Origin of the sequence: [Clostridium] citroniae WAL-17108 (assembly GCF_000233455.1) — a bacterium.
Taxonomy (GTDB): domain Bacteria; phylum Bacillota; class Clostridia; order Lachnospirales; family Lachnospiraceae; genus Enterocloster; species Enterocloster citroniae.
The window spans coordinates 230,687-276,505 of the sequence record NZ_JH376425.1; the positions used below are offsets into that span (position 1 = coordinate 230,687).

Genomic DNA, 45,819 nt, shown 5'->3' on the forward strand with positions numbered 1-45,819 from the left:
TACAGCAGAAAAATTTCGACAATAGAATGAATGGAAAAGGCTGAAAACACGGGGCGTGAGGAGTGGTGGAAGAAAAAATCAAACGCGCGTTGATGTTTTCAGCTTTTTAAATGAAAATTTGCCTGAAATCCATGGGCAAGAACGTTAAGGCAGGAGATGTATAATGGAAAAGAACCAGGAATTTACGGTTGTGATAGAGGACATGAGTGAGGATGGCGCAGGGGTGGGAAAGCTGGATGGCTACATCTGGTTTATCAAGGACACGGTAATAGGGGATGTGGTCCGTGCAAAAGCCATGAAGATGAAAAAATCATATGGTTTTGCACGCCTGATGGAGGTGCTGGAACCGTCCGGCAGCCGGGTGGAGGCGGCCTGCCCCGTGGCACGCCGGTGCGGCGGGTGCCAGCTTCAGTCCATGAGCTATGAAGAGCAGCTTCAGTTTAAGGAGCGGAAGGTGCTTAACAATCTGATGCGGATCGGAAGGTTTGGCCGGGAGGAAATTAACATGCTGCCCATCATGGGTATGGAACATCCATGGCGATACCGCAACAAGGCACAGTTCCCCTTTGGCAGGGACAAGAATGGGAAGATCATAGCGGGATTTTATGCCGGCCGTACCCACGACATCATAGAAAATGATGACTGTCTCTTGGGGGTGGAGGAGAATCAGGAGATATTAGGGATCATCAAACGGTTCATGGAAGAACAGGGGGTGGAGCCCTATGACGAGACCGGTCATAAAGGTCTTGTGAGACATGCGCTGATCCGAAAGGGATTTAAGACCGGGGAGATCATGGTCTGCCTGGTGATCAACGGGAGAAAGCTGTCAGGGAAGAACGCGGGGACAGGAGAGGAGCGCCTGGTGGAAATGCTGCGCCAGGTAAAAGGGATGACCAGTATTTCCTACAGCATCAATACGGAACAGACAAATGTGATCATGGGAAAGGAGATCGTAAACCTATATGGGCCTGGGTATATAAGGGATTATATCGGGGATGTGCAGTACCAGATCTCCCCGCTTTCATTTTACCAGGTAAATCCCGTGCAGACGGAGAAGCTGTACAAAACCGCCCTGGAGTATGCAAATCTTAGCGGAAATGAGACGGTGTGGGATCTGTACTGCGGCATCGGGACCATTTCCCTGTTCCTGGCCCAAAAAGCAAAGCAGGTCTATGGGGTGGAGATCGTGCCCCAGGCCATTGAGGATGCCCGGAGGAATGCGGCTGTCAATGGGATGGATCATGTGGAATTCTTTGTGGGAAAGGCGGAGGAGGTACTTCTCCAACAGTATGAGAAAAACCAGATCCACGCGGACGTGATCGTGGTGGACCCACCCAGAAAAGGGTGTGATACGGTCTGCCTGGATACGATACTTAAAATGCAGCCGGAGAGGGTGGTCTATGTGAGCTGTGATTCGGCTACGCTGGCCAGGGATCTGAGGTATCTGGCTGATGGGGGGTATGAGGTGGAGAAGGTGAGATGTTGTGATATGTTTCCTGGGACGGTGCATTGCGAGGTCGTGGTAAACATGACGTATTGTGGTGATAAGAAGAAATAGCGGGGTTGAACCACAAGATGTTGTTATTATAAGCAGAGATAGAAGCTAAAAAAGTGAAAAGACAGAATGGTCAGTACGGTTATTCTGCTTTTCTACTTTTTAGGGTTCTCTTGCAGAGATATCTTTGCGGAGTCGCTTTTGGGAGTGAGCCGGTCATACTGGATGACTTTCTCTCCAGTACTGACAGTAATCTTTTCTTTAAAGAGTAACGTGTATTGTGGTTGCCCAATCGTATAATCTTTCTTTTCTTTAGGAAAAAAGGAACGACAGAAAAATCGTCCTACAGTTTCTTTTTCCTTGATAAAAATATAAATATCATTCCCAGAAAAAGCGGTGGACAAAAGGTAGTCTGTTTCAATTAGGGAAAATTGATTCTGTTTTTCATTATAGCGGAAGATCAGTTTATTGCTGTCAAAAATCTGCTCGATATAGGAAAGGGGAGTGAAGCGGTTTTCAATCTGTCCTATGTAACGACTCTTACAGATGGAAGGATACGTGATTGTTCCGTTCAGGATTCCGAAATAAACGGATTCCCGGTTCTGCGTTGCAATACGCAGGTCTTTTAATTTCCCAAGCCCCATGAGATGATGAAAGTCGATAGGTTTAAATTCAATGGTGATATCTACAGATTTTCCTTTGCGCCCGATAATCAGATGGTACTGTGCATCGGAATAGTTAATACTTAGAAGGTATGGTATGTGTTTTGGGTTATTGTTAAATGTATTTGAACACATGTCGAGACTGTTGTAAAATTAGAACGGAGAGAAAAATAGAAGGGGATAATTTTATGGAACCATCGAAACGTGATTGGAAACTTTATAGAGAAAAAGTATCTGGTTGGCAGGAACATTATATGGAGCGGCTCATTGAGGATTATGTTGCTTATTTAAACAGTAATGAACCTGCTTCAACAAAGTTTTGGACAATGGAGAAGCGTATGAAACGGGATAAGAAAACACCTGGGGTCTGTATAGAACTTAGTAAAAGAAATATGATATTTGATCTAGTCCGTTTTTTGCAGGATGAAGTAATTGTATTTGATGATTTGGATGAATTTTCAGAGGAACTAAGGGAAAGCGTAAAGCTTTTGAAGGAAAGATTCGGCTGATTAAAATGTAAAAGGACGGACTACTACGAATGGAGGTGTGAGTACAGATATGTATATATGGAAAAATGTAACTGAAAGAAACAGTCATTCCCGTTCAATTGATGGAAACGGAAGACAACCATCATTAAAGAAAGGCCCAAAATAGCATGAATGAATTGGAACAATACAAAGAAAGACTGCGTATCGCTTTGAGTGCTGCAAGGATCTGTATTTTTGAAGTTGACATTTTGCGGCAGCAATACACCTTTTTTGAAAACGCGGAGACCATATTCGGCGTTTCAGGGGATGATATTCTAAAAGACGTGCAGCCCTACAGCGTGTTGGAGCCGGAAGCATACCGACTGGCTGTTAGCGAATATTTTTCACATCCGGATGATTGGGAAGTGATCGAGGATGCTTTTGCACAAATTCTGAACGGCAAACCGGCGATCTATGATGCCCGCATGAAAGCCGGAGGGTCTGGGTTTATATGGTGCAGGATCCATGTGACTCCTATCATAGAAGATAATAAGCCCGTAAGAATGATCGGCGTAATCATGGATATAACTGATACAAAGAAAAAGACCGAAAGCTTGGAACAAGCTGTCAACCGGGATGCTTTTACAGGCTTTTACAATAAAGAATATTCCATCACATTGATTCGTGATATCCTGGAGGAACGTAAAAATTTACAGCATGCTCTTGTAATATTGGATATTGACAATTTTAAGCATTTTAATGATACTTATGGACATGATCAGGGTGATAGGATTATCAAATCGCTGTCCCGGACAATTAAAATGTCATTCCGTAAAACAGACATACTGGGCCGCTTTGGCGGTGACGAATTTATTATATTTATTCCGGATATCGAAGATGAGAAATGGCTGTACCGTAAGCTTCAGAATCTGAGCCGTTTGGAGATTGATGATTTTGTCTGCACGAACAGTATGGGAGTTGCTGTTTTTCCCAGGGAGGCGGCAAATTTTAACCTTCTATTTAAAAAGGCGGATATAGCGCTTTACCATGCCAAGATCTCAAAGGAAAAGCCTGTATTCTTTTCAGAACTTGACAGAAGCGAACAAGAGATCCCCTTGCGCTAAGGCGGACTCCGTTTCTTCAGACATCATTATTAACCGGATTTCCTATTGACGCGAACACTGTGCCGCGCTGTATTCTTGGGCTTAAATGGTCTAAAATGTCTTCTCGCCTTCCAAGAATAAACGTATACATACCCGCAGATAATATTACCCCTCATCCCGATACTATACTGGGAAATTTGCAGAAATGGAAACAGAGAATAGCATGATTGATTTCAAACAATTGATGAACACAAGTGAATATGATTTCCTCCGGACAGAGAAAAGGCTGGGAAACAGGATCATCCTTCTGGGCCTGGGGGGAAGCTATGCATACGGAACGTGTAATGAGAACAGTGACATTGATTTTCGCGGGATTACCTTGAATATGCCTTCTGACCTGATCGGGCTTACGGAATTTGAACAGTATGAGGATGCCAATACGGACACGGTGATCTATTCATTTAACAAGATCGTGAGACTGCTGCTGGACTGCAATCCCAACACCTGTGAGATCCTTGGCCTGGATGAGGACCAGTACCTGATCAAATCAAAACTGGGCCAGGAACTGCTGGATCACAAGGGGATCTTTTTATCCAAACGGGCGGCCAAGTCCTTTGGGGGATATGCGGGAGCGCAGCTGAGACGGCTTCAGAACGCCATTGCCAGGGACTCCATGCCCCAGACCGAAAAGGAGCAGCACATCCTTCGGTCGGTGAGAAATGCCCTGGAGGATTTTGAAAGGCGGTATTCCAGCTTTGACAGGGGAAGTATCCGCCTGTACATTGACCGGTCTGAGAATCCGGAATTGGAGACTGAAATCTATATGGATGCGGACTACCGGCATATGCCTCTTCGGGATTATGAAAGTATGTGGGCGGCCATGCACAGCGTTGTGAAGGATTATGATAAGATCGGTAAACGCAACAGGAAAAAGGATGATAATCATCTGAATAAACATGCAATGCATTTGATCCGGTTATTTATGATGGCCGTAGATATATTGGAAAAAGGGGAGATTAATACCAACCGGAGGCATGATCTGGATCTGCTGATGAAGATACGCAGCGGAGGGTTCCGGAAAGAGGACGGGACATTTGACAGTGAATTTTACGATATCCTTGCCGATTTTGAGGAACGGCTTCAAACCGCCACCAGGGAAAGCGTGCTTCCGGATAATCCGGACATGGAAAAGGTGGGGGCATTTGTGGAATATGTAAACCGAAGATCCATAGAGGGGGATTATTGATGATGGATGATATTTTTAATACGATCCAGCAAAAGCTTGGGGAAATTGAGAAAAAGGAAAAAGTCAGGATTCTTCACGCAGTGGAGTCGGGAAGCCGCGCTTGGGGCTTTGCTTCCCCGGACAGTGATTATGATGTAAGGTTTATCTATGTGAGAAGCGGAGAAGATTACCTGAGACTGGATGAACCAAGGGATGTGATCGAATGGCAGTTGGACGAGGTGCTGGATATCAATGGATGGGATCTGAAAAAGGCTCTGAGACAATTCCATAGAGGGAATGCGACTTTGTTTGAGTGGAGCAATTCTCCTATCGTATACAGGACCACAAAAGAGTGGGGGCGGATCTATGAGGCGGCAGCCGGCTTCTTTTCCTCAAAGGCGGCCTCCCATCACTATTATGGGACGGCCAACAGTACATATGCCCAGTATCTGCAGGAGGAGAGGGTGAGTTATAAAAAGTATTTTTATGCCCTGAGGCCTCTTCTTGCAGGAAAATATATTGAGGAAACCCACTGTCCGCCGCCGGTGCTTTTTTCTGATCTGATGAAAATGGACATACCCCAGGAACTGAGGGAGGGTATAGAGGAACTTCTGGAGCTCAAGGGACGCATGGGAGAGGGCGAGAAGGGGACGCAAATGCCGGCCATTCAATGTTTTATTGAGGAGGAGCTGGCAAGGCAGAAATCCTATACGGATCATTTGCCTGAAGACAGGAAAAACGGATGGGATGAATTAAACCATGTTTTCATGGAAATTCTGGATTCAGGTTCCCGCTGTCCTGAACTGTTACTATAAAATAAAAATCAGAAAGTGCCTGCAACTTTAATCCTCATTTCTCCGTCTAAGATATGTAACCAATAGGAAGCTATCACAAAAAAGAAGGGATAAAGAAATGAGATTAAATATGACAAGAAGACACACGGTAATTATGCTATGCGCATTGGCAATGGCCACCACCGTGCCGGCCATACCGGCATTTGCGAATGGAAACATCCCTGTCAAAGGGCAGGCTATTGCAAAAGGCACAGCCTATGGGGCCAGATCCCAATCTTCTGATGAGAGTAAAATGAGGGACGCGGCAGCACATGTGCAGGAGGCATTTGATAAACAGGATCTGAATAAGCTGGCCGGGCTGTGTACGTATCCTTTGACGGTTTCCTATAAGAACGGAGATTTGGTGGAGATAAAAAATAAGCAGGGATTTCTGGCATTGGGCAGTGAGATAATATTTTCCAGGGCAATGAGAAATGCCGTTGCTTCCACCAATGTGGCGAAATTAGTCAGCGTAGGCAAGGCGGGGGCCCAGATGGGGGATGATTGCGGGCTGTCTTTGTATAAAGTGGGAGGAAAATGGAAGGCAGGCTACTTCTATCTGGATGCGGCAGGCAGTTCAGACCAGCAGGCTGTGGATATCAGCAGCCTTTCTGAGATGGCTGAGCAGATTCAGAAGACATTTTCTTATAAAAGCCTTGACACTCTTGCCATGATGTGTAATTATCCAATGGTAATGACCTATGCAAACGGTACCAGCCAGGAGATCCAGACACCGGACCAGTTAAAGGCCCTTGGGGAAGATAAAGTGTTTACGGATAAGTTGTCCAAAGCCATCGACAGGGTGGAGGTGTCTAAATTAAAAGAGGTAGGAAATGCCGGCGTGCAGATGGGCGGTGACAGCGGCCTGAATATGTATCGGTTTAATGGATATTGGAAGATCAACCAGATTTACCAGTAAAAGACGGCTTACCAGAAAAAGACAAAGAGATGTGTGGAACCGGAAGACTGCTGCAGCTTCCGGTTTGTCCTGTTTTACGGAACAGAAGGCATGGGAGCCGTATGGATTGGGCATGGCAGGGGCAGAATAAATTAGCTTGGAGTGTGACTGAAAAGGGACGGGTGTGGGCAAATGAACCAGCATTTTAATGTTTTAAAAGTAGTGAAAATAGCCGGCGGCAGCCTTCTTGCCATGTTGATCGCAGAGGGGCTTGGATTAAATTATGCTGCGTCAGCAGGGGTGATCACTCTTTTGAGCATACATGACACCAAACGTGAGACCATACGGCTGATGGCCAGGAGAATGTCTGCCTTTCTTCTGGCCCTGGCGCTGGCGCCCCTGTGCTTTGGGCTGTGCGGATACGGTCCGCTGGCCATAGGTGTGTTTCTTCTCCTGTTCACTCCTGCCTGTACCTGGCTTCAGATACAGGACGGAATATCGGTGAGCACGGTGCTTATGACACATTTCCTTGCAGAAGGCGCCATGGGAACTGCCAATGTGGTGAACGAGGTTCTGCTTTTAGTAATCGGCACCGGTGTGGGGGTTACCATGAATCTCTATATTCCGGGGAGAAGGGCGGCCATTCGGCGGAGACAGCAGATGATCGAGGAACAGTTTCGCTTTCTGCTGGCAGGGATGGCGGATGTTTTGGACGGAAAATCCAAACGCGGAGAGGAAGGACGCAGATCTTATGATGCATGTGTGGGGAGCTTGGAACAGATGCTGAGAGACGGCGAACAGGAGGCATACCGCCATATGGAGAACAGCCTGCTGGCAGATACAAGGTATTATCTGAGTTATATGGGACTGAGGAAAAATCAGCTGGCCGTGCTCAGAAGGATCCGGTCATATCTGGAGCGGGCAGATTCCTTCCCGGTGCAGGCTGAACGTCTGGCTGTTCTTGCCCGTGATATCAGCCGGTCGTTTCATGAGTATAACAATGCGTTAGGACTTCTGGAGAAAACGGAATGGGTGAAGCTGGAGATGAGACAGCAGCCCCTGCCCGCGACCAGGGAGGAATTTGAGGCCAGGGCTGTGCTGTTTCAGGTGCTGCTGGAACTGGAACGGTTCTTGGTGCTGAAGCGGGAATTTGTCCAGGGACTGAGCCGGGAGGATATCAGCGCGTTTTGGGAAAAGGCGTAGGCTGTCCCGGGAAATGTATGGGGTGCCGTGAAATGTACAGAGCCTGAGCAGACCATATAAAATGACACACAGATGTCATGTTTGATCTGATATACTATCCATACAATAAAGCAGATGAGAGAGGTGGATTTATGGTTTGGCATGAAGCGTATCCTGCAGACAGACAGCCTGATATGAAGGAAATAGATAGTTTTATCGGGAGCCCATACTGGAAATCCCTGTGCACTTATGTGGAGAGAAACTATCTTGTAACACCGCGCATTGAATTCAGCAGATGCACCATGCAGACGGGGTGGAATGTGAAATACAAAAAAAGTTCCCGGGCAATCTGCACCCTGTATCCTGAACAGGGGAAGTTTATCTGTATGATTTCCATCGGAGCAAAGGAAGCAACTGAAGCAGAGCTGGTATTAAAGGGATGCACTGCCTATCTCCGGCAATTGTATGAAAGATGTACCCCCTTCAACGGTGGGCGGTGGCTGATGATTGAGGTGACCAGTGAGGAGATCTTGGAGGATGTAAAGGAACTGATAGGTGTAAGGATGAAGACAAAGAGATAGAAGCGGGTAAGCCGGTGTATAAGGGCCGGTGTATAAGGGCTGCAGTTTGTGAATCACACATCACAGGCTGCGGCCCCTTTTTGCTTTCGTATTATCGAATCAGAAGATAAAAAGAACCATAACGAACAAATGTGGAAAGGAGATGGCAGAACGAATATATAAATAGTGCACATAAATATATGTACAAAAAGCTGAAAATAAAAAGAATTATACAAACCATTGACTTAAAAACAGGTTTGGTATAGAATAAAAGCACTAAAAACGAACTGATTAGAACTACATAAAGGAACAAAACAAACAATAATAAACAATAGGGGGTGTGGATGGATTCCATGTATGGAGGATCACTGTATCAATGATCCCTCCCGGTTATTTCAGGTTTAAAAAGAAAATGTCGGATGTGAGAGAAAACAGTATAAAGGAGGTAATGAGATGGCAGAAAGAAAAGTGAGTAAATTCGAGACCAGGATGGAACAGTTTGGCGCGTGGATTGAGAAGTATGTGGCGCCTCCCCTTGTGAAGTTCGGCAACCAAAGGCATATGGCTGCGATCAGGACCGCGTATATCAGAATCATCCCGTTTATCATCGTGGGTTCTGTTCCGCTGATCCTTACAAACCTGCCGATTCCCGGACTGGCAAACCTGTTTGCGCCCTATGCTGATAAGTTGAATGTCCTCTATTCCATGACCTTTAATTTTATCGGTCTGTGGCTGGCGATCAGTCTTGGTGCGGAGATGGCTAAAATGTATGGGTTGGACCAGAACATTGGAAGCATTGTGACGGTGGCATGTTCTCTTATTGTGGTGTCTCCCATTGATCTTTCCGCCAATACCATGGACTGTACCGGACTTTCGGTCAAGGGTATGTTTTCCATTATCATTGTCAGCGTGATCGTGGCGGAATTTATGAAATTTGCCCATGACAAGAACCTGACCATACGTATGCCCAAGGGCGTACCTGCCAACATAGCAACCAGTTTTGGCGCCCTGGTCCCCATGTCCATTCTGGCAACTTTTTTCTGGATCGCCAGGGTGGTACTGGGATTTGACCTGACCCAGTTCCTCAATATTATCATCAGTCCCCTGCTGGTGCTTCAGGATACATGGTTTGGCGTGCTGGTATGCGTTATTTTGCTTCAGCTTCTCTGGTTTGTGGGAATCCATGGAGGATCCTTTACTGTATGGGGGGTATGTTATCCCCTGCTGATCACCAATATTGCTGAGAATACAGCAGCATCCCTGATCGGCCAGCCTTTGCCTCATGTATTTACAGAGCCCTTTGTGTACACCTGGATCATGATCGGAGGCGTGGGCAGTACACTGCCCCTGTGCCTGATCTGGTGGAAGTCTAAGTCCGCGACCCTGAGGGAGGTGGCTCACCTCGCTTTGCCCTGCGGCATTTTTAATATCAATGAACCCATTATCTTCGGCGCTCCCATTGCATTTAACCCCATTATGTTTGTGCCTTTCATGCTGTCGGGGATCGTGGGATCCATGTTTGCGTATTTCCTCACAAGGCTGGGGATGATCACAGCAGCCTATGTGCCGACACCGTGGACCACGCCTCTTTTGATCAATCCATACCTGTCATCCGGAGGGGATGTGTGGTGTGTGGTTGCCCAGGTGGTGCTGCTGATCGTACTTTTTGTCATTTACTATCCATTTGCTAAGATCTGGGAGGCAAGGATGATCGAGGAGGAGAATTCATAGAAATAGGCTTATAGAAGCGGGATTATAGGAACCGGTTCACAGGAATGAAATAAAAAGGAGTGTGCGATAATGGCAAGAAAAGTTAAAATGATGGTTTTATGTGCGTCCGGCATGTCCAGCGGACTGGTGGTTGACAGTATCATCCGGCACGCGGGGGAATACGGTGTGGAGGCGGATGTGCATTGTTCGCCCAGCCTGCGTTACCGGGAATTGGATTACAATGGGCTGGATATTATATTGATCGCCCCTCAGGTTAAAAGCTCCACCGGAGATATCATGGAGTATGTAAAGAGCCTTGGGCTGGATATCCCCTATATGAATATCCCGATGCGTGAATATGGGCTGGTAAAGGGCGGGGCGATCCTGAAGGAGGCTCTGGATGTATTGGATCATTACCAAGAGTGACAGGGGAGGATGGAGTAAATGGCACTTTCATTGGAAGAATTAGCAGCCCATTGCATGGAGATGATCGGCTATACGGGGGAAGGGAGATCCCTGGTGTATGAGGCGGTGGAACTGATGGTGGCGGATGAGTATCAGGCGGCTCTGAAGAAAATAGAGGAAGCGGAGGATCATCTCTCAAAGGCCCATGAGATCCAGTTCCTGAAGCTTATGAGCGTCCAGGCAGGAGGGGAGGAGATCCCCTGTAATATGCTTCTGCTCCATGCCATGGACATTCTTATGACCAGCACGGCGGAAAAGGATATGATCAAGACCATTGTGAAGGCAAAGATCAGGAAAGGGGAAGGAGTCAAAGAATGAATGGATTTATAGAGGAAGTATGTACCCAGGGGATGCTTCTGAAACGCTACCTGAAGGAATACTGGCCCGTGGACCGGGAAGTTGTGGATGCGATTGCCGAATGCTTTAAGTCCAAGGCCATGAACCGTGTGATCCTTACCGGCATGGGAAGCTCCCTGTACGCCATAGATGCGGTCAGAAGCTATCTCACCGGACACGGAATCCCGGCCCTGGCATTCAGTTCCTTTGAACTGTCCAGATTTCAGTTTAACCAGATTGACAGCCGCTGCCTGGTGATCATCATTTCCCAGTCCGGAAAATCACCTGAGGTGGTGGAGATAGCAAAGAAGGCCGCTCAGATTACCACAGTGGTGGGTATCCACAATTATGAGGAGAGTCCTCTGAAAGAGGAATGCGGCTTTATGCTTCAGATCCATGCCGACAAAGAGTATTCCGTGACAAACAAGACATATGAGCTGACCATGCTGATCCTCAATCTGGTCGCCCGGAGGCTGACAGGCGAACTGGACCAGGGGTTCATGGAGGAGTGCCGGAAGACGGCGGACTGGGCATGCCGGTGGCTGGAAAACTGGGAGGAAAACACCAGACCCATGTTTGAGTTCGCCCAGGGCACGCTTCTGTACGACCTGCTTGCAAATGACGCATCATTGGCGACTGCGCGCCAGCTGTCCCTGGCTTACAGGGAGGGACTGCATAATTGTACAGCCGTGTGGGAATGCGCGGATTATGCCCACGGGCAGTATCACAGTTCCAAGCTGGGGGCAAAGTACCTGGCCCAGATGTTTTTTCCGGATTTTCTGGAAGGCACAAAGGAAATGAAAATGAAAGACTACATACTGGATCATGGGGGAAAAGTGATGCTTTATACATGTACTCCGATAAAACTCCAGGAGAACCTGATGGTGGTGCGGCTTCCCAGGGTGCAGGATTCGCTGATGCCTCTTGTGGAAAGCATTGCAGCTGAAACATTTCTGGGTATGCTGTATGGAGCGGATTGGGTAAAGGACCATTGATCCGGCCCCGCAGTTGCCGTGGCCAGGCCGGCATGTAAGCGTTTAGAAAGGAGGAGATCTGCATGATTATTGATGTATCAAATACACTGGGACGCCACCGGTTCAAACCGGAGATCAAAGCAGAGGAACTGTTAAAGGAGATGGACAAAAACCATATTGATATGGCGGTAATCCACTGTTATGGGGAGAGTATGGACAACGAATCCGTATACAGGGCGGTCACGGGCCATCCGGACCGGTTTATCGGCCTTTATACGGTAAATCCCTGGTCAACGGACAGCGCCGGGGAGCTTGAGGAGGCATTGAAGGAAAAAGGGTTTAAGGGGCTGTACATGGATCCGGTCCGCCACGGCTACATGCTGTGCGAGCGCGAGGTGTTCTATCCCCTGCTGGATGTGTGCAGGAAGCACCAGGCGCCTGTGTGGTGCTATGGGGCGGCGGAGGTATTTTCCAACCCTGTTTTCTTTGAACAGATCGCGGAGGATTATCCGGACGTCAACATTATCATGGGGCGGATGGGACTTCAGTACGACAATGCAAGCGCGGTCGTGGTGGGGAAACGCCATAAGAATGTATTCCTGGAAACGTCCTCCAGTATGGATTTTAATACTCTGAGAGCCATGAAAACAGCGGGGATCGACCAGGTGCTTTTGGGAACGGGCACGCCGGATGCGGGATTCTATGAGCTGGAACTGGTAAAGGTGAGAAAGGCGGCAGTCAATTTCCCGGATGGGGAGGAAAAGGTTTTGTGGAAAAATGCAGCCAGGATATTCCGCATAGGGGAGGTGGACTAGATGATCATTGACATGCTTGCACATATTGGCATAAAAAAAGGTGAGGATTACCATGTGGAATCCCTGATCCGGATCATGGACCAGTCCGGCGAGGACAAGTGCATGATCTGCTCCCAGCTGGAAACGGTGAACAACGAATACATATATGAGTCCGTACAGAAATTCCCGGACAGGACCTTTGGTTTTGCGGTCATTAACCCATGGGATATTGACGGTGAGGAGCAGCTGGAAAAATGTTTCCGTGATTATCATTTTTATGGATTGAAAATGAATGCCATACGCTTTGGATACTCAGCCGACCGCCACAGCTTGCTGGATCCATATTTTGAATTATGTTGTAAATACAACAAATGTGTGGTAGTTCACGGACAATCAGATATGTTCTCTATTCCGGACAAATGGGCCCAGATGGCAAAAAGTTTTCCGGATGTGCCTGTGGTGCTGTTTCATATGGGGGTTCCCTTAATGTATGAGAGGGCCATAGAATTGGCCGGGGAAATTCCGAATTTTTACCTCAGCACGGCAGGGGCGTATGTGCCTGTGATCCAGATGGCATATGACCGGCTGGGACCGGAAAAAATACTGTTTTCATCCGATGCCCCCTTCTGCGACCAGACACAGGAGATGGATAAGATCCGTTACGTGACAAAGAATGAGGAACATCTGGAAATGATGCTTGGAAGGAATGCGGCCAGGATCATGGGGATGGAATACAGATAGGAGCCTTGAGGGGAGGGAAAGATGAAGGGTACAAGTATCATGTGGGATTACATCAGGGAAGAACAGGCGGCGCTCAGCCGGATGCTGGATGACAAAGCACTGTTTGAGTGCGCCGGATCCCTTCCTCAGGTGGATGCAATCTATATTGTGGCCCATGGCAGTTCCTTTAACGGCGCTGTGGTGATGTCGGATTTTCTGTCCCGGTGCATGAATGCCAGGGTGTACGGCTATATGCCGGCCAATTTCATTCACAGCTGCCACTCCCTTTTGTGTGAGGACAGGAAACGATGTATGGTGGTGGCTATCAGCCAGACCGGTACCAGCAGAGGGCTTTTGGAGGCTGCTGTCCATGCAAGGGAACTGGGCTTTGCTGTGGTGGGGATCACCCAGGTAACTGATTCTCCTATCAGCCGTCTGGCGGACCGGTGTCTGTATCTGGGATGCGGCGGGGAGAACAGCAATGCCAAGACCAAGGGGTACAGCAGTACCCTTCTGGCCCTTATGATCATGGGCATCGGATATGGGCAGAAATACGGCAGTATGGACCAGGAAAGCTGCAGGAATATCCTGGAGGAACTGCGGCTGTGTGTAAAACGGCTGGATCGTACCATGGAACGGACCATGGATTGGTGCAGCCGATATGGGAAGGATTGGAAGATGCAGGACCTCTACGTGCTGGGAACAGGAATGAATTACGGCACGGCCATGGAGGGACAGCTTAAGCTGATGGAGACCATGTGTATTCCCACCATGTACAATGATCTGGAGGAGTTCTCCCATGGGATGCACCGCTCCATCGGAAGGGGATCCAGCGTCCTGCTGCTGTGCACGGATGGGATTTATAAAGAACTGGCCATGGGAACATTTTCCTACCTGCTGGGCATAACGGAAAAAGTGCTGATGCTCTATGCGGGCGATGAGGATATAAGATGTGAAGAAAGCCATGAGAAAGTGCTGAAGCTGGATCATTACCCCCTTACACAGTCGGTGCTTCCCATTACCATGGCTGTGCAGGTCCTTTCCGTATTTATGCCCGAGGCCCTGGGGCAGGATCCCAACAGGGCAGCCAATGACGGCTATACGGACTTTGTGCACACGAGGGTTACATAGATTGGTTTTCACCCCTGGACTGGAGAAAAGCGGTTGATAAGGACTTTTTCCTATGGTATATTGAAATCAGAGGGGAGGATTCAGGATGATACAAAAAAGACGCCTGGACACGATCATGGGCATTCTAAAGGAAGAGGGCATGGCGGATGTAAAGACCCTGAGCCAACGGCTTGAAGTCACGGAAAAGACGGTCAGGCTGGACCTTAAAGAGCTGGAGAATCAGAACCTTCTGGAGCGTGTCCATGGAGGGGCCGTGCTTAAGACCCAGGAACTGTCCCTGGGGTATAAGGATTCCTCCCGCAGGACATCACATCTGGAGCAGAAGCAGGTGATCGCAAGGCGGGCTCTGACATTGATAGAGGAAAATGACGTGATCCTTCTGGATGACGGAAGCACCACCCAGGAGGTGGCAAAGCTGTTGGGGGATTTTCGGGTAACCGTACTGACCAATGATCTTTTGATCGTGAATGAACTGATGTATAAACCCAATATCACCCTTTACATCATAGGCGGGCTGGTGCGCAGGGACAGTGATTCCTACATTGTCACGGGAGAGGATGCGATCCAGTTCCTTAAGAAGTACCGCGTCAGCAAATTGTTCCTGGGAACCAGTACCGTTGACGTGAAGGAAGGGCTGATGATTTTTAATTACGGGGACAATTTCACTAAGAGGGCATTTATCGATGCGGCGGACAGGGTGGTCTGCCTGGCGGACTCTTCTAAGTTTGACCGTACGGCATTTACCAAGGTGGCCAGGCTGAATGAGGTGGATACCTTTATCACGGACAGCGGGCTGAGCCAGGAGGTGATCAGGCGGTATGAGGGCCTGGGACGGGAGATTATTGTAGCGTAGAGCGTGTTTGGGATATTAAACCATAAGGCCCATTGAACAGATGAGAAATCGTGTATGACAGGGACAGCCCGGTAGGAACAAGTTCTTACCGGGTTCTTCTTATGAACTGCTTTTGCTGTCCCCAGGCTGTTTTTGTGGTATACTGATCCTATAATCCGCGCATAAAAAAGCAGCCCATGTACGGCATTGCGTGCAGGCGGTATGAAGACAGGAGGAAGCAATGAAACTAAGGCAATATCAGTCCAAGGACTGCGGCGGGATGTCAGAACTTTTTTATGACACCGTACATACAGTGAACCGCAGGGATTACACAGAGGAGCAGGTTTGTGCATGGGCAGACGGACATGTGGATCCGGATGTCTGGAACCGGTCTTTCCTGGAGCATTTTACAGTGATAGCGGAGGACAATGGAACGCTGGTGGGATTTGGGGACATGGCAAAGGACGGTTATCTGGACCGGCTGTACGTGCACAGGGATCATCAGGGAAAGGGGATCGGCAGGGCGCTGTGCGACTGTATGGAACAGTGGTACAGGGAGAAGGGCATGGCCGGGGACAGGGATGGTTCGCCCCATGAGGTCACGTCCGATACGGCCACGTCCCATAGGGTCACGACCCATGCGTCAATTACGGCCAGACCCTTTTTTGAACAGAGGGGTTACAGGGTAGTGAAGGAACAGCAGGTGGAGCGGAGAGGGCAGATGCTTACCAATTATGTGATGGTAAAGGATCTCTGAGTGATATGGGGCCGGAAGTGATGCGTTGTTATCCGTAAATATACAGAAGGAGTCAGTATGATCGAATTACCGGAAGCACTTACATATAAAAAGGATTTGGAGCAGTATGTGGTTGGGAGGACAATTGCCCGGGTATATCCGCCTTCCTCGCCCCATAAATTTTGCTGGTTTAACGGGGAACCGGAGCGCTATCATGAGCGTCTGGCAGGAAAACGTGTGGCGGGGGCAGATGCATTCGGCATTTATGGAGAACTCGAACTGGAGGATGACATGAGCCTGGCATTTAACGATGGCGTAAATGTAAGGCTGGTGGAACCGGGGGATAAAAGGCCGCCGAAATATCAGCTGATGGCAGAGTTCCTGGATGGGTCCGCTCTGGTGTTTTCTGTGGCAATGTATGGGGGGATCATTTGTCACGGCAAAGATTATGACAACGAATATTACGTCAGGAGCCGTGAAGGAATATCTCCCATGGACATCAGGTTCAATCTGGAGTATTTTGGAAATATGATGAGATCGGTAAAGCCTTCCGTCAGCGCCAAGGCATTTCTGGCCACGGAGCAGAGGATTCCGGGCCTGGGCAATGGGTGCCTTCAGGATATTCTGTTCAAAGCCAGGATGCATCCTAAAAGAAAGCTTGCCGCCTGGTCCGGCGAGGATGCCGCGCGGGTGTTTTCAGCCATAAAGGATGTGATGGCGGATATGACGGCAAAGGGCGGAAGGGATACGGAAAAGGATCTGCTGGGACATGCAGGCGGGTATAAGACAGTGATGTCCAAGAATACGTGGGACAAGGGATGCCCTGTTTGCGGGGGAAGAATTATAAAGGAATCTTATCTGGGAGGTGCAGTGTATTATTGCCCGGTGTGCCAGCCCCTTGACTAGCGTCCCGGAAGCATGATGGGGGTTGCGGGAAATGCGTTCCCGTGCTACAATATTTTTATTTAGAAATCGATTGCAGGATACAGCTGCAGGGTATAGGCAGGGGAAAGGGCAGAGGGCTATGACTATTTATGATATTGCCAGGATCGCCGGGGTTTCCGCCAGTACGGTATCCCGGGTGGTGAATAACAAACCGGGCATTAAGGAAGAAACAAGGAAGCAGATTCTGGCACTGCTGGAGCAGTATGATTACAGCCCCAATGAGACGGCAAGAGGGCTGGTGAATAAGGCCAGCCGTATGATCGGCATACTGATTGAGGATATCCGGTATGCTCATCATGTGGATATCGCCTACTATATTGAGGAGGAGATGGGAAAGCACGGCTACTGCAGCCTGATACTGAATACCGGCCTCACGGATGACAAAAAGGTGGAGGCCGTTAAGGTACTGGCGCAGAGGCGGGTGGACGGAGTCATACTGGTTGGCTCCACTTTTGAAACAGAAGCCGTGAAACGGGCCCTGGATGCTGGTCTTTCCGCCGTTCCGGTGATAATGACCAACGGATACCTGAACCTGCCCAATGTAAAGGGGGTCCTGGTGGATGAGCGGGAAGGCGTGGAGAACTGCGTGGAGCTGATGCGCGTGAAAGGGCATGAGAAGCTTGCCTTTGTGCGTCCCAGCCACACCAAGAGCAGTCTTTCCAAGGAGCAGGGATTTGTGCAGGGGATGGAGCGCCGCGGCTTTAAACGGGAGGAACTTTGGATTTATGAATGCCCTACCACGCTTGAGGACGGATATGCCATGATGGAGCGGATCCTAGAGGACCATCCTGATGTGGAAGGGGTTATTTTCGGGGAGGATCTGTCGGCGGTAAGCGCCATACGGGCTCTGGTGGACCGGAATATAAAGGTGCCGGAACAGGTTGCCGTGATTGGAGTGGATAATTCCAAATACTGTGATATCTGCTATCCCAAGCTTACCTCATTAAATAACCGGATGGTGGAAATGAGCCTGGAGGCTGCAAGGATATTGTTTGACAGTCTGGAGGGCAGGGAGAATCCCGATCGGATCATGCTGTTTTCACGGATTGTGGAAAGGGAAAGCACGTAAGGGCTGCGGGTATGTAATAAGGCCCGTAAGCGTGTAAGGCCCGTAAACGCATAGGAGCTGGTAGAAAGATCATATGGAAGGGATGTGTCCTGGGGTTATATTAACAGGACTGCATCCCTGCTTTTATATGTAAAACGATATAGATTGCAGAATGTGGAACAGATCAATAAACAGATCGGGCATTTTCTGGATAAAATGCACAATATTTGTTGAGTAAATACAGTAAATAAGACAATAAAAATAGACTTGAAAACACATACCAGTTGTGATATGATTTGTACATAAATAGCAATCGATTGCAAAGCATTTTTATTTTAAATAAACGATATGAATCTTCAACAAAACCGGAAAGAGGTAAACCATGATATTAGGACATATCAATGCCAGGGAAAGCGAGGCCGCCTATTCAAAACAGATACAAAGGGCCATTGCCTATTGCAGGGATACGGACGTATCCGGGATGGAGGAAGGCCGTTATCCTCAGGATGGGGATGATTTTATTGTATTGATCAATCAGCGCCGTACCGGAAGCCGGGAGGAAAAGCTCCCTGAAGTGCACCGGGAATATGCGGAACTGCAGTACATGGTCTCCGGCAGGGAATATATGGGATTTTATCCGGACAGGGGTGATAATGAGGTATTAAAGGACTGTCTGGAGGAAAAGGATACCTTGTATTATAAGGAGAATCCCGGTTCGGGCGAGGTGATGCTTCCCCTGGTGCCGGGCTCCTATGGAATATTTTTCCCTGAGGATGTACACCGCCCCTTTTGCCAGGTGGATGGGCCTGAGGATATAAAGAAGATCGTTATCAAGATAAGGATGAGCACGCTGTAGGATAAGCCGGGCTTTATGACGACAGGGTTTGTGGTGATCAAACACAGACTCTTTTCCTTCGATTATTTTGGCAATCGATTGCAACAACTGTAAATGATTGTAAAACTGCGAATATAATTAAACAGGAGGATATAAAGATGATGAGAATTCCCTATGAGACAATGGTAAGCGAGTTTGAGCGTGTACTTAAAAAGAAAGGATTCAAAGAGGACCGGGCCCGGGCAGCGGCAACTATTTTTGCCCAGAACAGCCTGGCCGGCGTGTACTCCCATGGATTGAACCGTTTTCCCAGGGTGGTGGAGTATCTGGAAAAGGGTGAGATCGATCCGGACATTGTGGCAGAGTGCGAATTAAAGCTGGGGGCATTTGAGCGCTGGAACGGACACAGGGGATTTGGCCCGTTAAATGCAAAGCTTGCAATGGACAGGGCCTGTGAACTGGCAAAGGAATACGGGATCGGCCTGGTAGCCCTTGGGAACAACAACCACTGGATGAGGGGCGGAAGCTATGGTTTTCAGGCAGCAGACCAGGGCTGCATAGGGATCTGCTGGTCCAATACATGCCCGAACATGCCGGCGTGGGGAGGCAAAGACAGAAAGATCGGAAATAACCCCATTATCTTTGCAGTGCCCAGAAGCAATGGACAGCATGTGGTCATTGACTGTGCGGTATCCCAGTTCTCCTATGGAAAGATCGAAGACTGCAAATTAAAGGGGATTGAACTTCCGGTTCCAGGCGGATATGATACAAAGGGAAAACTGACCACTGATCCGGCAGAGATTGAGAAGACCTGGAGGGTGCTTCCCATGGGTTATTGGAAGGGAAGCGGAATCTCCATCGCTCTGGACCTGATCGCCACTGTACTTACAAACGGCAATTCCGTGCAGACCATTGGAACCTTTGGGGACGAGGTGGGGCTGACCCAGGTCATGATCGCCATTGACCCTACAAAGGCCAACTCAGTGGAATTGACAGATGAGATCGTGGATCAGATCGTAGCAGATGTTAAGTCCTCCGAACCGGTGGAGGAGGGCAGGGACGTACTTTATCCCGGAGAGCCCGAGGCCCTGACCATCCAGGATAATCTGGCCAATGGTATTCCTGTGATCGAGGAGAAGTGGAATCAGGTATTGGCTATGTAAGGTGTGCTCTCGCAGTCTCCGAGCGTACACTAAGGACTGAAAGTGGAGCGGGATTGCCGCTGGGATAACAAGATGAGAAGATAGCATGGTTAGCATTTCAGGCCCGCCTGTTGGCGGGCTTTTTACGTTTCCCTCTTATAGGGACTCCTGATTTTTTAGTGGAGAGCAGTAGGAGCCATATAAATTTCACGTTCTATGTGCGGTATTTTCAATCGGTTTATTGACAGAATTCTATATTTAAGTTATGATTAACCTAATTCAACGAATTAACCAATAGGAGAGAGTACAATGGCGGGTAATGATTTAAAAGGAGTAAACCAGGACAGTATTCAGTCTATGAACCGTACACTAATCATAAAACTTCTAAGGGAACAGGGGGTCTGTTCCCGCGCTAACCTGGCAAAATTGTCCGGTCTTAAGAAGGCTACAGTTACATATATAGTCAATGATTTTATCAGCTGGGGATGTGTAAGGGAAGTTGGCCTTATGCAGGGGGATAAAGGCAGGAGATCCATAGGCATCACTCTGGCTGAGGACAGCTATTATGTAATAGGCATACGTTTGGCCAGGCGTAATTTTAAGATAGGATTATTCAGTATCAATGGCAGGCTAATCCATATGAAACAGCAGCAGATCGAGTCCGGACAGAGCCCGGACAGGACCATGGAATATATTATCAATAATATTCACGCTGTGGTGGACCAGGTTGAGCCGGATAAGATCCTTGCGATCGGTATGGCTATTCCGGGGCCGTTTATAAAACAGGAGGGAAAGATCGCCGTTCTTACAGAGACTGCAGGATGGGGGAATATGGCGTTTAAGGAAGAATTGGAAAAACATTTTTCATACCCGGTTTTTATGGAGCACGATGCCAATGCGGGAGCATATGCACAAATATGGTATGACAAAACCATTGATAAAAACAGTTCACTTATTTATGTCGCTATAGGACAGGGCGTGGGTGCCGGCATTGTCTATCATGGTGAGATCATAAAGGGAGAATTGGGCATTGCAGGGGAAATCGGGCATACTACCATTAATTATGATGGACCCAGATGTGAATGCGGTAACAGGGGATGTCTGGAGAAATACTGCTCCAGTATTGTCCTGGCAAGGAATATTGCAAGAAAACGGGGGAGAGGCGAACAGTATGATCTGGGTCAGATTGGAGAAATGATAGAGGTTGGGGATATGGCTGCCATGGATGAATTTCGGACAGAATGCCGTTATCTGGGGTACGGGCTGGTGAATGTGGTGAACAGTTTTAATCCCAGTGTGATCATTCTGGGAGATGAAATGAGCCACATAAATGATGATATTATGCTGGAGGAAGTGGACCATGTCCTGAAAGAACGGCTTTTGCCTGAAGTGTATTCAAATTTAAAAGTCAAGGTCAGCAAAGCAGTGAAGGATTCTGTTCTCCATGGGATCGGTGCGATCTGCATCAATGAAGTATTGGGAAATTTAGAGTTATATTTAGTTAAATGAATTTGCAGAATTAAATATGTATGGAAAGATTATGGATGAGAAAAGCCGGTAGCAGACAAAGTAATTAATTTATTTTGATCGGATACCGGCTTTTTGCATGAAAAAAAGTTGGTATCTTTATGTAATATACACAAAAAAAAGATTTAATAGTTAATTCAATTGACAGATATAGTGAACGGTAGTATTATGATATAGAGTTAAATCAATTAACTAATTCACGCAATGAATGAAAAAGGAGAGGGATTATGACAAAGTATTTGAGAAACATGGTAATTGGTGTGAGTCTGGTGGCTATGGCATTGACAGGATGCGGAAATGGGGCAAAGGCGGAGGCAACCACAGCAAAGCAGGAAGAAGTAAAAGCAGATACGACTGCAGCTGGAACAAGCGAAAAAGAGACAAGCACAGACCAGTCTGGATCACAGACAGAAAAGACAGCAGAGGGAACAGAGGAGGGAGAAAAGAAAACATATAAATTTGGGTTTACTGAATGGGCGGCCGGTTCATTTTTTGATGCATGCTATGATGGTGTAATGGAGGTTGTGAATGAAAAGGGCGGAGAAGTGATCAGAGTTGAGGGAAAGACAGACAGTAACTATCAGCTGGGGGTTATTGAGGACTTCATTGCTCAGGATGTGGATTGTGTTTTCTACAATCCGGTTGACGCAGAGGCGGCAGGTCCCGCACTTAAACTTTTACAGGAGGCAGGCATTCCGGTTGTGAATTTTGACCTTGCAGTGGCAGATCTGGATATGGTGACAGCCTTTGTGGCAACGGACCATTACTCGGCCGGAAAGGTTGCAGGGGAATCCATGATCAAGGATCATCCGGAAGGCGGAAAGATTGCTATCCTGGACAGGACAAACGATAATGCGGCTGCACAGCGGATCCAGGGTTTGTTAGATACAATTGAAGGAAAGGGATTTGAGGTGGCTGCCAGACTGGATGCCGGAGGAAAGCCGGAAACCGGATTGTCAACAACAGAGGATATCCTTCAGGCCAACAGTGATCTAGTGGCTATTTACTGCATCAATGATGAATGTGCCCAGGGAGCTTATTCTGCGGTTAAGGCGTCCGGTGAAAAAGTGGGTATCTACAGTGCCAATGGAGGACCGGAGTCAAAGGCAGCGATCAAAAAGGACGGGGCCGATGGCATCTGGAAAATGAGTGCGGCACAGTCGCCCTTTACCGTTGGAAAGGAAAGCGCTGAAATTGCATATAAGATTCTGGAAGGCGAGAACTATGAAAAGGAAACCCTGGTTCCCACATTTGCGATCGATGCGACTAATATTGATCAGTATGCTGGATCTGACTGGCAGTAAAATCCGCGGTTGATAAGACAGAGAGGAAGTAGTTATGGGCATTTTATTGGAAATGAAAAATATCAATAAAAGCTTTGGCAGCAATCTGGTGCTTCAGGATGTAAGTCTGGAACTCCACGAAGGTGAGGTGCTTGCATTATTAGGTGAAAATGGTGCCGGCAAATCTACTTTAATAAAAATATTAGGAGGCATTTACACCAAGGACTCCGGGGAAATATTCATTCAAGGTCAGGCGGCCGGTATAAATAGTGTGGATGAAGCTAGAAAATTCGGAATCAGTATCATTCATCAGGAACTGATGCTGGCCAAAGACCTGTCCATTGCAGAAAATATTTTTATGGGTAATGAACTGTGTGCAAAAGGAGGCTTTCTGTCCTTAAAGTCCCAGACCCAGGCTGCCCAGGAAAAACTGGGCCAGTATAATCTGGGGTTTGGTGCGGGCGAGATACTTGGGCATTTGACAATTGCCCAGCAGCAGATGGTAGAGATTGTCAGGGCGGTTTCCTTTGGGGCCAGGATCATTGTCATGGACGAACCTACGTCTTCCCTGTCTTCCCACGAGGTGGAGATCCTGTTTGATATGATACGCAGATTGCGGTCGGAAGGGGTTGGAATCATATATATATCCCATCGGCTGGATGAGCTTTATGAGATAACGGATCAGGTGGCGGTACTGCGTGACGGTACGAATGTGGGCACTGTAGTTACAAAGGAAACGGAACGTTCCCAGCTGGTGGCTATGATGGTGGGCCGTGAACTTTCCAGTTATTACATAAAGAATAATAAGGCTTCCGATCAGGTGGTCTTTAAGGCTCTACACCTTTCCGATGGGAAGGTTGTAAAGGATGTAAGCTTTGACCTTTGCCAGGGGGAAATCCTGGGATTGGCCGGCCTTGTTGGTGCTGGCAGAAGTGAAACCATGGAATGTATTTTCGGCTTGAGGAAAAAAACAGGCGGAACCATCTGGATGGACGGGAAACAGGTGGATTTTAATACAGCCGGAAAGGCCATGGAGGCTGGGATCGGTTTTGTTCCTGAGGACAGGAAGGGGGCAGGCCTGTTCCTTAAACAGGATGTTCAGTTTAATACCACCATCACAATTTTGGACCAGCTTTTCCACCGGCTAAAATATAATGGAAAAAAGGAAATCGGAATTGTTGATGGGATGATCCGAGATATCCAGATAAAGGTCACAGGGCGTAATCAGGTTGTAGGTAATCTCAGCGGTGGCAACCAGCAGAAGGTTTTGATTGGAAAGTGGCTTCTTTCCGCAAAGCGGATCTTGATTCTGGATGAACCTACAAGAGGAGTCGATGTTAAGACAAAGGCGGAGATCTATTCGCTGATCAATGATCTGGCAAAAAACGGACTGTCGATCATTATGGTATCCTCTGAATTGCCGGAATTGATTAATATGAGTGATCGCATTGTTACATTGTGCAGAGGATACAGTACCGGTGTTATTTCCAGAGAAGAGTTCAGCCAGGAACGGATAATGATGCTGGCCACAACAGAAGTAGGAACAGTTTAGGAGGCAGTCATGAAAAGCGCAGAGGTAAAAAGTATAAGAAGAGATTCTTCCAATGAAATGATACAAATGGTAAAGGGGAATTTGGGTATATTAATTGGTTTTGCCATCATGTGTATTGCCCTGACTGTGATTACGGATTCTTTTGCCACAACCAGGAACATCTTTAATGTGATGAGGCAGATTTCAGTCAATGTATTTTTGGCATGCGGTATGACCATGGTAATTCTGATAGGGGGAATTGACCTTTCTGTGGGGTCGATCATAGCAATATCAGGCTGTCTGAGTGCCGGGTTTATAACAAATAACGGGATACCATCCGCAGCAGCCATTATTCTGGCTATTGCCATCGGCACGGCAGTGGGGGCTGTTAATGGAGTGATCATATCCAACACAAAGATTCCTCCGTTTATTGTGACCTTGGCAATGATGAACATAGGACGTGGATTTGCACGTATCTATACCAAGGCCACCACTATACTGGTGGATGATGATCTGTTTATCTGGATCGGCAGCGGAAAAATATTTGGCAGTATACCAATACAGATCGTATTTATGATCATAGTAGTGGTGATAACGGCAATCATTCTGAACCGGACTAAATTCGGAAGAAACATATATGCGGTAGGGGATAACCGGCAGGCGGCTGAATACAGCGGTATCAATGCCAAGAGAATTACCTTTTGGATATTTACCCTGTCAGGACTGTTCGCGTCATGCGCCGGGGTCTTGAGCGCGGCCAGGACCTTTTCAGGGCAGTTCAGCGTAGGTGACGGCGCTGAAATGGATGCTATCTCAGCTGTTGTACTGGGAGGAACCAGCATGACAGGAGGAGTTGGGCGGATCAGCGGTACTATCATCGGGTGTCTGGTCATAGGCGTGCTGAACAATGGCATGAACTTATTAGGCATTGATTCATCCTGGCAATATGTTGTAAAAGGCCTTGTGGTTCTCCTGGCAGTCTATATTGATTACATAAAGAAAGAAAAGAGCAAGGGCTGATGCGTTGCAGAAAGGAATCACATGCAGACATTATTAGGTATTGACCTGGGAACATCCAGTATTAAGGCCATGCTTTTGGATACGGAAAGGGGAGTAATAGGAATTGAATCCCAAAAATATGATGTGGAAATTCCTGCAGCCAATTGTGCAGAACAAAACCCTGACCATTGGTGGAATGCGACCATAGAACTGTGTAGCCGTCTGAAGAAAAAGTATCAGGAGGCGTTTGGCCAGATCAGGGGAATAGGATTGTCCGGTCAGATGCATGGACTTGTAACTGTTGACAAACAGGGAAATATCCTGCGCCCGGCAATCATCTGGCTGGATCAGCGCTCCTGTGAAGAGGTGGAAGAAATAAATCAGGGCATGACGGAGGATGAAAAAAAGCAGATACTTCATAACCGTATTTATCCTGGTTTTGCATTTCCTTCCCTTCTGTGGATAAAAAAGCATGAGCCTGATCTGTATGGCCAGATTTCTAAGATCATGCAGCCAAAGGATTATATCAGGTATAAGCTGACCGGTTATATTGGCACTGATGTGAGTGATGCGTCTGCTACGGCTATGTTTGACGTAGGGCAGAGGGAATGGGCCTGGGCGGTTATCAGACGGTTTGGAATTCCGGAACATATATTTGCAGACTGTCACGAATCAACGGAGATCGCAGGGATGGTGACTTCAGAAAGCGCCGTACTTTGTGGACTGCAGGAGGGGATTCCCGTTGTATTCGGCTGTGGGGATCAGATGGCCCAAAGCATTGGAAACGGAGTAATTGGTGAAGGCTGCATTGTTTCTAATATAGGGACCGGAGGACAGATTTCCACTTATGCAGATAAAGACATATATGATAGGCAGCTTCGGACTCACACGTTCTGTCATGCATTAAACCATGCATATACTGTGTTTGGCGCAACCCTTAGCTGCGGTTTATCATTAAAGTGGCTGACAAACCAGATATTGGAAATCGATGATTTTGAACAGTGTAATGAACTGGCATCCCAGATAGCTCCGGGAAGTGATGGAATCATATATCTTCCTTATCTGTCCGGAGAAAGGACTCCGATCATGAATGCCCATGCAAAAGGTGTCATATATGGATTTAAGCTGGAGCATGATAAGCGGCATATGATCAGGGCGGTAATGGAAGGAATTATATATAGCTTAAAGGATTCGCTTGATTTACTGGAAGACATGGGCATACGAAGCAATTTGGTAATAGCTTCGGGCGGAGGTTCTGTGAGCAATCTTCTGCTGCAAATGCAGGCTGATATCTTTGAAAAACAGATTAAGGTTTGTAACGTCAAGGAGCAGGCGTGTCTGGGAGCCTGTATGCTCGCGGGTATAGGTACAGGTGTGTTAAAGGATATAGAATCAGCCAGCAGGCGTTTTGTCACGTTCAGCAATACAATATATGAGCCTGATCCGGAAAACTGCCGGATATACAGGGAGAGTTTTAAACGTTATCATGAGTTATACAATAGCACAAAAATTATGATGTAGGATGAGGAGGAAATTATGAAGGTTTTCAGAAGATTGAGCAGCGGATTATCCTGTGGGGACTCTATTCCCTTTTATCATGATGGCACATACCACCTGTTCTTTTTATCCGTGCCTGCCAATACGGTGAGATATCCGGAACGTACCAGAAATACCTGGCAGCATGTGATTTCAAAGGATCTGGTGAATTGGGAAGAACTGCCCCCGGTTTTACTGCCGGGGGAGGAGCCGGCCATTGATGCGGACGGATGCTGGACCGGTTCTGTTCTATATGCGGATCATAAATATCATATTTTCTATACGGGTTATCATATCAACGCCCAGTTTCCGCAGACCATCTGCCATGCAACCAGTGATGATTCCATAACATGGGTCAAGGATGAGAAGAGTCCGTACATTGTGCCGGATACCCGATATTATGAAAGTATTGACTGGAGGGATCCGTATATTTTTTATAATGAAGATGACGGATGCTATTGGATGCTGATCGCGGCCAGAAAAAACAGCGGCCCGTCTAACAGGCGAGGGGTGGTTGTACTGTATACAACAAAAGATCTGGTACATTTTGAACACCGCGGACCTATATATGAGCCATATCACACCAACTGCCCGGAGTGTCCTGAGATGTACAAAATGGGTAATTACTGGTATCTGGTTTACTCCAGGTTTTCTGAAAGGGCTCAGACCCTGTACCGGGTTTCCAAATCCCCTTATGGGCCATGGAGAACGCCTAAATTTGACGGGATTGACGGACGCCGCTTTTATGCAGCCAAGTCTCTTGTGGATGACAATGGGAGACGGTTTTACTTTGCCTGGATCCATGAAAGAGAAAACGGAACAGACCAGGACCTGTGGCAGACCGGCGGAGACTTCGGTATTCCTCATGAAGTGATCCCCATGGAAGACGGAAACTTAAGGGTGGTTATGCCAAAGGAAGTGTGCAGGGCTTTTAAGGGCACTAAAATTCCTTATAAATTCATGCCAAAGCTTGGTAATATCAAGGAGTATGGTAATACGTCCCTGGAGGTAAATTCCGCAGGCACCTTATCCTATGGTTACTTTGATATTGATGAACCTGAATTTATGATGGAGTGCGTTATCAAGGCAACGGACCCGGCTGATTATTTTGGCCTGTCCATAAAGACGGATGAGGATCTGGACAATGGTTATCTGCTGGCATTTAATATTGCAAATCAGCAGGTATCCCTGAATAAACTGCCTGCACCTTTGGATCCCTTCTGGTCTACACTTTCCGGAAAGCCCATTATACCGCCGGAGGTGGATGGTCCCAGGGTTTGTGAAAAGCCGTTTCCATTTAAACCTGGAGATTATATTAATGTAAAAGTGGTTATGTGCAATGATCTGATCGAAATATTTGTGGGGGACACCATTGCATTCTCGTACAGGAGTTATACGGAAATGCCGTATAAGATTGGGGTTTTTGCACAGGACTGCAGCGTGGAATACCACAATCTGGCTTTTACAAAATAAATATTGATTTTATCACATTCTACTCCATCAAACACCCCTCAGAATTATGCATTTTCAGGTATTCCCTGAGGTACCGGGTAAAAAGCTCCGTATTGCCGGAGGATATGCGGGAGGGGGATTCATGGGTCAGCATATACAGGGTGCGTCCCGGCGGAGGGGGAGACAGGGGCAGTATGGAGATGGGATACTGCTCCTTAAGGCCGTTGGCGGTGGTGGAGGGCATGATGGTCCAGTAATCCCCTGCTTCCAGAAATCCGGTGAGAATGGAAATGCTGGAGGCAGTTACAAGAGGGCGGGCCTGGGGATTGATGTAACGGTCATGCCACAGCCTGAATTCCGGTCCCCATCCCATATTGCTGTTGAACCGGGATCCTGTAAGCAGTTCCTTATCCGGCGCAAGGGAGGACGGGTGGACCGGGGCATGGTTTTCACTGCTTTCGCGAAATGCGGGCTGTCCTTTTGGCACGACCAGCACCATGTCATCTTCCATAATGGGAACCACGTCCACATGGGGACAGCTGGTATGGTAAAGGGCAAAGCCGATGTCAGCCTGTTTGCTGCTCACCAGGGAGTAGATCATGTCGGCGGGATAGCATTTGATGTCCAGGGAAAATCCGTGGGCTGATACCAGCTCCCTGTAAAGGGGGGTCAGATTGTGATCCAGAAAACTGTCCACGGTGGCAATGGTGAGGAAGGGTGATTCACAGTGGTGGCGGATCTGGTCCGCTTCGTTCCACAGGGCCAGCATCTGGGCTGAAAGCCTGGAGAATTCCTGGCCTTTGGGCGTTGGAAGCGCTGTCTTAACGCCCCGCCTGCGCTCAAAAAGCTCAAATCCCAGTTCTTCCTCCATGGCCCTCAGTCTTGACCCTGCCGTGGAAGGGGACATGTACAGGAGTTCGGCTGCCTTTATGAGATTATTTTCCTCCAGTATGGTCATGAATAGCTGCAAGTCTTCACGGTTCAAGATAAATTCCCCTTTCTGATCGCCGGCCGCAGTGCTTTTTGGCTGTTTGCCCGCAATGCTGCCGGCTTTTTACACCTTTACACTTATACATCCAGCATGGTGGTATACTGTGCGTGTTCCAGGATATAGTTTTTTCTGGGTTCCACATCATCACCCATAAGGATACTGAACATACGGCTGGTCTCGCTGGCAGGGTCCGATGCACCGGCGCCTTCCTCAGGGCTTACACGCAGCAGGGTGCGGTGCATGGGATCCATGGTGGTTTCCCATAGCTGCTTGGCGTCCATTTCCCCCAGTCCTTTATAGCGCTGGATCTTATTGGTGCCGTCCCTGCCTATGTCATCCAGTATCCGGGCAAGCTCAATGTCACTGTAAGCATACCAGAGTTTCTTTCCTTTTTCTACCCGGTACAGCGGGGGCTGGACAAGATAGACGTGCCCGGCCTCGATCAGTTTTGGCATATAGCGGAACAGGAAGGTGAGCAGCAGGGTGGTGATGTGGGCTCCGTCCACATCCGCATCGGTCATCAGTATGATCTTGTGGTAACGCAGCCCTTCCAGGGAAAAGCTGTCCATGATCCCTGTCCCGAATGCGGATATCATGGCCTTGATTTCCGCATTGGCGCAGACCTTGTCCAGGGAAGTCTTTTCCACGTTCAGGATCTTGCCGCGAAGGGGAAGCACCGCCTGGTTCTCACGGCAGCGTGCCATTTTGGCGGAGCCGCCGGCGGAGTCCCCTTCCACAATAAAAAGTTCGCACTCCCTGGGATCACGGCCTGAGCAGTCGGCCAGCTTGCCGGGAAGGGCGAGACCGGCCAGGGCTGTTTTGCGGCGGGCCAGATCCCTGGCGCTTCTGGCAGCTGCCCTGGCTTTTTTTGCCAGGACTGCTTTGTTCAGGATGGCCTTGGCTGCCTGGGGATTCTGTTCCAGGAACAGGGTGACCTTTTCGTATACCAGGCGGTCCACCACCGGCCTGGCGGAGCTGCTGCCCAGCTTTTGCTTAGTCTGTCCCTCAAACTGCGGATCCTTTAAACGGACGCTGACAATGGCCACCATGCCCTCAGACAGTTCATCCCTGGAGAGGGAGGAATCACATTCCTTTAACAATCCCTGTTTCCTGGCATATTCATTGACCGCACGGGTAAGGGCCTGTCTAAAACCGCTTACATGGGTGCCGCCTTCCGGCGTGGATATATTGTTGGCAAAGCTTAAGAGCTTTTCTTCATAGGATGTATTATAGATCAAGGCAAATTCAGCCTGTATGTCCTCTGTTCCCCACTGACCGTACAGAATATCGGAATACAGCGTGGGCTGGCCGTCATTCAAAAAACTGATAAAGTCCCGAAGGCCGTTCTGATAGCAGAAACAACAGACGTTGGAGCCGGCGTCATCGGCACAGGTCCTGTCATAGAGAATAATTTCAAGTCCGCTGGTAAGAAAGGCGGTTTCCTGCAGGTGGAGCATCAATGTCCGAAAGTCAAAGCTGCAGTCCGGAAATATTTCCCCGTCAGGCCAGAAGGTAACGGTGGTTCCGTGTTCTTGGCCGGCGCAGGGACACAGGATATGGACCTGGTCCAGGGGAACGCCACGGGCATAGCTTTGCACATAGGAATATCCGTCCTGGTCCACCTGCACTTCCAGACGGCGCGAGAGGGCATTGACAACAGAGGCCCCAACACCGTGGAGGCCTCCAGATACTTTATAGCTGCTGTTATCGAATTTGCCTCCTGCGTGGAGGACGGTGAACACCACCTGTATGGCTGAAAGGCCGGTCTTTTTCTGGACACCGGCGGGGATGCCCCGTCCGTTGTCCCGGACGGTTACGGAGCCGTCCTCATTCAGGGACACCTCGATCCTGGTGCAGTGCCCGGCAAGGGCTTCGTCCACTGCATTGTCCACGATCTCATATACCATGTGGTGAAGGCCCTGGGACGTGGTACTGCCGATGTACATGCTGGGACGCTTGCGCACTGCTTCCAGTCCTTCCAGGATTTGTATCTGGGCGGCCCCGTAATCTGTATTGTCTTCTGTTATATCCGGATTTAAGTTCATTTGGCAACACTCCTGAAACGTAGAATATTGCCATTATATCAAAATGCAGGCTCAAACATCCGCTGAATTCCCGCGATTAAATAGCAGGAATCATCACTTGTCTTTGGCTGCCTCCAGCCAATCCATGGCTGCCCGGTACTGTTCTTTTGAAAAGGTGAGTTTTCCTTTGCAGAGATCAAAGAACCCCTCCTCCTTTAACTGCCGGATGGTCCGGTTCAGGGTCTTTACATTGACGCCGATCTCCTCCTGGAGCATCTGGCGGGTGCGTCCCACGGTGATGGCCTTTGGGGGATGGGCGCTGTCCATGCCGTTCTGCCTTCCATAGCGGACCATATAATCCAGGAGAAGATAGGAGGGCGGATAAAAGAGCTTGGCCCCGTTATTATAGGAGGAGCGGTAGAGCTTAAATGCCGTGTGCCTGGCAGTGAGGCGCAGGATGTTCATGTCTTCTGCCAGCCAGCGCTCCGCATCCCTGCGGCTGATATAGGCGACCACATTGTCGGTTACCGCCTCGATTGTCACCGAGGTCCGTTCCATCCGGGCAAGTATGGTTACCTCGCCGATAAAGTCAATGGCCTTGTTGCCCTCTATCATGTATACATTTCCATTTTCAAATTCATTGATCACGCGGTTCTCGCCCAGGACGACAATTCCAAAATATCCCAATTCCATATCCTTTTGATGTATGATGGAACCTGCCGGATGGGTCCTCACCGTACACCGGTTTCGTATATCCTCAGGCATATTTTTCGTGTATTCCTTCAAGGCAGGAACCTGTTCCTCCAATTGGGTCAGTGTCATTGGTATTCCCTCAATTCCTTATTGTGTACTCCCGAGAGCACACTATTTAGTCACTCCGCTTCCATACAGCGCTCCCGGTCACAGCGGACAGGGACACCTATTAGTATAACATCAGGGAAATTTTAAAATCAATGCAGATTTTCGTTAAAAGTGCTCATTTGTCCTTTTTTTAGAAAGGCGTTTTGGCTAAAATACTCAATACAAGGTGATTGTAACAGCCGGCGGGGTGAAAAAAAGCCGGCTGGAAAGGAGGGGCTCTTATGAGCGGCAAGAAAAAAGAAACATATGTGTATGGTTCCCTGAAGGAACGGTTTGCAGTGGAATGGAAGATTTTCGCCCTGGCATTTGTATTTATCCTGATCGCGGATAATATTGGTCAGGTGAAGATCCCGGTGGGAAAAGGGATGTTTATCCTGTTTCCGATTTTTTATGCCATTATACTGGGGGTGTTAAGCGGTCCTCAGGTGCTTAAGATCGTAAACAGCAAGCAGGTGAAGGCAGCCTCCAAACTGGTGGTTGTGGGCATCTGCCCCTTTATCGCAAAGCTGGGGATCACGGCAGGGGCAAATATCGATACCATCCTTCAGTCAGGCCCGGTGCTTTTGCTCCACGGGTTCGGCAACCTGTTAGGCCCGCTGCTGGCACTGCCCATTGCCATTCTCCTGGGAATGAAGCGGGAGGCCATCGGAGCATGTCATTCCATTAACAGGGAGTATCACATGGCGCTGGTCAACAATATTTATGGTCCTGATTCGGCCGAGGCCAGAGGCAGCCTGTCTATCTACATTGTTGGCGGAATGGTGGGAACCATTTACTTTGGACTTATGGCTTCCGTAATCGGCATGACAGGTTGGTTCCATCCCCAGGCTCTGGGGCTGGCATCCGGTGTGGGGGCCGGCATTATGATGGCAAGCTCCAGTGCAAGCCTGTGCGCCATCTATCCTTCCTGGGCCGAGACTATCTCAGCCATGGCCAGTGTGGGGGAGACCATTGCGGGAATTACGGGTATGTATATCACAATGCTGATTGCCATCCCCATGACGGATAAGCTTTACCGGATACTGGAGCCAAAACTGGGGCGGTTTGCACTTAAGAGCAAGGAAATAAAGGAGGGGACGGTATGAGATACATAGAATGGCTTGTATTGTTTGTCATAGCAGCGTGCGGAACAGGTCTTGCCAATTTGATCGGTTACGGTGTGGGATTTGGTGATTCCATCCCGGGTCTGGTGGTGCTTATTGTGATTTCCATGGTGGCGGTGGTCCTTACCAAGGTCCTTCCCCTGAAGCTTCCCATTGTGGCCTACTGCTCCATCATCGGACTTTTAAGCGCTTCGCCTATTTCACCGGTGAGGGAATTTGTGATCCAGGCAGCGGCCAACATTAATTTTACAGCTCCCTTTACCATGGTGGGCGCCTTTGCCGGTCTGGCCATCAGCGACCAGTTAAAGACATTTATCAGCCAGGGCTGGAAGATCCTGATCGTGGGAATCTTTGTTATGACGGGAACATTTCTGGGATCCTGTCTCTGGGACCAGATGCTGCTGACCCTGGCAGGCGTGATCTGATGTTGTACGAACATCATGTCACCGGAAAATGTAATAGGATGCCATAGAAATGATATGAGGAGAGAATAGAATGCAGACATGTGATTTGTTGATAAAAGACAGCACTGTGTTGATAAAATCTGATGTTATAAGCAGACATGCGGATATTGCTGTTTCAGATGGCAGGATTCTGGAAGTGGGGCCGGATCTGGGGAAAATGTACCAGGCGGCCGAGACTTTGTGCGGAAAGGGAAAACTGTTTATGCCCGGGCTTATTGACAGCCATATGCACACCGGGCAGCAGCTGTTAAAGGGACAGGTGCTGGATGCAAAGCCCATTATCTGGACCAGGATCATGCTTCCCTTTGAGAGCACTCTGACGCCCGGGAAAATGCGTCTTAGCGCCCAGGCGGCAGCCCTTGAGATGATCAAATGCGGAACGGCCGGATTCATCGATGCAGGCAGCTACTATATGGAGGACGCAGCAGATGTCTACGGCCGGAGCGGGCTGAGAGGGGCGCTGTCCTACTCCACCATGGATGAGGAAGGGCTGCCGGATTCCATTGCCATGGACGCGGACGAGGCGGTGCGCCGCACCGATTCCCTGTACGACAGGTTCCACGGCAGGGATAACCTGAAGGTATACTATTCCCTCAGGGCCTTGAATTCCTGTTCCAACCGTCTGGTGGAACTGGAGGCAGCCCATGCAAGGGAGCGGGGGACCATGCTTCAGGCTCATATGAATGAGTATATGGGGGAAATAAACGGCATTATGAACCGGGAGGGTATGCGCCCTTATGAATACCTGGAAAAAATGCAGGTGCTGGGGCCTAATTTCCTGGGCGCCCACAGCCTGATCCTTTCCGAGCAGGAAAAGACCCTGGTGATGGAGCGGGGGGTAAAGACATGCCACTGCCCCTTCAGCAACTGCGGCAAGGCGGTGCCGGATACGCCCCAGCTGTTGGAAATGGGCATCCCGGTGGGGCTGGGTACGGACGGCGCGGCCCACGGAGGGCTGAGCCTGTGGAATGAAATGAAGATATTCCGCTCTGTCATGAACATTTATCACGGAGTGCCAAACGGAAATCCAAAAGTGATGCCGGCTGAAACCATACTCAGGATCGTGCTGGAGGGCGGCGCGGCGGCGCTGGATGAGGAGGGCAGTCTTGGACGGCTGGAACCGGGTTATAAAGCAGATATCATAGGCATTAATTTGGATCAGCCCCATCTCATCCCCACCGGCAATGTGATCCATACCCTGCTGGAATGTGTCAACGCAGGGGATGTGTGGGATATGATCGTAAACGGAAGGATCCTCATGAAGGACAGGGAGGTCTTATCCCTGGATGAAGAGCGGATCCTGTACGAATCAAGAAAATATATGGAGTCTTTGGACGTATAAATCATTATGGAAATAACAGCCGGTGACCTTTGGCGCCGGCAGAGGAGAGAGCAAGGAGGTTAACTGGGTCATGGGATTTTGGCTGATTGTTGTGGCAGCGAACCTGGTGGTAGGCGCATTTGTAGGATTGACGGGAGTGGCGGGTTTTTTACTGCCCATTGTGTACACAGGGCCGCTGGCCATGGGAGTGACAGAGGGGCTGGCATTAAGCTTTGCGGCCTTTATTGTGTCGGGAGCCCTGGGCTCGGTAAACTATAACAGGGCAGGAAACCTGGATATCCCCTTTGGGATCCGCCTGAGTCTGGGAAGCCTTGTGGGAGCCATCCTGGGAGTGAAGCTGAATCTGGTCATTCCGGAATCCGTGGTGAAGATCCTTCTGTATATGGTGGTGCTCTTATCCGGCATCTCCATTCTCCTGAGAAAGGATAAAAAGGCAAAAGACGGGAAAACGGGCTATGTGATCTCAGAACACCTGGCAGCCACATTGGTATTAGGCTTTGTTACAGGCGCCATCTGCGCCCTGTCCGGGGCCGGCGGTCCGGTTTTGGTCATGCCCCTTCTGGTGGTCCTGGGAATCGGCATAAGGACGGCTGTGGGCGTGTCCCTGTTTAATTCCGTGTTTATCGGTATACCTGCCTGTATCGGTTATATGATGCAGTGCAATATAAAATCCCTTTTGCCTGTGATGGCGGCAGCCCTGGTGTTCCACGCAGTGGGGGTGGTCTACGGCAGCAGGAATGCGGTCAGGATCAATCAGGTTGTTTTAAAAAAAGGAATCGCAGTATTTTCCATATTGATTGCCATATGGAAACTATCTTCCCAGTTATTGTGAATTTCATCACGGATATGGCCATATCCCAGATAAGAATTTGCCTACAACCAGACAGGAGCAGATCGCTCCTGTTTTTTTTGTTTGCGCCGTCCCCGGCAGGGCAGCCTCCGCAGGTGCGCTGTGACGCGCCTGGTATTTATAGGATTTTTATATGAAACGGAAAATGACTTATGGCTTTTTAATATGTATGTCTGATATTTTATAGAAACAGAACAAAAAACTTAGTAAGAGTGTCGGGGATGCGGCGCCGGGATGCCATGGCCCTAAAGATACCTTTACCAGGTCAAAAAGATAAAATGATCCAGGTTAAATCCACAGAACTGAAAAAAGGTGATATTGTATATGTAAAGGACTTAGAATGGCCTGGATGCGGACCGGATGCCCGCCGGGAGGCAGATCGATGTAAGGAGGGACCCAAATGGAAAAGGAATGGGACGGCAGGCCTGACCCGGAGCTTCTGCTCAGGCAGAATTTCCCGGACAGCAATAACAAAGGCAGGGGAAAACTGAAGATATTTTTCGGGTATGCGGCCGGCGTGGGGAAAACATTTGCCATGCTGGAAGCTGCGCGCCAGGAAAAGGCAGGAGGAAGGGATGTGGTGGTGGGCTACATTGAACCACATGACAGGCCGGATACCCTGGCCCTTTTGGATGGGCTGGAGCTGCTGACTCCAAAATATGTGGAATATAAAGGCATAACCCTGCGGGAATTCGACCTGGACGGGGTTTTGATCCGGCATCCTGACCTGGTGCTGGTGGATGAACTGGCCCATACCAACGCCCAGGGGTGCCGGCATAAAAAGCGGTATCAGGACGTGACGGAACTTCTGGACGCGGGGATCAATGTGTATACCACGGTCAATGTCCAGCATCTGGAGAGCCTGCACGATATTGTGGCCTCCATTACCCATGTCCGGGTCAATGAGCGCATACCGGACCGGGTCTTTGACAATGCGGCCCAGGTGGAGCTTGTGGATATTGGACCCGAGGAACTGCGCCAGCGCCTGGAGGAGGGAAAGATATACCACAGGGAGCAGGCGGACCGGGCAAGCATCAGTTTCTTTACAGCACAAAACCTGTCCGCCCTTCGTGAGATTGCCTTAAGGCGCACGGCGGACCGGGTAAACCGGGAGGTGATCAGGGAGCGGGACGCGGCCGGAAAGGATTATTTTACAGGGGAGCACGTGCTGGTCTGCCTGTCGCCCTCGCCCACCAATGCAAAGGTGATCAGGACAGCTGCCCGGATGGCCAGTGCCTTTCATGCAGACTTTACCGCGGTCCTGGTGGAGACAGAACACCTAAAAAAGGAACATGTCAGGATAAGCCGGAGCATGGAGGCCAATATAAACCTGGCAAAGCAGTTCAGGGCCAATGTGATCACGCTGTACGGGGATGATATTGTGGAACAGGTGGCCTCCTATGCCAGGCAGAACGGCATTTCCAAGATCGTCATAGGGAGGACTGTGAGGACGCGCCACAGTATATTTGCAAAGCCCACGCTGATCGACCGTCTGATCAAGGCGGTCCCCAACATGGATATTTATGTGATTCCTGATGCCTCGGCAAGGGAACGCAAACGAAATGGGGGAACAGAGCAAAAACGCAGAGTAGGGTCAGATCTTTTAAAAACCGCATTGGTCATGGCGTTTTGTACCGCCATGTCCCTTATTTTGGATCATTACCAGCTGGGAATCATCAATGCGGCCATGATCTATATGATGGGCACCATGCTGTCCGCTTACCTTACCAGGGCGGGGTGGTGCGGTCTTCTGGCATCGGTGGCATCGGTGCTGCTGTTTAATTTCTTTTTTACCGAGCCACGTTACACCCTACAGGCGGATGCGTCCATCTATCCATTTACCTTTGCGGCCATGCTGGTCTGTGCCCTGGTGACCAGTTCCATGGCGTCCAGGCTGAAGCGGGAAGCTGCAAAGGGGGAGGCGGAGTCCAGGTATATGCAGATTCTCTTTGATATTAACCGTAACCTCCGTAAAGGCTCCACCGGGGAGGAAATATTGGATATATGCGGAACCTTGGTGCGTAATCTGTTAAAGCGCAACATAGTGATCTATGATACCAGGGAGGGCAGGACGGACAGGATGAAGATATATCCTGCTTCGGAGAATGAGGATTCGGCAAGGCTCACATCCCTGTTTAAACAGCAGAGTGAGGCAGCGGTTGCCTTCTGGGTCTATAAGAACCGGCATAAGGCGGGAGCAACAACGGATACCCTTCCCGGAGCCCAGGCCCGCTATACGCCTGTGTACAAGGACGATAGGGTGTATGCGGTGATTGGAGTGGAAATGAAGGGAGGGGATACCATCCAGCCCAATGACAAAAATGTGCTTAATATCATTGCCGAGGAGACATCCTACAGGCTGGGAGATATGAAGGAAGGATGCCCTCGGTAGACAAAGAGTGCGCGCCCCTGTCGGCCGGGAATCGTATTTGCACTTAATTTATGTGATGTTCCAAGTGATGCATGGAATCTTTACGGCCATATGCAGTATCCTTAAGTTAGAACAAGGAGGAATCTGAAATGGCTGCTAAACTGCTCTTAAAACTCAAGGGTCCTTTGGAACATAAAATAGATTGTTTCTGTCAGCGTTTTCCGCTGTTTTCCAGTGTGTGCCTTCAGCTGGCTGCGGCAATATCCATGATCTGCGTGGTGGGATCCATCGCCATGGCGGGAGGTTCAGTCATCTGGCTGTTTTATAAACTGTTTGGGGTCATGTGATGGCAGGAACTGAAACGGGAACGAAATGGAGACTGGAACGGGGACTGAAAAAGAACTGGGATAATTATATTTGACAGGACAAGGATTTACAGATATATTGTATGTATGGAACAGGGGTATAAAGATATCTTTATAGAATCTTTATATCCTGTTTGTACATTCTCCCTAGTTTCTTTATATGGTTTTCTTTTACAATAAAAGTGGGAACCTATCATAGAAAGGGGGAAATATTATGTTATTCCATCAATCAAAGGGCGTTATTATAGTAGGCTGCAGCCCCTTTGGCGCGGCCCTGGCCAATACCTTATATCATAGAGGTCACAAGGTGGTGGTGCTTGACAAGGACAGGGAGAGCTTTCGGTATCTGCCTGAGGAGTTTGGCGGGTCCGAGCTGGAGGGGGATCCCACCGATCCAAGGGTGTTAAAAGAGGCGGGGATCGAGCGGGCCGGGATGATCATAGCGGCAACCCAGGATGATAATTCCAATCTCCTCATTTCTCAGATAGCCAGCAGCATTTTCCAGGTGGGGCGTGTGTATGCGAGGCTGGATGATACCAGCAGATGCCGTCTGATCACTGACATGCCCATTCAGCCCATCAGCCTTTATAACCTGTCGGCAGATGACTACAAGGATCTGGCTGACTCTGTGAGCCGGGAGGTGGCTGTATGAGGATTGCAGTGACCGGAGGAAATGAATATACGGAGTTTTTTCTGGGGATCCTGGCAGCTGGCAAGAACCGGGTGACGGTGATTGACCGGGATAAGGAATTCTGCGAGCGGGTATGCGGCGCCTATGATGTAGATGCCATATTGGGCGATCCCTGTCAGGAATGTGTGCTGGAGGAAGCCGGAATAAGAAATTTTGACGTGATCGTGGCTTTGGGACCGGAAGATACGGATAATTTTGAGATATGCCAGATGGGCAAGAAGATATTCGGCATCCGTAAGACCCTATGTCTTGTGAGAAACCCAAGAAACGTGGAACTATTTGAAAAATTGGGAGTTGATCAGGCAGTGAACATACCTGTGATCATAGCCGGAATGCTGTAGGGCGTATTTGGCCGCTGGCGGCAGCATAAAGACAGAAAAGGATAGGACTATGTTTGACCACTGGGAAAAAATACTTGATTTTGTAAAGGCGTGTGTGAAGATTACCCTTATCTGGGTATTTTCAACCATATTGACGATCGTGCTGGACAGCTGCGGGATCAGGGCGGAGAACCTTTTGCTGATCTACCTGGTAGGGGTGCTGATCAGCATTTTGGCAACAGGAAGCCTGGCATGGTCCCTGTGCGCGGCTGTGGTTTTTACCTTTACCTTTAACTATCTGTTTACGGAACCAAAGCTGACTTTCCATATGGATGACCTGAACTATGTGATATCATCCGTCATATTTGTGGCAGTGGCCGCAATTGTGGCCACCCTGGTGGTAAAGCTTCAAAAGCAGATGCAGATCGCCAACAAGAAGACAGAGATAACAGCCAAGTTAAATGAGATCGGAAGCGGTTTTTTAAACCTGTCCGGATATCAGCAGATCAAGGACTACAGCGAGGCCAGTCTTGCCAACCTGATCGGCAAACGCGTGACGGTCCTTCTCAAGGAGGATGAAAGCAAGGAATTTTCCAATTCCATGGCGGAGTGGTGCTACAGGCAGTCCATCCCCTGCGGCCACGGGGAGTGCCAGTTCCCGGATGACAACGGGCTTTATATACCCATCAGAAACCGGGAAAAGACATACGGGGTTATCATTTTCGACTGCGCGGGCTGGACCTTAAATGAAGAAGAAAAAATATACGTGGACACGGTGATTTCCCAGATCACCCTTGTGATAGAGAGGGAGCTTTTAAGCAGGGAAAAGGAGGAGTCCAGGATACAGATGGAGCGGGAGCGGCTTAAGAGTACCCTGCTCAGAAGCGTTTCCCATGATCTGAGGACGCCGTTGACCGGGATCAGCGGAAGCTCCGGGTTCCTGTATGAGAATCTGGAGATCATGGACACGTCCACCATCAGGAGTATGTTAAAGGATATCTGCACGGATTCGGAGTGGCTCAGTTCCATGGTGGAGAACCTGCTTAACATGACAAGGATCCAGGAGGGACGTCTGGATATCAATAAGAAAAAAGAGGTGGTGGATGATATTGTGTCATCCGCAGTCCGTTTGGTCTCAAAGCGGATCGGAAACCATACCTTAAGGACCAGGACACCGGACGATATCCTGCTTTTTTCCGTGGATGGCAGGCTGTTTATACAGGTCCTGGTGAACTTGCTGGACAATGCCTTCCGCCATTCAGGGGACGGCACGGTTGTCACACTCAGCGTGGGCGTGGAGGACGGAAACCTGAAGTTTGTGGTGGCGGATGACGGCAAGGGACTGCCCCAGGACAAGATAAACCAGATATTTGATAATTTTTTTACCACCGCCTATGAAAAGGGCGACCGCCAGAGAGGGGTGGGACTGGGACTTACCATCTGCAAGGCCATTGTGGAAGCCCAGGGAGGCACCATCCAGGCGTATAACAGCAGCCAGGGCGGCGCGGTTTTTGAAATCAGAATGCCATTGGAGGATAAGAAGGATGAATGATACCACGATACTGGTTATTGAGGATGACAAGACCATCCAGAATTTTATGAAGATATCCCTGAGGACCAGAGGATACTCCTATATTCTGGCAGATAACGGCCTGTCCGGTATTTCTCTTTTTTATGCCAACCATCCGGACCTTATCCTGCTGGACCTGGGACTGCCGGACATCGATGGCATGGAGGTGTTAAAACAGATCAGGCAGCAATCCAACACACCGATCATTGTTGTGTCCGCCAGGGGACAGGAGCGGGAAAAGATCAGCGCCCTGGACCAGGGGGCTGATGATTATGTGACAAAGCCCTTCAGCGCAGAGGAGCTGCTGGCCAGGATAAGGGTGGGGCTGAGGCATAAGAATTCCTTTGTAAGCAGACAGGACCAGGAGTTTGTGCTGGACTATTTCAGGATGGATCTTGAGAAGAGGAAGGTGTATGTCCATGACCAGGAGATCCACCTTACCCCCCTGGAGTACAAGATGATGGTGCTTTTGGTGAACAACAGCGGCAAGGTGCTGACCCACCACTATATCCAGCAGGAGGTGTGGGGCTATGACACAACGGACGATTACCAGTCCCTGCGTGTATTCATGGCCAATATCAGGCGGAAAATTGAGGATAATACGGCCAATCCCCGCTTTATCCTCACCGAGGTGGGCGTGGGCTACCGGTTTGTGGATGAATAAAACCCCAAGGGCATTGGGCTTTACATGCATACGGACCTGCTGACATAAGTAAATAGTTTCTATTGGGACGTTCTCAGTGAACGTCCTTTTTCATGGAATAAGTAAAGCAGTTCCCTGCCTTTCCGTTCATACGGGGGCAGGACATTCCGCGGATTCTTGAAAAACTGGCCGTATTCACATATAATATAAATTGTAGATAAAAGAACGGCTGCGGAACATACCACGTCCGAAAGGGGAAGATAAAACCATGGCAAGAGCAAAGAAAGACAATACAAACAAGCCCTATTTCTCCCCACGTCTGTCCGCACTGCTTGACGGGATGCTGACGGCGAAAACAACCATAATAAGCGCCCCGGCGGGTTACGGCAAGACAACGGCGGCGCGTTATGTTTTAAATCGGCATCTGCCAGGGGGAGCGGCGGTCTATCATCTGGATTGTGTGGAGGAACCGGCGGGTGCAGCATGGAAACGGTTTGGCCGCGCCATCCAAAAAATAGATAATAGAATTGGGAACGCTTTGCTTAAAATAGGACTACCTGACGAAGACACCAAGGGCGATGCCGCCTATCTGTTCACAGAGCTTGTGTGTGCGGAAGAAACCTGGCTGGTTATTGATGATTTCCAACTTTTCCAAACTGCCGTGCCGGAAACTGTCTGGAACGCGTTAATAGAGCACGGCGCGGAGAATCTGCACACGGTCATCCTGACGCAGAGGCCGGTCAAAATGCGCATGACCCTTAAGCCCGGTGTGCTGTACCTGGGGCGGGAGGAAATGCGTCTGACTGAAAGTGAAACAGGAGAATATTTCGCATGGTGCGGCGTTTCCCCCTCGCCGGAGCAGGTCCGCACGGTGAGCCGTTACACTGAGGGCTGGATTGCGGCGCTGCGGCTGCAGCTGAAATGTTACATGGACACAGGCTCTTTTCTGGATACCCGTGACATCCACCGGCTGATCGGGGAGGTCGTGTGGGATAAGCTCACCCGGGAGGAGCAAAACTTCCTGCTTCTCATTTCCCCATTTGACAGTTATACATATCGGCAGGCCGCCCACATGCTGAACCTGCAGGAGGCGCCGGAGTATGTGAGAACCCTGAGCCTCCACAACAATTTTATCTTTGAAGACGCTCACGGTCATCTGTTTCGTCCCCACAGCACCCTCCTGGAGTTTCTGCGCGGCGAGCTTGCCGCGCTCCCGGAAGAAACGCGGCGGCACATTTTTACATGTGCGGGCGAATGGTGCGGACTAAACGGCCAGAGCGAACAGGCCATGTACTTTTTCCACCGCGTGGGAGATTATGAAAAAATCCTGTCCCTGGAATTCAGAGGCATGGAATTTGAGCGGACGGAGGAAACACGTGTGGCCGATCTGCTGCTGGATATTCTGGATCATACGGATGCTGAAATGAAGCTGCGGTACCCGGTGAGTGTCGTCAAGATCATCTTCATACTGTTCGGCGCAGGGCGTTATGAAGAATTTGGCCGATGGTGCGGGGGGATGTCTGCGTTGTGTGCCGGGAGCAGCCTGCCGGAGCCGGAGAAGAACCGGTTGTCCGGTGAGCTTTCCCTGCTGACATCCTTTACCAGATTCAATGACATCACTGAAATGGGAACCCTTATGCGCCGCGCCCATGAACTGCTGGGCGGCAGGCCATCGCTTATACAAATGAACGATGCCTGGTCATTTGGCTGCCCCTCGGCGCTGTTTCTCTACCATTCAGCCCCAGGCCGCCTGGACAGAGAACTTGCCGACATGACGGAAAACTGCTGTCATTACTTCGCGCTGACCCAGGGCCACGGCAGTGGAGGGGACGTGTTGATGGCGGCGGAGGCGCATTACCATCGGGGGGAGATGGAGCATGCGGAGATTCTGGCATATAAGGCACTGTATCAAGCGGAAAACAAGCGGCAGGAATGCGTCTGCATCGGGGCGGCGCTGCTTCTGGGAAGACTGGCGGTTGTCCGGGGTGACGGCGATGGATTTTCGTCCGTTCTGGAACGCATCGCAGGGTATGCAGCGCAAAATCCGATCAAGTCCAACCGCATGGAGGCGGATATGGCGGCGGCCTCGCTGATGGAGTTATTGGGGGCGGAGCAAGACATTCCCCTATGGCTGCGGGAGGGCGATATCAGCGAAAAGCGGCTGTTCGCCATGTCCATCCCCTATGCCCAAACGCTGTTTGGCAAATATATGATTCAGTCCGGGAAGCCGGAAATCTGGCTGGGAATGGAGCGTGATGCTCTGGCACTGGCAGAATTACTGCACTGCTGCATGGCCATGCTCTACGGCAAAATTCTCACCGCAGCCGCATGGCAGGCGCGGGGAAAAATGCCGGAAGCCATATCTGCACTGAAGGAGGCCCTTGACATGGCGATTCCTGACGCCCTGTATATGCCGTTTGCGGAAAACCGTGCCTTGCTTGAACCACTGCTTACGGAGCACTGCTCCAGAACGGAACGGGAAAAGATTTTTGCTCTTGCGCAGAAGCAGGAAACAGGCGCGGAGGCTGTACGGCGGGGGTGCTATCTGAGCAGTCTCCCCTTCGGGCTGACAGAGAGGGAATATGAGGTGGCGGAGCTGGCTGCACGCGGACTTCGCAATCAGGCAATCGCGCAAACGCTGTTCGTCACGGATAATACCGTGAAGAAGCACCTCAAAACAATTTTTCAGAAAATGGACGTGCGCAGCAGGGACGCCCTCCAGGAAAAGTGGAAAAATAAAACGTAAAAAATGCAAAAGTACCCGTTTCGGGTGACGCGCAAAAAAATAAACCGTGTTATGCTTCAAGTAAGCATTAACGCGGTTTTTTGTTGCACGCCATTTTCGTGAGGAGGTGATTGGATTGAATGATGGCGGTTTAACGGGAGGGATTCTCTTTCACAGCGTGGTTATCAAGTGGTATAAGTACGATGAAATTGACACAACGCTCAATTTGCTGGTCTGCTACCCAGATGGGGATCTGCGCGAAGTTTTCTACGAAAACGTATTTTACACTCAGCTTGATGAAAGCGTCAGGGGCATGACCATCTTAAACGCCGAAAGGATTACCCTTGACGAGTTTGTATCGGGGAAACATTTAAAGTCGGCGGCACGGTTTGCCGAGGAATACCACGATCCCGAATTTACAAAGCTGAAGGAGATGATGGGGCGCGGCTTTAAGCTTTTCATGCATTACATGGAATACAATGCGGAGTATATTGTTCTGGCGGACCGCATGGCGGTCAGCGATTAAACGGTTTTCGCATAATCCAGCAGGCCGGAGAAAGTGAATGGCTGACCTTTTCAAACTGACCGCTGCAAATGAGGTGGGCTTAGGTGTCTAAATGCAAAACTTCTGCTGGTGAGTGTCAACGAAAAACCCTGCGCGGTAATCGTTGTATTTTGAACAGGCCGGCTGCGAGTGCGCATTTGTTGAAGCTGGTGGAGGTGCTTCTGCAAAGTACGCGTAAGCAGAAGTAAGGTAAAAAATTAAGGGTAGTGTCAAGTAATCTATGAAAAAACGGAGTCTAAAAAATAGGCTCAACCGAACCTTGAAAATTGCAGATATTAATGGTTTTAAGATCTTGGGGCCTTGCCCCAACCCCCACAAGGGACTCGTCCCTTGACCCGATTTCGGGCTTTGCCCGAACCCATCCTCGCCGGAAGGCAGGAAAAGGGTGCAGTTGCCCCTTTTCTGCTGGACAGGATAATCCGTGGGCTTATGTCAATAGACTTTCGCGGCATATCCTCACAGGCGGCCGTGCCGCCTGCTTCGGTATTCCACGGTTCTATTGACAACAGCCCC

Annotated in this window: 44 protein-coding genes; 40 read left to right on the forward strand and 4 right to left on the reverse strand. The window is 49.3% G+C overall.

The window, feature by feature from the left end; translation table 11 throughout:
* Positions 1-163 precede the first annotated feature (163 nt).
* Positions 164-1,558 carry a 23S rRNA (uracil(1939)-C(5))-methyltransferase RlmD gene (gene rlmD, locus HMPREF9469_RS19910; RefSeq protein ID WP_007865827.1) on the forward strand — a complete coding sequence of 465 codons (1,395 nt, stop codon included), beginning with the start codon at positions 164-166 and terminating at the stop codon, positions 1,556-1,558.
* A gap of 92 nt (positions 1,559-1,650) precedes the next feature.
* On the opposite strand, the gene HMPREF9469_RS19915 is transcribed toward rlmD, so the two are convergent.
* The gene (locus tag HMPREF9469_RS19915; protein ID WP_007865830.1) at positions 1,651-2,292 is read right to left on the reverse strand and encodes a PBECR4 domain-containing protein; all 642 of its coding nucleotides are present in this window, start codon (positions 2,290-2,292) and stop codon (positions 1,651-1,653) included.
* Between the two features lie 53 nt (positions 2,293-2,345).
* Between HMPREF9469_RS19915 and HMPREF9469_RS19920 the strand changes: the two genes are divergently transcribed.
* The 26 genes from HMPREF9469_RS19920 to HMPREF9469_RS20045 all read left to right on the forward strand — a co-directional run bounded on the left by HMPREF9469_RS19920 (position 2,346) and on the right by HMPREF9469_RS20045 (position 28,442).
* On the forward strand, positions 2,346-2,666 hold the full coding sequence (locus tag HMPREF9469_RS19920) for a hypothetical protein (RefSeq protein ID WP_007865833.1): 321 nt from the start codon (positions 2,346-2,348) through the stop codon (positions 2,664-2,666).
* Between the two features lie 146 nt (positions 2,667-2,812).
* Positions 2,813-3,748, forward strand: a complete 936-nt coding sequence (locus tag HMPREF9469_RS19925) for a sensor domain-containing diguanylate cyclase (RefSeq protein ID WP_007865836.1) — start codon at positions 2,813-2,815, stop codon at positions 3,746-3,748.
* A gap of 202 nt (positions 3,749-3,950) precedes the next feature.
* The gene (locus tag HMPREF9469_RS19930) at positions 3,951-4,973 is read left to right on the forward strand and encodes a nucleotidyltransferase domain-containing protein (RefSeq protein ID WP_007865839.1); all 1,023 of its coding nucleotides are present in this window, start codon (positions 3,951-3,953) and stop codon (positions 4,971-4,973) included.
* A gap of 2 nt (positions 4,974-4,975) precedes the next feature.
* The gene (locus tag HMPREF9469_RS19935) at positions 4,976-5,767 is read left to right on the forward strand and encodes a nucleotidyltransferase domain-containing protein (RefSeq protein ID WP_007865842.1); all 792 of its coding nucleotides are present in this window, start codon (positions 4,976-4,978) and stop codon (positions 5,765-5,767) included.
* Positions 5,768-5,876: 109 nt separating this feature from the next.
* Positions 5,877-6,704, forward strand: a complete 828-nt coding sequence (locus HMPREF9469_RS19940; RefSeq protein WP_227162486.1) for a hypothetical protein — start codon at positions 5,877-5,879, stop codon at positions 6,702-6,704.
* A 171-nt stretch (positions 6,705-6,875) separates the two neighbouring features.
* Positions 6,876-7,886: an aromatic acid exporter family protein gene (locus tag HMPREF9469_RS19945; RefSeq protein ID WP_007865847.1), complete on the forward strand. Its 1,011-nt coding sequence runs from the start codon at positions 6,876-6,878 to the stop codon at positions 7,884-7,886.
* Between the two features lie 131 nt (positions 7,887-8,017).
* On the forward strand, positions 8,018-8,446 hold the full coding sequence (locus HMPREF9469_RS19950) for a DUF3788 domain-containing protein (RefSeq protein WP_007865849.1): 429 nt from the start codon (positions 8,018-8,020) through the stop codon (positions 8,444-8,446).
* 432 nt (positions 8,447-8,878) lie between these two features.
* Entirely contained in the window at positions 8,879-10,156 is a 1,278-nt protein-coding gene (locus HMPREF9469_RS19955) for a PTS sugar transporter subunit IIC (RefSeq protein WP_007865855.1), read from the forward strand.
* 69 nt (positions 10,157-10,225) lie between these two features.
* The gene (locus tag HMPREF9469_RS19960) at positions 10,226-10,561 is read left to right on the forward strand and encodes a PTS sugar transporter subunit IIB (RefSeq protein WP_007865859.1); all 336 of its coding nucleotides are present in this window, start codon (positions 10,226-10,228) and stop codon (positions 10,559-10,561) included.
* Between the two features lie 18 nt (positions 10,562-10,579).
* Positions 10,580-10,918 (forward strand): PTS sugar transporter subunit IIA, encoded by a 339-nt coding sequence (locus HMPREF9469_RS19965; protein WP_007865861.1) that lies wholly within the window; start codon positions 10,580-10,582, stop codon positions 10,916-10,918.
* Positions 10,915-11,931: an SIS domain-containing protein gene (locus tag HMPREF9469_RS19970; RefSeq protein ID WP_007865863.1), complete on the forward strand. Its 1,017-nt coding sequence runs from the start codon at positions 10,915-10,917 to the stop codon at positions 11,929-11,931. The genes HMPREF9469_RS19965 and HMPREF9469_RS19970 overlap by 4 nt, the downstream gene beginning before the upstream one ends.
* Positions 11,932-11,993: 62 nt before the next feature.
* Positions 11,994-12,725: an amidohydrolase family protein gene (locus HMPREF9469_RS19975; RefSeq protein ID WP_007865867.1), complete on the forward strand. Its 732-nt coding sequence runs from the start codon at positions 11,994-11,996 to the stop codon at positions 12,723-12,725.
* The gene (locus HMPREF9469_RS19980; protein WP_007865868.1) at positions 12,726-13,445 is read left to right on the forward strand and encodes an amidohydrolase family protein; all 720 of its coding nucleotides are present in this window, start codon (positions 12,726-12,728) and stop codon (positions 13,443-13,445) included.
* A 21-nt stretch (positions 13,446-13,466) separates the two neighbouring features.
* Positions 13,467-14,555 carry an SIS domain-containing protein gene (locus tag HMPREF9469_RS19985; RefSeq protein ID WP_007865871.1) on the forward strand — a complete coding sequence of 363 codons (1,089 nt, stop codon included), beginning with the start codon at positions 13,467-13,469 and terminating at the stop codon, positions 14,553-14,555.
* An 85-nt stretch (positions 14,556-14,640) separates the two neighbouring features.
* Complete coding sequence (locus HMPREF9469_RS19990; RefSeq protein ID WP_007865873.1) at positions 14,641-15,408, forward strand: DeoR/GlpR family DNA-binding transcription regulator; 768 nt, start codon at positions 14,641-14,643, stop codon at positions 15,406-15,408.
* A 220-nt stretch (positions 15,409-15,628) separates the two neighbouring features.
* Complete coding sequence (locus tag HMPREF9469_RS19995; RefSeq protein ID WP_007865876.1) at positions 15,629-16,144, forward strand: GNAT family N-acetyltransferase; 516 nt, start codon at positions 15,629-15,631, stop codon at positions 16,142-16,144.
* Positions 16,145-16,201: 57 nt separating this feature from the next.
* Entirely contained in the window at positions 16,202-17,029 is an 828-nt protein-coding gene (locus HMPREF9469_RS20000; RefSeq protein ID WP_007865880.1) for a DNA-formamidopyrimidine glycosylase family protein, read from the forward strand.
* Between the two features lie 118 nt (positions 17,030-17,147).
* Positions 17,148-18,137, forward strand: coding sequence for a LacI family DNA-binding transcriptional regulator (locus tag HMPREF9469_RS20005; protein ID WP_007865882.1), 990 nt, complete (start codon positions 17,148-17,150; stop codon positions 18,135-18,137).
* Positions 18,138-18,498: 361 nt separating this feature from the next.
* A complete protein-coding gene (locus HMPREF9469_RS20010) occupies positions 18,499-18,972 on the forward strand; it encodes a NanQ anomerase/TabA/YiaL family protein (protein ID WP_007865884.1) in 474 nt (157 codons plus the stop codon).
* A 140-nt stretch (positions 18,973-19,112) separates the two neighbouring features.
* Complete coding sequence (gene yiaK / locus HMPREF9469_RS20015; RefSeq protein ID WP_040416971.1) at positions 19,113-20,114, forward strand: 3-dehydro-L-gulonate 2-dehydrogenase; 1,002 nt, start codon at positions 19,113-19,115, stop codon at positions 20,112-20,114.
* A gap of 288 nt (positions 20,115-20,402) precedes the next feature.
* The gene (locus tag HMPREF9469_RS20020; RefSeq protein ID WP_007865887.1) at positions 20,403-21,602 is read left to right on the forward strand and encodes an ROK family protein; all 1,200 of its coding nucleotides are present in this window, start codon (positions 20,403-20,405) and stop codon (positions 21,600-21,602) included.
* 245 nt (positions 21,603-21,847) lie between these two features.
* Complete coding sequence (locus HMPREF9469_RS20025) at positions 21,848-22,924, forward strand: substrate-binding domain-containing protein (RefSeq protein WP_007865889.1); 1,077 nt, start codon at positions 21,848-21,850, stop codon at positions 22,922-22,924.
* Positions 22,925-22,958: 34 nt separating this feature from the next.
* Positions 22,959-24,455 carry a sugar ABC transporter ATP-binding protein gene (locus tag HMPREF9469_RS20030; protein WP_007865891.1) on the forward strand — a complete coding sequence of 499 codons (1,497 nt, stop codon included), beginning with the start codon at positions 22,959-22,961 and terminating at the stop codon, positions 24,453-24,455.
* Between the two features lie 9 nt (positions 24,456-24,464).
* A complete protein-coding gene (locus tag HMPREF9469_RS20035) occupies positions 24,465-25,454 on the forward strand; it encodes an ABC transporter permease (RefSeq protein WP_007865894.1) in 990 nt (329 codons plus the stop codon).
* 21 nt (positions 25,455-25,475) lie between these two features.
* Positions 25,476-26,954: a xylulokinase gene (gene xylB / locus HMPREF9469_RS20040; protein WP_007865896.1), complete on the forward strand. Its 1,479-nt coding sequence runs from the start codon at positions 25,476-25,478 to the stop codon at positions 26,952-26,954.
* A 15-nt stretch (positions 26,955-26,969) separates the two neighbouring features.
* The gene (locus tag HMPREF9469_RS20045) at positions 26,970-28,442 is read left to right on the forward strand and encodes a family 43 glycosylhydrolase (protein ID WP_007865899.1); all 1,473 of its coding nucleotides are present in this window, start codon (positions 26,970-26,972) and stop codon (positions 28,440-28,442) included.
* A 19-nt stretch (positions 28,443-28,461) separates the two neighbouring features.
* Here HMPREF9469_RS20045 and HMPREF9469_RS20050 read toward each other — a convergent pair whose 3' ends face one another.
* From HMPREF9469_RS20050 to HMPREF9469_RS20060, 3 genes are all read right to left on the reverse strand, one after another.
* Positions 28,462-29,406, reverse strand: a complete 945-nt coding sequence (locus HMPREF9469_RS20050; protein WP_040416899.1) for a LysR family transcriptional regulator — start codon at positions 29,404-29,406, stop codon at positions 28,462-28,464.
* Between the two features lie 83 nt (positions 29,407-29,489).
* Positions 29,490-31,457, reverse strand: coding sequence for a DNA gyrase/topoisomerase IV subunit B (locus tag HMPREF9469_RS20055; protein WP_007865903.1), 1,968 nt, complete (start codon positions 31,455-31,457; stop codon positions 29,490-29,492).
* Between the two features lie 93 nt (positions 31,458-31,550).
* Complete coding sequence (locus HMPREF9469_RS20060) at positions 31,551-32,258, reverse strand: Crp/Fnr family transcriptional regulator (protein WP_007865905.1); 708 nt, start codon at positions 32,256-32,258, stop codon at positions 31,551-31,553.
* A 260-nt stretch (positions 32,259-32,518) separates the two neighbouring features.
* On the opposite strand from HMPREF9469_RS20060, the gene HMPREF9469_RS20065 reads away from it, so the two are divergent.
* The 13 genes from HMPREF9469_RS20065 to HMPREF9469_RS32655 form a co-directional block, all read left to right on the forward strand.
* Positions 32,519-33,382, forward strand: coding sequence for a DUF3100 domain-containing protein (locus HMPREF9469_RS20065; protein ID WP_007865907.1), 864 nt, complete (start codon positions 32,519-32,521; stop codon positions 33,380-33,382).
* Positions 33,379-33,825 carry a hypothetical protein gene (locus tag HMPREF9469_RS20070; protein WP_007865912.1) on the forward strand — a complete coding sequence of 149 codons (447 nt, stop codon included), beginning with the start codon at positions 33,379-33,381 and terminating at the stop codon, positions 33,823-33,825. The genes HMPREF9469_RS20065 and HMPREF9469_RS20070 overlap by 4 nt, the downstream gene beginning before the upstream one ends.
* A 70-nt stretch (positions 33,826-33,895) precedes the next feature.
* Positions 33,896-35,206 (forward strand): amidohydrolase family protein, encoded by a 1,311-nt coding sequence (locus tag HMPREF9469_RS20075; protein ID WP_007865915.1) that lies wholly within the window; start codon positions 33,896-33,898, stop codon positions 35,204-35,206.
* 70 nt (positions 35,207-35,276) lie between these two features.
* On the forward strand, positions 35,277-36,038 hold the full coding sequence (locus HMPREF9469_RS20080; RefSeq protein WP_007865917.1) for a sulfite exporter TauE/SafE family protein: 762 nt from the start codon (positions 35,277-35,279) through the stop codon (positions 36,036-36,038).
* 418 nt (positions 36,039-36,456) lie between these two features.
* Positions 36,457-38,448: a DUF4118 domain-containing protein gene (locus HMPREF9469_RS20085; RefSeq protein WP_007865920.1), complete on the forward strand. Its 1,992-nt coding sequence runs from the start codon at positions 36,457-36,459 to the stop codon at positions 38,446-38,448.
* 128 nt (positions 38,449-38,576) lie between these two features.
* Positions 38,577-38,774, forward strand: a complete 198-nt coding sequence (locus tag HMPREF9469_RS20090) for a hypothetical protein (protein WP_007865923.1) — start codon at positions 38,577-38,579, stop codon at positions 38,772-38,774.
* Between the two features lie 232 nt (positions 38,775-39,006).
* A complete protein-coding gene (locus tag HMPREF9469_RS20095; RefSeq protein ID WP_007865927.1) occupies positions 39,007-39,444 on the forward strand; it encodes a potassium channel family protein in 438 nt (145 codons plus the stop codon).
* Complete coding sequence (locus HMPREF9469_RS20100; protein WP_007865930.1) at positions 39,441-39,824, forward strand: potassium channel family protein; 384 nt, start codon at positions 39,441-39,443, stop codon at positions 39,822-39,824. The genes HMPREF9469_RS20095 and HMPREF9469_RS20100 overlap by 4 nt, the downstream gene beginning before the upstream one ends.
* A gap of 49 nt (positions 39,825-39,873) precedes the next feature.
* Entirely contained in the window at positions 39,874-41,355 is a 1,482-nt protein-coding gene (locus tag HMPREF9469_RS20105) for an ATP-binding protein (protein ID WP_007865933.1), read from the forward strand.
* Positions 41,348-42,037, forward strand: coding sequence for a response regulator (locus HMPREF9469_RS20110; protein ID WP_007865934.1), 690 nt, complete (start codon positions 41,348-41,350; stop codon positions 42,035-42,037). Before HMPREF9469_RS20105 ends, HMPREF9469_RS20110 begins: the two co-directional genes overlap by 8 nt.
* Before the next feature lie 247 nt (positions 42,038-42,284).
* Positions 42,285-44,762, forward strand: a complete 2,478-nt coding sequence (locus HMPREF9469_RS20115) for a helix-turn-helix transcriptional regulator (RefSeq protein WP_007865937.1) — start codon at positions 42,285-42,287, stop codon at positions 44,760-44,762.
* Between the two features lie 115 nt (positions 44,763-44,877).
* Positions 44,878-45,267, forward strand: coding sequence for a hypothetical protein (locus HMPREF9469_RS20120; RefSeq protein ID WP_007865939.1), 390 nt, complete (start codon positions 44,878-44,880; stop codon positions 45,265-45,267).
* A 369-nt stretch (positions 45,268-45,636) separates the two neighbouring features.
* The coding region (locus tag HMPREF9469_RS32655) for a hypothetical protein (protein WP_207636600.1) at positions 45,637-45,819 on the forward strand (183 nt) is incomplete at its 3' end.

Excerpts from the sequence above, each read along its gene's own strand:
- rlmD (WP_007865827.1), top strand. The coding sequence starts at position 164 with ATGGAAAAGAACCAGGAATTTACGGTTGTGATAGAGGACATGAGTGAG.
- HMPREF9469_RS19915 (WP_007865830.1), bottom strand. The coding sequence starts at position 2,292 with ATGTGTTCAAATACATTTAACAATAACCCAAAACACATACCATACCTT.
- HMPREF9469_RS19920 (WP_007865833.1), top strand. The coding sequence starts at position 2,346 with ATGGAACCATCGAAACGTGATTGGAAACTTTATAGAGAAAAAGTATCT.
- HMPREF9469_RS19925 (WP_007865836.1), top strand. The coding sequence starts at position 2,813 with ATGAATGAATTGGAACAATACAAAGAAAGACTGCGTATCGCTTTGAGT.
- HMPREF9469_RS19930 (WP_007865839.1), top strand. The coding sequence starts at position 3,951 with ATGATTGATTTCAAACAATTGATGAACACAAGTGAATATGATTTCCTC.
- HMPREF9469_RS19935 (WP_007865842.1), top strand. The coding sequence starts at position 4,976 with ATGGATGATATTTTTAATACGATCCAGCAAAAGCTTGGGGAAATTGAG.
- HMPREF9469_RS19940 (WP_227162486.1), top strand. The coding sequence starts at position 5,877 with ATGACAAGAAGACACACGGTAATTATGCTATGCGCATTGGCAATGGCC.
- HMPREF9469_RS19945 (WP_007865847.1), top strand. The coding sequence starts at position 6,876 with ATGAACCAGCATTTTAATGTTTTAAAAGTAGTGAAAATAGCCGGCGGC.
- HMPREF9469_RS19950 (WP_007865849.1), top strand. The coding sequence starts at position 8,018 with ATGGTTTGGCATGAAGCGTATCCTGCAGACAGACAGCCTGATATGAAG.
- HMPREF9469_RS19955 (WP_007865855.1), top strand. The coding sequence starts at position 8,879 with ATGGCAGAAAGAAAAGTGAGTAAATTCGAGACCAGGATGGAACAGTTT.
- HMPREF9469_RS19960 (WP_007865859.1), top strand. The coding sequence starts at position 10,226 with ATGGCAAGAAAAGTTAAAATGATGGTTTTATGTGCGTCCGGCATGTCC.
- HMPREF9469_RS19965 (WP_007865861.1), top strand. The coding sequence starts at position 10,580 with ATGGCACTTTCATTGGAAGAATTAGCAGCCCATTGCATGGAGATGATC.
- HMPREF9469_RS19970 (WP_007865863.1), top strand. The coding sequence starts at position 10,915 with ATGAATGGATTTATAGAGGAAGTATGTACCCAGGGGATGCTTCTGAAA.
- HMPREF9469_RS19975 (WP_007865867.1), top strand. The coding sequence starts at position 11,994 with ATGATTATTGATGTATCAAATACACTGGGACGCCACCGGTTCAAACCG.
- HMPREF9469_RS19980 (WP_007865868.1), top strand. The coding sequence starts at position 12,726 with ATGATCATTGACATGCTTGCACATATTGGCATAAAAAAAGGTGAGGAT.
- HMPREF9469_RS19985 (WP_007865871.1), top strand. The coding sequence starts at position 13,467 with ATGAAGGGTACAAGTATCATGTGGGATTACATCAGGGAAGAACAGGCG.
- HMPREF9469_RS19990 (WP_007865873.1), top strand. The coding sequence starts at position 14,641 with ATGATACAAAAAAGACGCCTGGACACGATCATGGGCATTCTAAAGGAA.
- HMPREF9469_RS19995 (WP_007865876.1), top strand. The coding sequence starts at position 15,629 with ATGAAACTAAGGCAATATCAGTCCAAGGACTGCGGCGGGATGTCAGAA.
- HMPREF9469_RS20000 (WP_007865880.1), top strand. The coding sequence starts at position 16,202 with ATGATCGAATTACCGGAAGCACTTACATATAAAAAGGATTTGGAGCAG.
- HMPREF9469_RS20005 (WP_007865882.1), top strand. The coding sequence starts at position 17,148 with ATGACTATTTATGATATTGCCAGGATCGCCGGGGTTTCCGCCAGTACG.
- HMPREF9469_RS20010 (WP_007865884.1), top strand. The coding sequence starts at position 18,499 with ATGATATTAGGACATATCAATGCCAGGGAAAGCGAGGCCGCCTATTCA.
- yiaK (WP_040416971.1), top strand. The coding sequence starts at position 19,113 with ATGAGAATTCCCTATGAGACAATGGTAAGCGAGTTTGAGCGTGTACTT.
- HMPREF9469_RS20020 (WP_007865887.1), top strand. The coding sequence starts at position 20,403 with ATGGCGGGTAATGATTTAAAAGGAGTAAACCAGGACAGTATTCAGTCT.
- HMPREF9469_RS20025 (WP_007865889.1), top strand. The coding sequence starts at position 21,848 with ATGACAAAGTATTTGAGAAACATGGTAATTGGTGTGAGTCTGGTGGCT.
- HMPREF9469_RS20030 (WP_007865891.1), top strand. The coding sequence starts at position 22,959 with ATGGGCATTTTATTGGAAATGAAAAATATCAATAAAAGCTTTGGCAGC.
- HMPREF9469_RS20035 (WP_007865894.1), top strand. The coding sequence starts at position 24,465 with ATGAAAAGCGCAGAGGTAAAAAGTATAAGAAGAGATTCTTCCAATGAA.
- xylB (WP_007865896.1), top strand. The coding sequence starts at position 25,476 with ATGCAGACATTATTAGGTATTGACCTGGGAACATCCAGTATTAAGGCC.
- HMPREF9469_RS20045 (WP_007865899.1), top strand. The coding sequence starts at position 26,970 with ATGAAGGTTTTCAGAAGATTGAGCAGCGGATTATCCTGTGGGGACTCT.
- HMPREF9469_RS20055 (WP_007865903.1), bottom strand. The coding sequence starts at position 31,457 with ATGAACTTAAATCCGGATATAACAGAAGACAATACAGATTACGGGGCC.
- HMPREF9469_RS20060 (WP_007865905.1), bottom strand. The coding sequence starts at position 32,258 with ATGACACTGACCCAATTGGAGGAACAGGTTCCTGCCTTGAAGGAATAC.
- HMPREF9469_RS20065 (WP_007865907.1), top strand. The coding sequence starts at position 32,519 with ATGAGCGGCAAGAAAAAAGAAACATATGTGTATGGTTCCCTGAAGGAA.
- HMPREF9469_RS20070 (WP_007865912.1), top strand. The coding sequence starts at position 33,379 with ATGAGATACATAGAATGGCTTGTATTGTTTGTCATAGCAGCGTGCGGA.
- HMPREF9469_RS20075 (WP_007865915.1), top strand. The coding sequence starts at position 33,896 with ATGCAGACATGTGATTTGTTGATAAAAGACAGCACTGTGTTGATAAAA.
- HMPREF9469_RS20080 (WP_007865917.1), top strand. The coding sequence starts at position 35,277 with ATGGGATTTTGGCTGATTGTTGTGGCAGCGAACCTGGTGGTAGGCGCA.
- HMPREF9469_RS20085 (WP_007865920.1), top strand. The coding sequence starts at position 36,457 with ATGGAAAAGGAATGGGACGGCAGGCCTGACCCGGAGCTTCTGCTCAGG.
- HMPREF9469_RS20090 (WP_007865923.1), top strand. The coding sequence starts at position 38,577 with ATGGCTGCTAAACTGCTCTTAAAACTCAAGGGTCCTTTGGAACATAAA.
- HMPREF9469_RS20095 (WP_007865927.1), top strand. The coding sequence starts at position 39,007 with ATGTTATTCCATCAATCAAAGGGCGTTATTATAGTAGGCTGCAGCCCC.
- HMPREF9469_RS20100 (WP_007865930.1), top strand. The coding sequence starts at position 39,441 with ATGAGGATTGCAGTGACCGGAGGAAATGAATATACGGAGTTTTTTCTG.
- HMPREF9469_RS20105 (WP_007865933.1), top strand. The coding sequence starts at position 39,874 with ATGTTTGACCACTGGGAAAAAATACTTGATTTTGTAAAGGCGTGTGTG.
- HMPREF9469_RS20110 (WP_007865934.1), top strand. The coding sequence starts at position 41,348 with ATGAATGATACCACGATACTGGTTATTGAGGATGACAAGACCATCCAG.
- HMPREF9469_RS20115 (WP_007865937.1), top strand. The coding sequence starts at position 42,285 with ATGGCAAGAGCAAAGAAAGACAATACAAACAAGCCCTATTTCTCCCCA.